Annotated in this window: 54 protein-coding genes, 1 tRNA gene and 1 riboswitch (2 of these 56 running past the window's edge); of the genes, 26 read left to right on the forward strand and 29 right to left on the reverse strand. The window is 70.6% G+C overall.

Annotated features, from left to right (window positions below; all coding sequences use genetic code 11):
- Both AB0M70_RS21100 and AB0M70_RS21105 read left to right on the forward strand, forming a co-directional pair.
- Positions 1-103 carry the 3' end of a polysaccharide deacetylase family protein gene (locus tag AB0M70_RS21100; RefSeq protein WP_365821488.1) on the forward strand. 656 nt of this gene lie to the left of the window's left edge, so the window shows 103 of its 759 coding nt (coding positions 657-759); its start codon lies off the left edge, out of view; the stop codon is at positions 101-103.
- Positions 104-392: 289 nt separating this feature from the next.
- Positions 393-1640: a hypothetical protein gene (locus AB0M70_RS21105; protein WP_365821489.1), complete on the forward strand. Its 1248-nt coding sequence runs from the start codon at positions 393-395 to the stop codon at positions 1638-1640.
- Here AB0M70_RS21105 and AB0M70_RS21110 read toward each other — a convergent pair.
- The gene (locus tag AB0M70_RS21110) at positions 1618-2694 is read right to left on the reverse strand and encodes a PP2C family protein-serine/threonine phosphatase (protein ID WP_365821490.1); all 1077 of its coding nucleotides are present in this window, start codon (positions 2692-2694) and stop codon (positions 1618-1620) included. The genes AB0M70_RS21105 and AB0M70_RS21110 overlap by 23 nt on opposite strands.
- A gap of 309 nt (positions 2695-3003) precedes the next feature.
- Between AB0M70_RS21110 and AB0M70_RS21115 the strand changes: the two genes are divergently transcribed.
- Positions 3004-5094: a hypothetical protein gene (locus AB0M70_RS21115; protein WP_365821491.1), complete on the forward strand. Its 2091-nt coding sequence runs from the start codon at positions 3004-3006 to the stop codon at positions 5092-5094.
- 51 nt (positions 5095-5145) lie between these two features.
- On the opposite strand, the gene groL is transcribed toward AB0M70_RS21115, so the two are convergent.
- From groL to thrC, 4 genes are all read right to left on the reverse strand, one after another.
- Positions 5146-6771: a chaperonin GroEL gene (groL, locus tag AB0M70_RS21120; protein WP_055551550.1), complete on the reverse strand. Its 1626-nt coding sequence runs from the start codon at positions 6769-6771 to the stop codon at positions 5146-5148.
- A 325-nt stretch (positions 6772-7096) separates the two neighbouring features.
- Positions 7097-7300 (reverse strand): cold-shock protein, encoded by a 204-nt coding sequence (locus AB0M70_RS21125; protein ID WP_005315736.1) that lies wholly within the window; start codon positions 7298-7300, stop codon positions 7097-7099.
- Between the two features lie 434 nt (positions 7301-7734).
- Positions 7735-8010, reverse strand: a complete 276-nt coding sequence (locus AB0M70_RS21130) for a MoaD/ThiS family protein (protein ID WP_365821492.1) — start codon at positions 8008-8010, stop codon at positions 7735-7737.
- Positions 8011-8112: 102 nt separating this feature from the next.
- The gene (gene thrC / locus AB0M70_RS21135) at positions 8113-9432 is read right to left on the reverse strand and encodes a threonine synthase (protein WP_365821493.1); all 1320 of its coding nucleotides are present in this window, start codon (positions 9430-9432) and stop codon (positions 8113-8115) included.
- Positions 9433-9449: 17 nt separating this feature from the next.
- Positions 9450-9584, reverse strand: a riboswitch (SAM riboswitch).
- Between the two features lie 169 nt (positions 9585-9753).
- On the opposite strand from thrC, the gene AB0M70_RS21140 reads away from it, so the two are divergent.
- The 3 genes from AB0M70_RS21140 (at position 9754) to AB0M70_RS21150 (ending at position 12519) form a co-directional block, all read left to right on the forward strand.
- Entirely contained in the window at positions 9754-10698 is a 945-nt protein-coding gene (locus AB0M70_RS21140; RefSeq protein ID WP_365821494.1) for a glucosyl-3-phosphoglycerate synthase, read from the forward strand.
- Between the two features lie 82 nt (positions 10699-10780).
- Positions 10781-11056: a hypothetical protein gene (locus AB0M70_RS21145; RefSeq protein WP_365821495.1), complete on the forward strand. Its 276-nt coding sequence runs from the start codon at positions 10781-10783 to the stop codon at positions 11054-11056.
- A gap of 59 nt (positions 11057-11115) precedes the next feature.
- On the forward strand, positions 11116-12519 hold the full coding sequence (locus AB0M70_RS21150; protein WP_365821496.1) for a trehalose-6-phosphate synthase: 1404 nt from the start codon (positions 11116-11118) through the stop codon (positions 12517-12519).
- Positions 12520-12736: 217 nt separating this feature from the next.
- Here the strand turns inward: AB0M70_RS21150 and otsB are convergent, their stop codons facing one another.
- The 3 genes from otsB to AB0M70_RS21165 are packed head-to-tail and all read right to left on the reverse strand — an operon-like array spanning position 12737 to position 15129.
- Positions 12737-13597, reverse strand: a complete 861-nt coding sequence (gene otsB, locus AB0M70_RS21155; RefSeq protein WP_365821497.1) for a trehalose-phosphatase — start codon at positions 13595-13597, stop codon at positions 12737-12739.
- Positions 13598-13613: 16 nt separating this feature from the next.
- The gene (locus AB0M70_RS21160; protein WP_365821498.1) at positions 13614-13901 is read right to left on the reverse strand and encodes a DUF3263 domain-containing protein; all 288 of its coding nucleotides are present in this window, start codon (positions 13899-13901) and stop codon (positions 13614-13616) included.
- A gap of 10 nt (positions 13902-13911) precedes the next feature.
- Positions 13912-15129 carry an extracellular solute-binding protein gene (locus AB0M70_RS21165; RefSeq protein ID WP_365821562.1) on the reverse strand — a complete coding sequence of 406 codons (1218 nt, stop codon included), beginning with the start codon at positions 15127-15129 and terminating at the stop codon, positions 13912-13914.
- 180 nt (positions 15130-15309) lie between these two features.
- Here AB0M70_RS21165 and AB0M70_RS21170 point away from each other — a divergent pair, with 180 nt between their 5' ends.
- The 5 genes from AB0M70_RS21170 to AB0M70_RS21190 all read left to right on the forward strand — a co-directional run bounded on the left by AB0M70_RS21170 (position 15310) and on the right by AB0M70_RS21190 (position 20501).
- Entirely contained in the window at positions 15310-16203 is an 894-nt protein-coding gene (locus tag AB0M70_RS21170) for a sugar isomerase (protein ID WP_365821499.1), read from the forward strand.
- Between the two features lie 175 nt (positions 16204-16378).
- Entirely contained in the window at positions 16379-17341 is a 963-nt protein-coding gene (locus tag AB0M70_RS21175; RefSeq protein ID WP_365821500.1) for an ROK family protein, read from the forward strand.
- Positions 17341-18483 carry an N-acetylglucosamine-6-phosphate deacetylase gene (nagA, locus tag AB0M70_RS21180; RefSeq protein ID WP_365821501.1) on the forward strand — a complete coding sequence of 381 codons (1143 nt, stop codon included), beginning with the start codon at positions 17341-17343 and terminating at the stop codon, positions 18481-18483. Before AB0M70_RS21175 ends, nagA begins: the two co-directional genes overlap by 1 nt.
- A gap of 157 nt (positions 18484-18640) precedes the next feature.
- Entirely contained in the window at positions 18641-19573 is a 933-nt protein-coding gene (locus AB0M70_RS21185; RefSeq protein ID WP_365821502.1) for a 1-phosphofructokinase family hexose kinase, read from the forward strand.
- 67 nt (positions 19574-19640) lie between these two features.
- Positions 19641-20501, forward strand: coding sequence for a class II fructose-bisphosphate aldolase (locus AB0M70_RS21190; RefSeq protein ID WP_365821503.1), 861 nt, complete (start codon positions 19641-19643; stop codon positions 20499-20501).
- Between the two features lie 22 nt (positions 20502-20523).
- On the opposite strand, the gene AB0M70_RS21195 is transcribed toward AB0M70_RS21190, so the two are convergent.
- A complete protein-coding gene (locus tag AB0M70_RS21195; RefSeq protein WP_365821504.1) occupies positions 20524-21510 on the reverse strand; it encodes a carbohydrate-binding protein in 987 nt (328 codons plus the stop codon).
- Positions 21511-21597: 87 nt separating this feature from the next.
- Positions 21598-23271, reverse strand: coding sequence for a diguanylate cyclase CdgB (gene cdgB, locus AB0M70_RS21200; protein WP_365821505.1), 1674 nt, complete (start codon positions 23269-23271; stop codon positions 21598-21600).
- Positions 23272-23678: 407 nt separating this feature from the next.
- Between cdgB and AB0M70_RS21205 the strand changes: the two genes are divergently transcribed.
- Positions 23679-24203 carry a flavin reductase family protein gene (locus tag AB0M70_RS21205; protein WP_365821506.1) on the forward strand — a complete coding sequence of 175 codons (525 nt, stop codon included), beginning with the start codon at positions 23679-23681 and terminating at the stop codon, positions 24201-24203.
- A gap of 138 nt (positions 24204-24341) precedes the next feature.
- Here AB0M70_RS21205 and arfB read toward each other — a convergent pair whose 3' ends face one another.
- Entirely contained in the window at positions 24342-24779 is a 438-nt protein-coding gene (gene arfB / locus AB0M70_RS21210; protein WP_365821563.1) for an alternative ribosome rescue aminoacyl-tRNA hydrolase ArfB, read from the reverse strand.
- Positions 24780-25001: 222 nt separating this feature from the next.
- Here arfB and AB0M70_RS21215 point away from each other — a divergent pair, with 222 nt between their 5' ends.
- From AB0M70_RS21215 to AB0M70_RS21225, 3 genes are all read left to right on the forward strand, one after another.
- Positions 25002-25577 carry a TerD family protein gene (locus tag AB0M70_RS21215; RefSeq protein WP_365821507.1) on the forward strand — a complete coding sequence of 192 codons (576 nt, stop codon included), beginning with the start codon at positions 25002-25004 and terminating at the stop codon, positions 25575-25577.
- Between the two features lie 131 nt (positions 25578-25708).
- Positions 25709-26224 carry a GNAT family N-acetyltransferase gene (locus AB0M70_RS21220; RefSeq protein WP_365821508.1) on the forward strand — a complete coding sequence of 172 codons (516 nt, stop codon included), beginning with the start codon at positions 25709-25711 and terminating at the stop codon, positions 26222-26224.
- A gap of 27 nt (positions 26225-26251) precedes the next feature.
- Positions 26252-26851: an NAD(P)H-dependent oxidoreductase gene (locus AB0M70_RS21225; protein ID WP_365821509.1), complete on the forward strand. Its 600-nt coding sequence runs from the start codon at positions 26252-26254 to the stop codon at positions 26849-26851.
- Between the two features lie 20 nt (positions 26852-26871).
- Here AB0M70_RS21225 and AB0M70_RS21230 read toward each other — a convergent pair whose 3' ends face one another.
- The 4 genes from AB0M70_RS21230 to AB0M70_RS21245 all read right to left on the reverse strand — a co-directional run bounded on the left by AB0M70_RS21230 (position 26872) and on the right by AB0M70_RS21245 (position 30702).
- Positions 26872-28299, reverse strand: coding sequence for a M1 family metallopeptidase (locus tag AB0M70_RS21230; RefSeq protein WP_365821510.1), 1428 nt, complete (start codon positions 28297-28299; stop codon positions 26872-26874).
- A gap of 62 nt (positions 28300-28361) precedes the next feature.
- Positions 28362-29480, reverse strand: a complete 1119-nt coding sequence (locus AB0M70_RS21235) for a YncE family protein (RefSeq protein WP_365821511.1) — start codon at positions 29478-29480, stop codon at positions 28362-28364.
- Entirely contained in the window at positions 29477-30082 is a 606-nt protein-coding gene (locus AB0M70_RS21240) for an ankyrin repeat domain-containing protein (protein ID WP_365821512.1), read from the reverse strand. Before AB0M70_RS21240 ends, AB0M70_RS21235 begins: the two co-directional genes overlap by 4 nt.
- 62 nt (positions 30083-30144) lie before the next feature.
- Positions 30145-30702: a heme-binding protein gene (locus AB0M70_RS21245; protein ID WP_365821513.1), complete on the reverse strand. Its 558-nt coding sequence runs from the start codon at positions 30700-30702 to the stop codon at positions 30145-30147.
- 334 nt (positions 30703-31036) lie between these two features.
- Here AB0M70_RS21245 and AB0M70_RS21250 point away from each other — a divergent pair, with 334 nt between their 5' ends.
- The 3 genes from AB0M70_RS21250 (at position 31037) to AB0M70_RS21260 (ending at position 33909) form a co-directional block, all read left to right on the forward strand.
- Positions 31037-32335, forward strand: coding sequence for a sensor histidine kinase (locus AB0M70_RS21250; RefSeq protein WP_365821514.1), 1299 nt, complete (start codon positions 31037-31039; stop codon positions 32333-32335).
- Complete coding sequence (locus AB0M70_RS21255; protein ID WP_365821515.1) at positions 32335-32970, forward strand: response regulator transcription factor; 636 nt, start codon at positions 32335-32337, stop codon at positions 32968-32970. The genes AB0M70_RS21250 and AB0M70_RS21255 overlap by 1 nt, the downstream gene beginning before the upstream one ends.
- A 441-nt stretch (positions 32971-33411) precedes the next feature.
- Positions 33412-33909: a hypothetical protein gene (locus tag AB0M70_RS21260; protein ID WP_365821516.1), complete on the forward strand. Its 498-nt coding sequence runs from the start codon at positions 33412-33414 to the stop codon at positions 33907-33909.
- A gap of 35 nt (positions 33910-33944) precedes the next feature.
- On the opposite strand, the gene AB0M70_RS21265 is transcribed toward AB0M70_RS21260, so the two are convergent.
- Entirely contained in the window at positions 33945-34628 is a 684-nt protein-coding gene (locus AB0M70_RS21265) for a pentapeptide repeat-containing protein (RefSeq protein WP_365821517.1), read from the reverse strand.
- Positions 34629-34742: 114 nt separating this feature from the next.
- Between AB0M70_RS21265 and AB0M70_RS21270 the strand changes: the two genes are divergently transcribed.
- Positions 34743-35924 (forward strand): FAD-dependent oxidoreductase, encoded by a 1182-nt coding sequence (locus AB0M70_RS21270; protein ID WP_365821518.1) that lies wholly within the window; start codon positions 34743-34745, stop codon positions 35922-35924.
- Positions 35925-35969: 45 nt separating this feature from the next.
- Here AB0M70_RS21270 and AB0M70_RS21275 read toward each other — a convergent pair whose 3' ends face one another.
- Positions 35970-36452: a GNAT family N-acetyltransferase gene (locus AB0M70_RS21275; RefSeq protein WP_365821519.1), complete on the reverse strand. Its 483-nt coding sequence runs from the start codon at positions 36450-36452 to the stop codon at positions 35970-35972.
- Between the two features lie 43 nt (positions 36453-36495).
- Entirely contained in the window at positions 36496-37419 is a 924-nt protein-coding gene (locus AB0M70_RS21280; RefSeq protein ID WP_365821520.1) for an aminoglycoside phosphotransferase family protein, read from the reverse strand.
- On the opposite strand from AB0M70_RS21280, the gene AB0M70_RS21285 reads away from it, so the two are divergent.
- Positions 37418-38077, forward strand: coding sequence for a rhomboid-like protein (locus AB0M70_RS21285; RefSeq protein WP_365821521.1), 660 nt, complete (start codon positions 37418-37420; stop codon positions 38075-38077). The genes AB0M70_RS21280 and AB0M70_RS21285 overlap by 2 nt on opposite strands.
- On the opposite strand, the gene AB0M70_RS21290 is transcribed toward AB0M70_RS21285, so the two are convergent.
- Positions 38055-38816, reverse strand: a complete 762-nt coding sequence (locus AB0M70_RS21290) for a thioredoxin domain-containing protein (protein WP_365821522.1) — start codon at positions 38814-38816, stop codon at positions 38055-38057. The genes AB0M70_RS21285 and AB0M70_RS21290 overlap by 23 nt on opposite strands.
- A gap of 200 nt (positions 38817-39016) precedes the next feature.
- Between AB0M70_RS21290 and AB0M70_RS21295 the strand changes: the two genes are divergently transcribed.
- Positions 39017-40414, forward strand: a complete 1398-nt coding sequence (locus AB0M70_RS21295; RefSeq protein WP_365821523.1) for an FAD-dependent oxidoreductase — start codon at positions 39017-39019, stop codon at positions 40412-40414.
- Between the two features lie 66 nt (positions 40415-40480).
- Here the strand turns inward: AB0M70_RS21295 and AB0M70_RS21300 are convergent, their stop codons facing one another.
- A complete protein-coding gene (locus AB0M70_RS21300) occupies positions 40481-42367 on the reverse strand; it encodes a restriction endonuclease (protein ID WP_365821524.1) in 1887 nt (628 codons plus the stop codon).
- Between the two features lie 136 nt (positions 42368-42503).
- Positions 42504-42576 (reverse strand) — tRNA-Thr (locus AB0M70_RS21305).
- A gap of 182 nt (positions 42577-42758) precedes the next feature.
- Here AB0M70_RS21305 and AB0M70_RS21310 point away from each other — a divergent pair.
- The 4 genes from AB0M70_RS21310 to AB0M70_RS21325 all read left to right on the forward strand — a co-directional run bounded on the left by AB0M70_RS21310 (position 42759) and on the right by AB0M70_RS21325 (position 47146).
- Positions 42759-44165, forward strand: a complete 1407-nt coding sequence (locus AB0M70_RS21310; protein ID WP_365821525.1) for an RNA-guided endonuclease TnpB family protein — start codon at positions 42759-42761, stop codon at positions 44163-44165.
- A 392-nt stretch (positions 44166-44557) separates the two neighbouring features.
- Entirely contained in the window at positions 44558-45694 is a 1137-nt protein-coding gene (gene ugpC, locus AB0M70_RS21315; RefSeq protein ID WP_365821526.1) for a sn-glycerol-3-phosphate ABC transporter ATP-binding protein UgpC, read from the forward strand.
- 232 nt (positions 45695-45926) lie between these two features.
- The gene (locus AB0M70_RS21320; protein ID WP_365821527.1) at positions 45927-46388 is read left to right on the forward strand and encodes a hypothetical protein; all 462 of its coding nucleotides are present in this window, start codon (positions 45927-45929) and stop codon (positions 46386-46388) included.
- A gap of 26 nt (positions 46389-46414) precedes the next feature.
- The gene (locus AB0M70_RS21325) at positions 46415-47146 is read left to right on the forward strand and encodes a nucleotidyltransferase family protein (RefSeq protein WP_363213109.1); all 732 of its coding nucleotides are present in this window, start codon (positions 46415-46417) and stop codon (positions 47144-47146) included.
- A 113-nt stretch (positions 47147-47259) separates the two neighbouring features.
- Here AB0M70_RS21325 and AB0M70_RS21330 read toward each other — a convergent pair whose 3' ends face one another.
- From AB0M70_RS21330 to AB0M70_RS21360, 7 genes are all read right to left on the reverse strand, one after another.
- Entirely contained in the window at positions 47260-48906 is a 1647-nt protein-coding gene (locus AB0M70_RS21330) for a DoxX family protein (protein ID WP_365821528.1), read from the reverse strand.
- A gap of 125 nt (positions 48907-49031) precedes the next feature.
- The gene (gene rlmB, locus AB0M70_RS21335; protein WP_365821529.1) at positions 49032-49988 is read right to left on the reverse strand and encodes a 23S rRNA (guanosine(2251)-2'-O)-methyltransferase RlmB; all 957 of its coding nucleotides are present in this window, start codon (positions 49986-49988) and stop codon (positions 49032-49034) included.
- Positions 49989-50116: 128 nt separating this feature from the next.
- Positions 50117-51517: a cysteine--tRNA ligase gene (cysS, locus tag AB0M70_RS21340; RefSeq protein ID WP_365821530.1), complete on the reverse strand. Its 1401-nt coding sequence runs from the start codon at positions 51515-51517 to the stop codon at positions 50117-50119.
- A 92-nt stretch (positions 51518-51609) separates the two neighbouring features.
- Positions 51610-52014 (reverse strand): PPOX class F420-dependent oxidoreductase, encoded by a 405-nt coding sequence (locus AB0M70_RS21345; RefSeq protein ID WP_365821531.1) that lies wholly within the window; start codon positions 52012-52014, stop codon positions 51610-51612.
- Between the two features lie 86 nt (positions 52015-52100).
- Positions 52101-52604, reverse strand: coding sequence for a 2-C-methyl-D-erythritol 2,4-cyclodiphosphate synthase (ispF, locus tag AB0M70_RS21350; protein WP_365821532.1), 504 nt, complete (start codon positions 52602-52604; stop codon positions 52101-52103).
- Positions 52594-53322, reverse strand: coding sequence for a 2-C-methyl-D-erythritol 4-phosphate cytidylyltransferase (gene ispD / locus AB0M70_RS21355; RefSeq protein WP_365821533.1), 729 nt, complete (start codon positions 53320-53322; stop codon positions 52594-52596). Before ispD ends, ispF begins: the two co-directional genes overlap by 11 nt.
- A gap of 319 nt (positions 53323-53641) precedes the next feature.
- Positions 53642-54124, reverse strand: a complete 483-nt coding sequence (locus tag AB0M70_RS21360) for a CarD family transcriptional regulator (RefSeq protein ID WP_003953493.1) — start codon at positions 54122-54124, stop codon at positions 53642-53644.
- Between the two features lie 659 nt (positions 54125-54783).
- Here AB0M70_RS21360 and AB0M70_RS21365 point away from each other — a divergent pair.
- Positions 54784-55512, forward strand: a complete 729-nt coding sequence (locus AB0M70_RS21365; protein WP_365821534.1) for a DUF461 domain-containing protein — start codon at positions 54784-54786, stop codon at positions 55510-55512.
- Between the two features lie 73 nt (positions 55513-55585).
- Here the strand turns inward: AB0M70_RS21365 and AB0M70_RS21370 are convergent, their stop codons facing one another.
- Positions 55586-55914, reverse strand: the 3' portion of a protein-coding gene (locus tag AB0M70_RS21370; RefSeq protein WP_018527980.1) for a response regulator transcription factor. Its footprint extends 352 nt past the window's final position; only the last 329 of its 681 coding nucleotides appear in the window; its start codon lies off the right edge, out of view — the gene reads right to left on this strand; it ends in the stop codon at positions 55586-55588.

The following is a 55914-nucleotide window of genomic DNA, read 5'->3' on the forward strand; positions in this document are numbered from 1 at the left end:
CCACGACGCCGGCGGCGACCGCACCCAGACCGTCGAAGCCCTGCGCACGCTCCTCCCCCGTCTCAAGCAGCAGGGCTACACCTTCGGTTTCCCGGTGCGCTGAGCCGGAGGAAACCGACGGTCACGAAGGTCCCGAAGGTGTGCTCATTCGGGACATACTTCCCGGGCGGCGGCACGCCCACCTTGACCGAGTACCGCGCCCGCGGCCGCCCTCCGCCCCGTCCCGACCTGCTCCGGCCCCCGTGCGGCACGGGCGAAAGCAGCCAACGCCCCGCTGTCCGAAAGGACTCGGCCCGCCCGGGGAATCCCGGTGGCCGTCTTCCGGTGCCTACGCCGCGTATCGAGGATGGCACCTGCCGTCATCGAGGCCGACGCACCGGAGGGGACCATCCATGACCGAGCCCAACGACACCGGCCAGCCCGACGAACAGCAGATCGCCGAAGCTCTCGGCTCCGCGGCCAACATCACGCTGGCCCCCGGCCCCCGGGAGGTCTCCGAGGCCGCTCCCGCCCCCGACCAGGAGTGGACGCTGCCGGGAGGCAGGGCCTGGGTGTATCTCGCCGACCCCGGGCAGGGGCTCACCAAGCCGGTGATCCTCGCCGACGGCTTCAACACCGGGCCGAGCGACCTCGACTTCCTCTGGGAGGGCCTGGAGCGGCGAACGTACCCGTTCATCAGTGAGCTGCGGACGCGCGGCCACGACGTCATCCTGCTCGGCTTCGACGAGCGCAGCGCCTCGATCCTGGACAACGCCAAGGCGGCCCGCTCGGCGATCCAGGAGGCCATCGCGCGGCGCACGGGCAACCGCCCGCTGGCCGTCGGCGGTTTCAGCATGGGCGGCCTGGTCACGCGGTACGCGCTCGCCAAGATGGAGCACGAGAGCGTCGACCACGAGACCGAGGTGTACTTCTCCTTCGACAGCCCGCACCGCGGTGCCTGGATCCCGATCGCGCTGCAGTCGTTCGCGCACTACATCCGGCGGCTCAACGCAGCCTTCTCGAACCAGATGAACAGCCCGGCCGCGCGGCAGCTCCTGTGGCAGCACATCGCGGAGTGGAACGACACCCCGGCGACCGACAAGGAGCGCGTCGAGTTCCTCGCCGAGCTGGCGCGGGTGGGCGGCTGGCCAAGGCGCCCGCGGAAGATCGGCGTCGCCAACGGCGTGCGCACCGGCGTGGCCAACGGGATCGGCCCCGGCGAACGGGCGTTCCACGGCAAGGGCCTGTCCATCACCGGCACCCACCTCTACACGCAGCCCGCGGGCGAGGAGAAGCTCGTCGCCCAGCTGCGGGTGGTGACCCTGCGCAAACCGCAGATCCACACCTCGGGCCTGCCCGAGATCGACGGTGCCCCCGGCGGCACCCTGGAGGGCTTCGGCATCCTGGCCGACGAGCTGAACAAGATCCCCGCGATCATCGGCCTCGGCTCCGAGGCCACGATCCGCGAGCACTGCTTCGTCCCCTCCGTCAGCGCGGTCGCCCTGCGGGACATCGACACCCAGGAGAAGCTGCACGACCCGTTCCCGGAGCAGTCCGAGGACAGCGAGCTCGACGAGTACCTCTGCGCCACCCACAACGAGGGCCACACCCTCGTCACCGACGAACTCTGCACCTGGATCATGGCCCGGCTTCCGGACTGATCCCCTCCCGGGGGCACGCGGCGAGCGGCGCCTCGGTGACACCGGCCGCCCGGCACAGGACGAGGACGACGTCGTCCGTGAGCGGGCGGCCGGTGTGCATGACGGCCATGGCGTACAGGGCGTCGAGCGCGTCGGCGTCCGACGGCTCGGCCAGCGCCTCGGCCGCGCGCGGGAGCAGCGGAAACTCTTCGCCTTCTGTGTCGCGGGCCTCGCTCAGGCCGTCGGTGTAGAAGAGGAGGCGCTCCCCCGGCTGGAGGTAGACGCGGTGCGGCACCGGAGCCGTCCGCAGACCCAACGGGAGTGCGGGCTGCGGGGGTTCGAGAAGCCTGACCTGCTTGCCCACCCGGATGGGCGGCGGGTGGCCGCAGTTGACCAGGCGGACCTCGCCCGGCGCGAACTCGGCGAGGACGGCGGTGACGAAGTCCTCGGGCTCCAGGCCGGGAGCGAGCCGGGTGTCCAGGGCCGTGGCCAGGTCGGCGAGGCAGGGGGTGACATAGGCCAGGTCGCGGAAGGCCTTCATCGTCGCCGCGGTGGTCCGCAGCGTCTCCAGGCCGTGGCCGCGTACGTCCCCGACGAAGAGCCGCGGGCCGTACGGCGTGTGGACGACGTCGTACAGATCCCCGCACACCGAGGCGCCCCGCACCGGACTGTGCTGCCGGGTGCACACCTCGACCCCGCCGAACTCGGCCGCCAGGGGCTGCAGCAGCGCGCCCTGTGACGCGCGCGCCACCTCGGTGACCCGGGCCAGCGTCGCCTTCCGTTCGGCGTGCCGGGCGGCGTTGCGGACGGCGAGGAGCCCGCCCGCCGTCAGCGCCGCGAACTCCAGGGCGAAGCCCGGGGTGCCCACCGAGCGCCGCATGACACCGGTCACCGCCGCGAGCAGCACCGTCCAGCCGGCCACCGCGGCGGTGCGTCGCGTGCTCGACCACACGCCGGCGAGGAGGGGGCCGATCAGCAGCACGGCGACCCCCGTCGGTCTGCCGACGGCCGCGAGGGCGGTGCTCACCGTCAGGGCGAGCGCCGGCACGAGGTCCCGGCCGCACCATCTCCCCATGTCTGCCTCCCGGCACCGCCCCGCCGACGGTCCTGGCCCTGCCCCACCCGATGTGCACGCTCCGTGATGGCTGCGGACACTATGGCTCACGCGCGGCCCGGCGCAGAGGTGGTTGATCGGTGTAGGCCACAGATGACCGGACCTGACGCCGAAATGCGGGCCGACGAGCGGGTCTTCCGCGGAAATGGGCATCTCGCGACATCACCGGGCCCCCGACCATGACAGAGAGCAGACTCACCTGGCGGCACGCAGCGGCTGCGGGGTCCATGGGGGCCGTCGTGGCCCGCGCGTCCTGGCGGGGAGGCCACCATGCGGGAATCCGGGCAAGGCCGACAGGGCGGCAACCTGCCGGACGAGACGACGAGCTTCGTCGGTCGCGGGGCCGAACTGCGGGCCGTGGCACAGGCCGTGACCGACACCCGCCTGGTGACGCTGACGGGCGTGGGCGGCGTGGGCAAGACCCGCCTGGCCCAGCGCGCCGGGGCCGGACTGCGGGGCGGCTTTCCCGACGGGGTGTGGCTGGTCGGTCTCGCGCAGCTGAGCGAACCGGCCCTGATGGGGCTCGCCGTGTACGAGGCCCTGCGGCTCGCCGACCAGAGCACCCGGCCCGCGTTCGAGGTGGTGGCCGACTGGCTGGCCGACAAGAAGCTGCTCCTGATCCTGGACTGCTGCGAGCATCTGGCCGCCGACTGCGCCGACTTCGTACGCACCCTGCTCGCCGCGGCCCCGGACGTCCACGTCCTGGCCACCAGCCGCCGCCCCCTGGCCCTCCGGGACGAACACGCGATCAGCGTGCCCCCGCTGCCCGTGCACACCCTGGGTGCCCAACCCTCCGACGCGGCGCGGCTGTTCATGGAGCGCGCGGGTGTCACGCAGGAGGACGGCACAGCGGTGGCGGACATCTGCGCGCATCTGGAGGGCATCCCCCTCGCCATCGAACTGGCCGCCGCCCGCCTGTCCGAGATGGATCTGGACACCCTGCGGCAGCGGCTGCACGCCCGCTTCGAGACGCTCGGCTCCCCCTCCCCCTCCCCCGGCCCTTGGCACGGCGAGAGCGAACCCCGGCACCAGACCCTGCGCACGGCCATCGGCTGGAGCCACGAACTGTGCACCCCACAGGAGCGGTTGGCGTGGGCCCGCCTCTGCGTCTTCGCCGGTGGCTTCGAGCAGGAGGCGGCCGAGCTGGTCTGCGCCGGCGGCCCGCTCGGCAGCGGGCAGATCGGCGGGCTGCTGTCGGCCCTCGTGGACAAGTCGCTCCTGCGGTCGGTGAAGACCAGGCGCGGCCCGCGGTACTCGATGCTGGACACCGTCCGCGAGTACGGCCAGGAGTGGCTGCGCCGGCTCGGCGAGGAACAGCGCCTCGCGGAGCGGCACCGGGACTACTACCGCTGGCTGGCCCGCACCGGCGGTCGCGAGTGGACGGGCCCCGACCAGGTGGCCTGGTACGAGCGCTGCACGGCGGAGCACGCCAACCTGCGCGCGGCGCTCGAAAGCTGCCTGGCGTCGCCGGACCCGCGCGACAGCCTGGAGATGGCCGGCGGCCTGTGGTTCTTCTGGCTCTGCTGCGGCTTCCAGCGCGAGGGCCGCCACTACCTGGACCGGGCCCTCGCCAAGGCTCCGGGTCCTGGCTGCGGCCCGGGGCGTTTCTGGGCCCTGTGGGCGTGTGGAGCGGTGGCCTTCATGCAGGGCGACCTGGAGGCCTCCGGGCGGCTGTCCGAGCAGTGCACGCCGTTGGCGGAGCAGATCGACGATCCGGCGGCGGTCGACGCCGCGCTCTACCTCCAAGCGGTCCAGCTGGTCCTGACCAGCCGCCCTGCGCGGACGATCGGCCTTCTCGCACCGACGGCCGGTTCGCCGGACTGCGGCGGCGGCTCCCCCGCCGTCAAGCTCTTCGTGCTCTCCGCGGTGGTGTACGCCCATCTCCAGCTGGGCGAGTTCGACCTGGCCACCACGAGCGCCGACACCCTGCGCCGGGAGTGCGAGCGGCACGGCGAACAGTGGATGCTCAGCTTCGCCTTCTACCTGCTGTCCAGGGCCGCGCTCGGCAACGGCGACCCGGCGTCGGCCGTCCGCCACGCCCGCGACGCCCTGCCGATCAAGTGGCGGCTGCACGACGTCTTCGGGGCCGCCATGAGCATCGACGCGCTGACCTCGGCCATGGCCGACCCCGAACAGGCCGCGCGGCTTCTGGGCATCTCCGATGTCCTGTGGCGCTCCAGCGGTGTCGCGCAGATGGGCAGCCCCCACCTGATGGCCGCCCGCCAGGCCTGCGAGCGCCGGGTCCGCGACGCCATCGGCGATTTGGCGTACGAGGCCGCCTTCCGCAAGGGCCTGGAGACCGACGTGGACGAGGGCATCGCCTACGCCCTGGCAACGCCCGAGGGCGGCACCCCTTCGTGAGAAGGAGTGCCGCCCTCGGTACGTACAGGACGCAGATCGACCAGAGGTCGATCAGAAGTCCATGTCACCGCCCGGCATGCCGCCGCCGGCCGGGGCAGCGCCCGCCTTCTCCGGCTTGTCGGCGATGACGGCCTCGGTGGTGAGGAACAGCGCGGCGATCGACGCGGCGTTCTGCAGGGCAGAGCGCGTGACCTTCGCCGGGTCGAGGATGCCCTCGGCGATCATGTCGACGTACTCACCGGTCGCGGCGTTCAGGCCGTGGCCGACGGTCAGGTTGCGCACCTTCTCGACGACGACACCGCCCTCGAGGCCGGCGTTGACCGCGATCTGCTTCAGCGGGGCCTCGAGGGCCAGCTTCACAGCGGCGGCACCGGTGGCCTCGTCGCCCTCGAGCTCAAGCTTCTCGAAGACAGCGGCGGCCTGGATGAGCGCCACGCCACCACCGGCGACGATGCCCTCTTCGACGGCGGCCTTCGCGTTGCGAACGGCGTCCTCGATGCGGTGCTTGCGCTCCTTGAGCTCCACCTCGGTCGCGGCACCGGCCTTGATGACCGCAACACCGCCGGCGAGCTTCGCCAGGCGTTCCTGCAGCTTCTCGCGGTCGTAGTCGCTGTCCGAGTTCTCGATCTCGGCGCGGATCTGGTTGACGCGACCCTGGACCTGGTCGCTCTCACCGGAGCCGTCGACGATCGTGGTCTCGTCCTTGGTGATGACGACCTTGCGGGCGCGGCCGAGCAGGTCGAGACCGGCGTTCTCCAGCTTGAGGCCGACCTCCTCGGAGATGACGGTGCCACCGGTGAGGATGGCGATGTCGCCGAGCATGGCCTTGCGGCGGTCACCGAAGCCCGGGGCCTTGACGGCGACGGACTTGAAGGTGCCACGGATCTTGTTGACGACCAGGGTCGACAGGGCCTCGCCCTCGACGTCCTCGGCGATGATCAGCAGCGGCTTGCCGGACTGCATGACCTTCTCGAGGAGCGGAAGGAGGTCCTTCACGTTCGAGATCTTCGAGTTCACGATCAGGATGTACGGGTCGTCGAGCGACGCCTCCATACGCTCCATGTCCGTGGCGAAGTACGCCGAGATGTAGCCCTTGTCGAAGCGCATGCCCTCGGTGAGCTCGAGCTCGAGCCCGAAGGTCTGCGACTCCTCGACGGTGATGACGCCTTCCTTGCCGACCTTGTCCATCGCCTCGGCGATGAGCTCGCCGATCTGGGTGTCGGCGGCGGAGATGGAGGCGGTCGAAGCGATCTGCTCCTTGGTCTCCACGTCCTTGGCCTGCTCGAGCAGGGCGCCCGAGACGGCCTCGACGGCCTTCTCGATGCCGCGCTTGAGGGCCATCGGGTTGGCACCGGCGGCCACGTTGCGAAGGCCCTCGCGGACCAGCGCCTGGGCCAGGACGGTCGCGGTCGTCGTGCCGTCACCGGCGACGTCGTCCGTCTTCTTCGCGACCTCCTTGACCAGCTCGGCGCCGATCTTCTCGTACGGGTCCTCGAGCTCGATCTCCTTGGCGATGGAAACACCATCGTTGGTGATCGTGGGGGCACCCCACTTCTTCTCGAGGACGACGTTGCGACCCTTGGGGCCCAGGGTCACCTTGACGGCGTCGGCGAGCTGGTTCATGCCGCGCTCGAGGCCGCGCCGTGCCTCCTCGTCGAACGCGATGATCTTGGCCATGTGAAGTGGTCCTCCCGGACAGGGGTGGCATGCTTCCGGATCGCGCCAGCGCCCGCGACGGACGGCCTGCAAGCCTTGTGGTTCCTTGCCCCACCCGGCCTGCGGGCCTCACCGACCCGATCCAAGTTCTGTCACTCTCACTCGGAGAGTGCTAAGCCCAATGATTAGCACTCGACCCCTACGAGTGCAAGCGCCTCTCGCGGATCCCGGACGCGGGAGGGCGCGCGCGGCCAGGAGTGCGCCGCGGACGCACGAGGGGCCCGCACCCCTGTCGGGATGCGGGCCCCTCGTCACTCGCTAAGTTCGCTGGCCGATCGCGCCGAGATCAGACGGCGAGCTTGACCATGTCCGCCTGCGGACCCTTCTGGCCCTGCGAGATCTCGAACTCCACTCGCTGACCTTCTTCAAGGGTGCGGTAGCCGTCCATCTGAATCGCGCTGTAGTGGACGAAAACATCCGCACCACCGTCGACCGCGATGAAGCCGTACCCCTTCTCCGCGTTGAACCACTTGACGGTGCCCTGAGCCATGCCTAACTCCCCTATTACTGGCCCTTGCACGGACCCGCACTTCGCGGACCCGGGTCAGACCTCACCCCCCCAATGGGTTGTGGAGGCGTGCGCCGGAACGCGTCGACCGCGGCTGAATGTATCTGTCCAACTGCCCTCTGCAACAGGTCAATCGGACGAGAATTCTGGGCACGCCTGATCGGTAATATGCGGAGAATTCGCCGGAGTTCAGGGCAAGTCGGGCCAGACAAATGCCACGAGAAGGGCAAATGGGCAGTGCACTTTGGCTACTTCTTGTCGCCCTCGGGGCGACTTCGTATATGCGCTCGGCACAAACGGGGAAGCTCGCTTCCCAACTGTACCGCGCTCAACCACATGGAATTGCCCCCTCCGTTTCTCTCGCGGAGGGGGCAATGACCATTACGCAGGGTATTTCCTTAAAGAATCAACCAGGATCAGCCACCCGCGACGGCGGGGATGATCGAGACGCCCGCGCCGTCCGGTGTCGCGGTCTCAAGACCCTGCTCGAAGCGGACGTCGTCGTCGTTCACGTAGACGTTCACGAAGCGCCGCAGCTTGCCCTGGTCGTCCAGGACACGGGCCGCGATACCGGCGTGCTTGGCCTCCAGGTCGGCGATGACCTCGGAGAGGTTCGCACCCTCGGCGGCGACCTCGGACTGACCGCCGGTGTAGGTGCGAAGAATGGTGGGGATACGGACGTTCACGCTCATGGGATTCACCTCGGGGTATGCGGGCCCCGTAAGGGGCGCGGGGAACTGCGCGACCAGCCACGACGGTCCGCAGAGGGAAGGAAGGCTCAGGCCCTACGGCGGCTAACCGGCAAGCCCCGCGGAGCGAAACGCCTCAAGGCTGGGCTTGATCGTCGCGGTCGCCTGAGACGTCTCGGCAACAGCGTCGAGGGTCTTGAGGCCGTCACCCGTGTTCAACACCACCGTGGTGAGCGCCGGGTCGATGAGCCCCGCCTCGAGCAGCTTCTTCGTGACGCCGACCGTCACACCGCCCGCGGTCTCCGCGAAGATCCCCTCGGTCCGCGCGAGCAGCTTGATCGCTTCGACGACCTGCTCGTCGTTCACGTCCTCCACCGCACCGCCCGTGCGACGCGCGATGTCCAGGACGTACGGCCCGTCGGCGGGGTTGCCGATGGCGAGCGACTTGGCGATCGTGTTCGGCTTCTGGGGGCGCACGACGTCGTGTCCGGCCTTGAAGGCGGTGGACACCGGCGAGCAGCCCTCGGCCTGGGCGCCGAAGATCTTGTAGGGCTTGTCCTCGACGAGGCCGAGCGCGATGAGCTCCTTCAGACCCTTGTCGATCTTCGTGAGCTGCGAGCCGGAGGCGATCGGGATGACCAGCTGGTCGGGGAGGACCCACCCCAGCTGCTCGCAGATCTCGTACGCGAGGGTCTTGGAACCCTCGCCGTAGTACGGCCGCAGGTTCACGTTCACGAAGCCCCAGCCCTCGCCCAGCGGGTCGCCGATGAGCTCGGAGCAGAAGCGGTTCACGTCGTCGTAGTTGCCCTCAATGCCGACGAGCTCGCCGCCGTAGACCGCGGCCATGACGACCTTGCCCTGCTCCAGGTCGTGCGGGATGAACACGCAGGAGCGGAAGCCGGCGCGGGCCGCTGCGGCGCCGACGGCGCCCGCGAGGTTGCCGGTGGAGGAGCAGGAGAGCGTGGTGAAGCCGAAGGCGCGCGCGGCCTCGATGGCCTGGGCGACGACGCGGTCCTTGAAGGAGTGCGTCGGGTTGCCGGAGTCGTCCTTGACGAACAGCTTGCCCTGCTCGACGCCGAGCTCACGGGCGAGGTTGTCGGCCTTGACGAGCTTGGTCCAGCCGGGGTTGATGTTCGGCTTCTCGGCGACGTCGGCCGGGACGGGCAGCAGCGGGGCGTAGCGCCAGATGTTGTCGGGGCCGGACTCGATCTGCTTCCGCAGGGCCTCGGGGTCACCGGTCGGCAGGTCGTACGCCACTTCGAGCGGGCCGAAACAGGCCTGACAGGCGAAGATCGGGCCGAGGGCGTAGAGCTCGCCGCACTCGCGGCACGAGAGGCCCGATGCGGGGCCGAGGTCCACGGAACCCGTGGACGTGGAGTCGATCGAGGGGGTGGTGTCGTTCGTTGCGACAGTCTGCGCAGCCATGGAGGCGAGGCCCTTTCTCCTCATCTTCCTCGCGACGCATCTCGCCGCGAGACGGAATTGGCACCTTCCCCACCGAGACCTCGCGTGCGCGGTCGGCGGGATGGTTGCCGGGGCTTCAACGGGCCGTATCCCTCTGCCCCTCTGGATGAGCGGTATGGCGCCGGGGGCTTCTGGGGCCCCAGGGCATTTGTGACGCGATGACCCCGGCATGCGATGGTCATCGGCGTTGTTCAAGACTGTAACCGACGGCCTGGACCCTTGAGATAGTCGTCCGAACCGCGAGATGGATCACATGTAGGCCACACACAGGAGGAGCCACCCGTGCTGGAAGAGGCCGAGCGCTGGCTGACCAGGCGTTCCTGGTCCGTTGCCGACCGTCCGCTCAGCGCACTCGTCGACGCCAAGCGGGCGTCGGGGGCCTCGGTGAGTGTCGTCCTGCCCGCGCTCGACGAGGAGGGGACGGTCGGCGAGATCGTCGCCGAGATCCGCCGTGAGCTGGTCGAGAAGGCCGCTCTCGTGGACGAGCTCGTGGTGATCGACTCCGGCTCGCGGGACCGTACGGCCGAGGTCGCGCGGAAGGCGGGCGCGCGGGTCGTGCACCGGGACGTGATCCTGCCGCGCATCCCGGCCGTGCCCGGCAAGGGCGAGGTCATGTGGCGCTCGCTCCTGGTGACCGGCGGTGACATCGTCGCGTTCGTCGACGCGGACCTGCGGGAGTTCTCGGCGGACTTCGTCACCGGCACAGTGGGCCCGCTCCTGACCGAGCCCGACGTGCAGTTCGTGAAGGCGATGTACGACCGCCCCCTGGGTGAGACCGCGGGCCAGGGCGGCCGGGTGACCGAGCTGATGGCGCGCCCGCTGCTCAACATGCACTGGCCCCAACTCGCGGGATTCGTCCAGCCGTTGGGCGGCGAGTACGCGGCGCGCCGGTCTCTCCTGGAGCGGCTGCCGTTCCCCGTCGGATACGGGGTGGAGCTCGGCCTCCTCGTGGACGCGCTGCACACCGTGGGTCTCGACGCGCTCGCGCAGGTCGACGTCGGGGTGCGCAAGCACCGGCACCAGGACGGGCAGGCGCTCGGCCGGATGGCGGCGGCGATCTACCGGACGGCGCAGTTGCGGCTCGCGCGCGGCCATCTCGTACGCCCCGAGCTCACCCAGTTCGAACGGGGCGCGCAGGGGTTCGAGCCGCGGACCCATTCGGTGGACACCGAGGAGCGCCCGCCGATGGGCGGCATCGCGGAGTACACGGCTCGCCGCGTGGCGTGACCGCCAAAGCCGGGCATTTTGTCTACATTCCCCACTTATGTGGGTCACGCAAGCATGGGGAAGCGCGCTACGGATCGGTGCCGTGGCCTTGGCGACGGCCACTCTCACGGCAGGAGCACTCGGCGCGTCCGCCGCGGCGGACGCCGGCACCGGTCCGAGGATCAGCCACACCGAGGACATCGCCCGGTGGACGCAGGCGCACCCCGCGCCACCGGAACAACAGGGCGCGCCCGTCCCCCGGGGGGAACTGGCCAAGTCGGGCAGCGACTCGGACACGATGCTGTACGCGGGTCTGGCGATCTCCCTGTGCGCACTGGGAGCGCTGGCGGTGGCGGCTGCGAGGAGCAGGCGCGACTAGCTTCGACTAGGGCCCTTCGGACGTGTTTGAGGCCCCGCCCCAGGGGCTAGGTTCGCCACATGGTCTCCGAGCACGCTTCCGCCCAGGTCCTCGTCGCGTCCAACCGCGGCCCCGTCACGTACGCCCTGGAGGAGAACGGGGAACTGACGGCCAAGCGGGGCGGCGGCGGCCTCGTCTCCGGGCTCAGCGCGATCGGCGGCTCCGACGGCGACGACGCGGCCCTGTGGGTCTGCGCGGCGCTGGGCGACGGCGACCGGGAGGCCGTGCGGCGCGGGGTGGGCGAGCCCGGGGTCCGGATGCTCGACATCGATGCCCAGGTGCACGCCGACGCGTACAACGGGATCGCCAACTCGGTGCTGTGGTTCGTCCACCACATGCTCTACCAGACGCCGCTGGAGCCGGCCTTCGGCCCGGAGTTCCGGGCACAGTGGGCGGCGTACGAGACCTACAACCGGGCCTTCGCCGAGGCGCTCGCGGAGAGCGCGGGAGCGGACGCGGCGGTCCTCGTCCAGGACTACCACCTGGCGCTGGTGCCGGGGATGCTGCGCGAGCTGCGCCCCGACCTGCGCATCGGCCACTTCTCGCACACACCGTGGGCGCCGGTGGACTACTTCCGGATGCTCCCGGACGACATCGCGGAGCAGCTCCTTCGCGGCATCCTGGGCGCCGACCGCGCGGCCTTCCTGACGGGCCGGTGGGCGGACGCGTTCACGGAGTGCTGCGTCGCCGTCCTCGGCGGTACGTCCGGCACGCGGATCGGGGTGCACGGGCTCGGGGCGGACGCGGACTTCCTGCGGGAGCGGTCGCGGCGGGCGGACGTGGAGGAGCGCCTTGTCGCGCTGCGGGAGCAGATCGGGGGCTCCGGCGACCGCAAGGTGATCGTCCGCGTGGACCGTACGGAGCTGTCGAAGAACATCGTGCGGGGACTGCTCGCCTACCGGGAGCTGCTCGAGTCCCGCCCGGAGTGGCGGGAGCGGGTGGTGCACGTCGCCTTCGCGTACCCCTCGCGGCAGGACCTCGCGGTGTACCGCGACTACACGGCGGAGGTCCAGCGGGTCGCCGACGAGATCAACTCCCGCTTCGGCGTGGAGGGCTGGACCCCGGTCGTCCTGCACGTGAAGGACGACTTCGCGCGCTCGCTCGCGGCGTACCGCCTGGCGGACGTGGCGCTGGTGAATCCCATCCGGGACGGGATGAACCTGGTCGCCAAGGAGGTGCCGGTCGTCTCCGACGACGGGTGCGTCCTCGTGCTGTCGCGGGAGGCGGGGGCGTACGAGGAGCTGGGCGAGGATGCGGTCGTCGTGAACCCGTACGACGTCACGGGGACTGCTGTCGCGTTGCACGCGGCGCTGACGATGCCGGAGGGTGAGCGAGCGGAGCGTACGAAGCGTCTCGCTTCAGCGGCTACGGCTCTCCCCCCGGCCCAGTGGTTCCTGGACCAGCTGCGGGCGCTGAGGGCCTGAGTTTTCCCCAACCCCGCCCCTTCCCGGCTGTGACATTTGCGGCTGCGCCGCGCAGGGGCTCCGCCCCAGACCCCGCTCCTCAATCGCCGGAGGGCTGAAAATTCAGCCCGTCCGGCGTTTGAGGACGAACTCGGCGGAGCCGGTGATTGACGGCAAGCAAGGCCCCCGCGCCAGAGCGGGTTTTCGGGAAGGGGCGGGGTTGGGGACTAAAAAGTCCCTACGCCAGCCTTGCGGCAACCGCTCCCAGCAGCTCCACCACACCCCCCGGCCCGTCCACCACCAAGTCCGCCCGCTCGGCCAGCTCCGCGACCTCCGCACTGCCACTGCACACAAGCAGCCCCCGCACCTGGTCGGAGCGGAGCTTCTCCACGGCCGCGAAAGCAGGCAGGTCGCCCAAGTCGTCGCCCGCGTAGAGCACCGTCTCCGCCCCTACCTCCCGCACGTAGTCCGCGAGCGCCACGCCCTTGTCCATGCCCGGCGGCCGCAACTCCAGGACCAGACGCCCCGGTTCGACGATGAGGCCGTGGCGGGACGCCAGCTCCGCCAGCGGGCCCCGCAGCGCCTCGAAGGCGGCCTGCGGATCGGCCGCACGGCGCGTGTGGACGGCGACCGCACGGCCCTTCTCCTCTATCCACGTACCGCGCCACGCGCCCATCGTGTCCAGGAATCCGGGCAGTTCGGCCCGCACGGCCGCCACCCCGGGATGCGGCTCCGCCGCGTGCACGGTGGACGAGACGGCGTCCCACCGCTCGGCGCCGTAGTGCCCGAGCACGACGAGGTGCTCGAGGCCCGGCACGCCCGCGAGCCCGCCGTACCGCACCGCCACACCCGCGGGACGCCCGGTGACGACCGCGACGGAACACACCTTCGGCGCGAGCGCGGCGAGGGCGGGGACGGCGTCGGGGTGGGCGCGGGCCTGCTCGGGGTCGGGCACGATCGGGGCGAGCGTGCCGTCGAAGTCGAGCGCGATCACGGCTTTTCCGGGGCGCGCGAGCAGCGCGGCGAGGCCCTCGCGCCCGGCGGGGGTCACGGGCTCGGGCAGCTCGGGAGAGGACGTCGAGTACACAGGGTCACCCATGGGCCCGACCCTACGCTCAACGCTCCCCGCGCCGGGACTCCCTGACCCGCCGAAGCCGGTTGACGGTGACCGGATCGTGCGCGAGGGCGCGGGGATCGTCGAGCAGGGCGTTCAGGAGCTGGTAATAGCGGACCGGCACCAGGCCGAGCTGCTCGCGCACGGCCCGCTCCTTGGCGCCGGGACCGGTCACCCAGTCACGGCGCTCCAGGGCGAGGATCGCGCGGTCACGCTCGGAGAGCCCGGTGTCGGGGAACGTGTCGTCCTGGGCTGCGTCCCGCGCGTCGTCGTCCTGGGCATCCGTCATGCCGGTCACGCTATTCCGAGTTCTCCTCGGTCGCCGCCTTGGACTGGATCTGGCTGAGGATCGACGCCGGATTGCCGTTCGTGTCGACGGCCTTGCCGATGTACTTCTTGACCTGGACGGACACCTGCGCCCAGGACGTCTTGCCCACGGGGTACAGCTGCGAGGTGGGCAGCTCGTCGAGGAACTCGGCGAGCGCCTTGTCGTTCTTGTTGCCCGTCATCGCCTCGGCGGCGGAGTTCGTGACCGGCAGCAGGTCGTACTCGCGCGAGAAGTCCAGGACGTTCTTCGTGCTGTAGGCGAAGTCGAGGAACTTGCCGATCTCCTCGCCGTTGCCGCGCTGCTTGAAGGCCATCATCCAGTCGGCGACGCCCATCGTGGCCTGCGCGTGGCCGTTCACCCCGGGCATCGGCACCATGCCGTACTTCACGCCCTTCTTCGCGGCCATCTGCATCAGCGTGGGGTGGCCGTTGAGCATGCCGACGTCGCCGCGCGTGAACGCGGCGAAGGCCTCGGCGCGGTCGAGCTTGGCGGGGGGCGTGGGGCCCGTCAGGCCCTTGCCGACGAGCTCGTCCTTCAGCCAGGTGAAGGTCTTCACGTTCTGCGCGGAGTCGATGTCGTACGTGCCGACGTTGTCGGTGTAGCCGCCGCCACCGCTGAGCAGCCACTGCATCGTCTCGGCCTGCGCCTCTTCCTTGCCGAGGGGCAGGGCGTAGGGGATCTTCACGCCGCGCGCCTTGAGCGTCTTGGCGGCGGCCGCGAGCTCGCCCCAGCTCTGCGGCGGGGTGAGGCCGGCGTCCTTGAAGATCTTCTCGTTGTAGAAGAGCAGGCGCGTGGAGGAGGCGAACGGCATGCCGTACTGGACGCGCTTGACCTCGCCCGCCTCGGAGAGCGGGGCCATGAAGTCGGCCTGGGTGGAGATGGAGACCAGGTCCTCGGTGCGGTACAGCTTGTCCGCCGCGGCGTAGTCGGCGTACGCGCCGATCTGGGCCATGTCGGGGGCGTCGCCGGCCTTGACCATGTCCTTGACCTTGCGGTCGACGTCGGTCCAGGAGTAGACGCTGACGTCGACCTTGATACCGGGGTTCTCGGCCTCGAACTTCTCGGCGATCTTGTCCCAGTACTTCTGGGAGCTGTTGGCCTTGGAGTCGCCGTAGTCGGCGGCCACCAGCTTGAGGGTGACGTCGCCGGAGTCGCCCGGACCGCCGCAGCCGGCGAGTACCGCCGCCATGCCCAGTACGGCTATCGCCGCGGTCAGTCCTGTCGCGCGCCGCTGCACAGCTGTTCCCACCCTCGATGATCTTCGTGAACTGCGATTTTCCCTCGCGTATGGACACGAGGTCTACACCACCTCAGTATCGCTTGTGCAACGGCGTACCACTGACAGCCCACCGGCAAGGAGTCCCGACGCATGTCGCGTACCGCAGCAGAGATAGCAACTCAGCCCGCCTGCTGGCAGCGGGCGGCCGAGGCCGCTCCCACCTTCGACGGCCTGCCGAAGCCGGGCGAGCGGGTCGCCGTCACCGGGTGCGGGACATCGTGGTTCATGGCCATCGCGTACGCGGCGCTGCGCGAGGCCGCCGGACAGGGCGAGACGGACGCGTTCGCGTCGTCGGAGTTCCCGGCCGGGCGGACGTACGACCGGGTGGTGGCCATCACCCGGTCCGGCACGACGACGGAGGTCCTCGAGCTCCTCGGGCAGCTGAAGGGCGTGGTCCCGACCACGGCCCTGACCGCCGACCCGAAGACGCCGGTCATGGACGCGGCCGACTCGGTGGCGGTCCTCGACTGGGCGGACGAGGAGTCGGTCGTCCAGACCCGCTTCGCCACGACCGCGCTCGCCTTCCTGCGGGCGGGGCTCGGTGACATCCCCGGCGTGAAGTCGGTCGCCGAGGCGGCGGTGGACGCGGAGCTCGCGGTGTCGGAGCCGTTGCCCGCCTCCGTGGTCGGCGCCGAGCAGTGGACGTTCCTCGGGCGTGGCTGGACGTACGGTCTGGCCCTCGAGGCCGCGCTGAAGATGCGGGAGGCCGCGGGCGCCTGGACGGAGTCGTACCCCGCGATGGAGTACCGCCACGGGCCGATCTCCATCACCGGGCCCGGCCGGGTGGCGTGGATGTTCGGGGTGCTTCCGGAGGGACTCGCGGGCGATGTCGACCGGGTCGGCGGTGAGCTGGTGGCCCGCGAGGAGCTGGACCCGCTGGCGGACCTGATCCGGGCCCAGCGGCTCGCGGTGGCACTGGCCGAGTCGCGGGGCTTCGATCCTGACCGGCCCAGGAACCTGACGCGGAGTGTCATCTTGGGCTGATCCTGACCCGCCGCTTCGCGGCGGACGCTCCCCTCCCACCCGATGCCCCGCGGGGTGACGGGTGGGAGACATCCGCCGCGAAGCGGCGGTTTAGGGGGCACCCGCCCACCGGGGTAAGCGGCGATTGGCCGAAGTGGACTAGACCTCTCGCGGCGGAGGCGCGACACTGTCCCCCGTGAGACACGTCATCGCCCTCGATGTGGGCGGCACCGGAATGAAGGCCGCCCTGGTCGGGGCGGACGGCGCGCTCCTCCACGAGGCGCGGCGGGCCACCGGCCGCGAACGCGGTCCCGACGCCGTGGTCGAGTCCATCCTCGACTTCGCCGCCGATCTGCGCGCCCACGGGATCGCGGAGTTCGGGGAGTCCGCCGCCGCGGCCGGCGTCGCGATCCCCGGCATCGTCGACACCGAGCGCGGCACGGCCGTCTATGCCGCGAACCTCGGCTGGCGCGACGTCCCGATGCGCGACCTCCTGAGCCGGCGGCTCGAAGGCATCCCGGTGGCGCTCGGCCACGACGTCCGTACCGGCGGCCTCGCCGAGGGGCGGATCGGCGCGGGCAAGGGCGCCGACCGGTTCCTCTTCGTACCGCTCGGCACGGGCATCGCCGGGGCCATCGGGATCGGCGGCGGCATCGAGCCCGGCGCCCACGGCTCGGCGGGCGAGATCGGGCACATCATCGTGCGCCCCGGCGGCCCGCCCTGCGGCTGCGGTCAGCGCGGCTGCCTGGAGCGGCTCGCCTCCGCGTCCGCGGTGAGCGAGGCGTGGGCGGCGGCCAGCGGCGACCCGGAGGCGGACGCCGCGGACTGCGCGAAGGCCGTGGAGTCCGGCGACCCGCGCGCCCGGGAGGTCTGGCAGAACGCGGTCGACGCGCTCGCCGACGGCCTCATCACGGCCCTCACCCTCCTGGACCCGCACACTCTGATCATCGGTGGCGGTCTGGCCGAGGCCGGGGAAACCTTGTTCACACCCCTGCGGGCGGCCATGACGGAACGCATCGTCACGTTCCAGACCCAGCCCCTCATCGTCCCCGCCGCCCTGGGGGACACCGCCGGGTGCCTGGGCGCGGGCCTGCTCGCCTGGGATCTGCTCGAAGGAACCGCCGCCGACCCCACCCACTCCACGGAGGTAACCGCCTGATGGCCGCTAGCAAAGTTCTCGCCGGTGCTCAGGTGGTCCTGCCCACCGGGACGCTCTCCGGCGGCCGGGTGATCGTCGACGGTGCGCGCATCGTGGGGAGCACTCCCGCGGACGCCGAGATCATCGACCTCCCGCCCGGCCACTGGGTGGTCCCCGGCTTCGTCGACCTGCACAACCACGGCGGTGGCGGAGCCTCCTTCACCTCCGGCACGGTCGACGACGTACTCAAGGGCGTCCACACACACCGCCTGCACGGCACGACCACGCTCGTCGCCTCCACCGTCACCGGCGAGATGGACTTCCTCGCCCAGCGGGCGGGCATGCTCAGCGAACTGGCCGAGCAGGGCGACATCGCGGGCATCCACTTCGAGGGGCCCTTCATCTCGCCGTGCCGCAAGGGCGCGCACAGCGAGGTGCTCCTGCGCGACCCGGACCCCGCCGAGGTCCGCAAGCTGATCGACGCGGCCCGCGGCCGGGCGAAGATGCTGACGCTGGCCACCGAGCTGCCGGGCGGCATCGACTCCGTACGCCTGCTTGCCGAGCACGGTGTGATCGCGGCCATCGGGCACACGGACGCCTCGTACGAGCAGACCGTCGAGGCCATCGACGCGGGCGCCACCGTCGCCACGCACCTCTACAACGCGATGCCGGGTCTCGGGCACCGCGAGCCGGGCCCGATCGCCGCGCTCCTGGAGGACGAGCGGATCACCGTCGAGTTGATCAACGACGGCACGCATCTGCACCCCGCCGCGTTCGAGCTGGCCTTCCACCACGCGGGCGCGGCCCGCACCGCGCTCATCACGGACGCGATGGACGCGGCGGGCTTCGGCGACGGCCGGTACATGCTCGGCCCGCTGGAGGTCGAGGTCCTGGACAGCGTCGCGCGCCTCGTCGAGGGCGGTTCGATCGCCGGTTCGACGCTGACCCTGGACCGCGCGTTCAAGCGCTCGGTGACCGTGGACGGACTGCCGGTCGAGGACGTCGTGCGGGCCATCTCCGCCAACCCGGCCAGGCTCCTCGGGATGTACGACGAGATCGGCTCGCTCGAACCCGGCAAGGACGCCGACCTGGTGGTTCTGGACGCGGAGTTCGACCTGAAGGGCGTCATGCGCAAGGGCGAGTGGGTGGTTGCGCCCCATTAGGCGCAACTGGGGTGATTTCACCACCCGTTGAAGAGACAACGAACAGAAGGCGGTTGGCCCGGACCCCTGGGCCAACCGCCTTGTCTTTGGCATGATCAGCCCCGGAAAGAGACGCGCGGCAAGCGCGTGGCGCAGCGGACTCGGGGGTGAGTGACACGTGATCCTCACGGTGACGCTGAACGCCGCCCTGGACATCACCTACCGCGTCCCCGCCCTCGTCCCGCACGCCTCGCACCGCGTCACCGAGGTCATCGAACGGCCCGGCGGCAAGGGCCTGAACGTCGCCCGGGTCCTTGCGGCCCTCGGCCACGACGTGACGGTGACCGGCTTCGCGGGCGGCGACACGGGCCGCGTCCTGCACGAGCGCCTGGCGCGCGAGCCCCGCGTCACGGACGCCCTCGTGCCCGTGGCCGGCGCCACCCGCCGCACGCTCGCCGTCGTCGACGCGGCGACCGGCGACACCACCCAGTTGAACGAACCGGGGCCGGCGATCTCGCCCGCCGAATGGACCGCGTTCCAGGCGTCGTACGAGGAGTTGCTGCGCCGGGGCGCCGCCGCGGTCGCGCTCTGCGGAAGCCTCCCGCCGGGGGTCCCGGTCGGCGCCTACGCGACGCTCGTACGGGCCGCGCGCGCCGCCAAGGTCCCCGTGCTCCTGGACACCAGCGGGGAGGCGCTGCGCCGCGGTGTCGCCGCCCGCCCCGACATCGTCAAGCCGAACGCCGACGAACTGGCCGAGCTGACCGGCTCCCACGAGCCCGCCCAGGCGACCCGTGACGCCCGCCGCAGGGGCGCGCACGCCGTGGTGGCGTCCCTGGGTGCCGAGGGCCTGCGCGCCGTCACCCCGGAGGGCACCTGGCAGGCGGCCCCGCCCACCCGCGTGCGCGGCAACCCTACGGGCGCCGGTGACTCCGCGGTGGCGGGCCTGCTCTCCGCCCTGGTGGAGGAACTCCCGTGGCCGCGGCGCCTGGCACGGGCCGTGGCCCTGTCCGCGGCGACCGTCGCGTCCCCCGTGGCGGGCGAGTTCGCTCCCTCGACGTACGAAGACCTGCTCACGCGGGTCGCGGTGACCGGGGAGGCCACCGCGGCGTGAGATCACGCGTCACCGCGTGGGCGACGCACAACGGGCCGTGCCGGCCCAGGAATTGGGGACATTCATCGTGCCACTCGTATCCACCGGCGACCTGGTTTCCGACGCGCGCGCCACGGGGCGCGGGGTCGCCGCGTTCAACGTGATCACGCTGGAGCACGCCGAGGCGATCGCCGCGGGCGCCGAGCAGGCGGGCGCCCCCGCGATCCTCCAGATCTCCGAGAACGCCGTGAAGTTCCACGGCGGCAGCCTGTCCGCGATCGCCGCGGCGGCGACGGCGGTGGCGAAGGCCTCATCGGCTCCGCTCTCCCTGCACCTGGACCACGTCATGGACCCGGAGCTCCTGCGGGCGGCGCACCCCGAGGGCTTCAGCTCTGTGATGTTCGACGCGTCGAAGATGACGTACGACGAGAACGTGAAGGCGACCGCGGACGCGGTGCGCTGGGGCCACGAGCGGGGCATCTGGATCGAGGCCGAGCTGGGCAAGGTGGGCGGCAAGGAGGGCGAGGCCCCGCTGGACGCGCACGCGCCGGGCGTCCGCACGGACCCCGCGGAAGCGGCGGCCTACGTGGCCGGCACGGGAGTCGACGCCCTCGCGGTGGCGGTGGGCTCATCCCACGCGATGACGTCCCGCACGGCAACGCTGGACCACGAGTTGATCGACTCCCTCGCGACAGCCGTACCCGTGCCTCTCGTGCTGCACGGCTCAAGTGGCGTACCGGACGCGGAGATCCGGCGGGCCGTCGCATCCGGCATGGTGAAGATCAACGTCGGCACGGCCCTCAACACGGCGTTCACGGGCGAGGTCCGCGCCTACCTCGCCACCCACGAGAGCGGCGTCGACCCCCGGAAATACCTCGCCCCGGCTCGCGAGGCGATGGCCGGGACGGTGGCGGGGTTCCTGGGGCTGCTGACGCGACCCCAGGAGTGACCCCGAAGGAGGAGCGGGCGCCTCAGCCGTTGCTGCCCTCCACGAGCCACATCTGGTCGATGTTCGCCCCGGAGGTGCCGCACAGGTCGCTCTGGGCGCAGGTGAGCGTGACCGAGTTGGTGCCCTTGGTGAGCTGGACCACCGCCCAGGTGTTGGTCCAGCCCTTCTCCCAGTCCCCTTCCTCCGCGTGGGCGAAGTTCTTCATGTTCAGGGGACGGGTCTGCTTCTTGCCGTTCACGAGGATCGTGGCGTTGGAGTCCTTGCCGGGGACGCCGTAGTTCACGTGCAGGCTGTACGAGCCGGCCTCGGGGATGCCGTTGACGGTCCACGTCACCTGGGCGCCGACCTTGTCGAACCCGGACACGTAGACGCCGCCCTCGGACTCCGCGCCCTCTATGTCCGAAGCCGTGGTCGTGCCGCCCTCCAGCTTCAGGGCCTTCGCGTCGGTCTTCGGGAGGTCCGCGGCCGGCTTCTCGGGCTTCTTCGTCGGCTTCTCGCTGGGCTTGACCGTCTCGCCCTGCGTCGAGCCGCCGCCCGCTTCCTTCTTGCCGCCCTCGTCGCCGCCGCCGAACACCATCGCGGCGCCGATCCCGATGGCGACGACCGCGACGACCGAGATCGCCGCGATCAGGAGGCCCTTCGTGTTGGGGCCGCTGCCGCGACCGCCGGAGCCTCTGGACGCCGGGGTGTACTGCGGGGTCGTCGGAGCCCCGCCGAGCTGCGTCTCCGGAGCGGCGTAGTGCGCGTTCGGCTGGCCGTACGCCTGCTGCTGCGGCGGCACCTGCTGGCCGTACGTGGGTGCGGCCTGCGTGCCGTAGGTGTTGGGCCGACGGTCACCGACCGCGCGCACGTGGTTGTACGAGGACCGCGGACCGGGGTACCCGTAGCCGCCCCCGCCGCTGGGCGGGGTGGCGCCGGCCGCCTGTCCGTCTTCGTACAGATAGCCGAACGGATCGTCGTCGCCCTCCGGCGGGTTCGGCGTCTGGTCGCCGTTATTGCCGGGCGTCATTCGCAGGTCACTCCCTCACATCGCTGACCGGGGGAGCCTACCCGCTCCGAGTGAGGTCACGGGGTGGCGTTGACCTCATCCGTACCGTCAGCCCGCCCGCCTGTGCTGCTTGGCACGGGAGCGTTTCTCCACGTACATCCGCTGGTCAGCGGAGTGCAACACCTCGTCGGCCGACATCCCGCAGTGGGCCCACCCGATGCCGAAACTGGCACCGACCCGGACCGCCCTGCCGTCCACCCGGATCGGCGGGATGATCGCGTTCCGCAGCCGCACGGCGAGGTCCTGGGCGTCGGCGCGGCCGAGCCCGTCGGCGAGGACGACGAATTCGTCACCCCCGAGCCGCGCGACCGTGTCCCCGTCACGGACGCCGCTGGTCAGCCGCCTCGCCACCTCGATGAGAACCGCGTCACCCGTGTGGTGCCCGAAGCGGTCGTTGATCGACTTGAAGCCGTCGAGGTCGCAGAAGAGCACGGCCAGGCCCTTGGTGCCGTCGTCCGTGTCCCCCTGGCCCTCGGGGGGCGCGACGGTGTGCACGTGGTGGTCGAAGCCTTCGCCGCCCTGCTGGAGGCTGTGCGCGTTCTGCGAGCCGTAGTCGAAGCTGTGCCGGCCCTCGGCGTCGTACACGCCGTCGTAGGCCGCGTCCAGCGAGTCCACCGCGCTCGGCTGGCCCGCGTGCGGCCTGCGACAGAGACGGGCGCTGAGGCGGGAGCGGAGCTCGGCGGAGTTGGGCAGGCCGGTGAGGGAGTCGTGCGAGGCGCGGTGCGCGAGCTGGAGCTCGCGGCGCTTGCGCTCCTCTATGTCCTCGACGTGGGTGAGCAGGAAGCGCGGCCCGTCGGCGGCGTCGGCGACCACGCTGTTGCGCAGGGAGACCCAGACGTACGTCCCGTCGCGGCGCGCCAGGCGCAGCTCGGCCCTGCCGCCCTCGGCGGAGGTCCGCAGGAGCGTGCCGATGTCCTCGGGGTGGACGAGGTCGGAGAAGGAGTAGCGGCGCATCGCGGACGCGGGGCGGCCGAGCAGGCGGCACAGCGCGTCGTTCGTGCGCAGGATGCGGCCGTGCTGGTCGCCGCCCATCTCGGCGATGGCCATGCCGGACGGCGCGTACTCGAAGGCCTGGCGGAAGGACTCCTCGCTGGCCCGCAGCGCCTGCTGCTCGCGCTCCAGGCGGACCAGGGCGCGCTGCATGTTGGCGCGAAGGCGGGCGTTGCTGATCGCGATGGCGGCCTGGAAGGCGTACATCTGCAGGGCCTCGCGGCCCCAGGCGCCGGGCCTGCGGCCGTTGCGGGGCCGGTCCACGGAGATCACGCCGAGCAGTTCGCCGCCGGCCGCGCCCGTCGCGTACATCGGGGCGAAGAGGCGGTCCGCGGGGTGCCACTCGTCCTCGAAGCGGGGCTCGGGGCCGTCGGTGTACCACTGCGGGACGTCGTCCTCGTCCAGGACCCAGCCCTCGGTGTACGAGATGAACCTCAGGGCGCCCCAGGCCTCGCCCATGGCGAGGCGCTTCTCCCATGCCTCGCGGGAGCCGACCCGGCCGGTGATGAGGGCCTCGGCGGCGGTGTTGCCCGCGAAGGCGGCGACCACGAGGTCGCCGTCAGGGCGCACGAGATTGACGCACGCCAGTTCATAGCCAAGGCCGTTGACCACGCCGTCGGCGACGGTCTGCAGCGTGTCCGCCAGGCTCCGGGCCGTATTGAGATCCGCCACCACCTGATGCAGCTGCCGCAGGGTCGCAAGACGGACGTACGGCTCCGACTCGGTCTCCATTGCTCGCTCTCCCCGAGACCTCGACAGCAACTCCAGGATTCGCAGCGCCCTTAGTGTTCTCGTCGTACCTGAGTTCTCTCAGTGTCTGATTGCCACCGTCACTGAATCACAGCGAGCAGCTCACTCGGTACACAGGGTCAACAAAATATGGGTCCTGTGACTCAAGTCACAGATGGGAAGCCTTCGTTGGTCCAGTCCACTTGCCCGATACACGGCTTCTCACGCGCCCTCGGCGCCTCGGTCGCCGGTCCTAGGCCCGGTATCGGACCACCGCCCGATGTGGCGGCGGGGGTGGCCGGGCTAGCGTCGGCCTTGTGGTTCCCGTACTGAAGACATCCCTGGCGAGCGCGTCCGCGACTCCCCCCGCCCCGCCCTCCCCCCGCGCCCCGTCTCTTGACGGGCATCCTGTGGGGGTGAGCAACGAAGAGTTCCGTGCCGCCATGTCCCGGCTGGCCGCGGGTGTGGTCCTGGTGACCGCCAGAGAGCCGTCACTGGACGCGGACGACCCGCAGGCGCCGGACGGCGAGGACGTCGGCATGACCGCGACGGCCTTCCTGTCCGTCTCCCTCGACCCGCCGCTCGTGCTGGTCAGCCTGCGTGAGGGCTCCCGGATGGACGACCTGCTGGCCGAGCAGCCGCTGTGGGGCGTCTCGGTGCTCTCCGAGAGCCAGCGCCACATCGCGGGCCGGTTCGCGATGAAGGGCAGGATCAGCGACCGGCTGCTCTTCGAGGACCTCCCCTACTCCCGGGGAGAGACGTCAGGGGCTCCGCTGATCGGCGGTGCGCTCTCGACGCTTGAATGCCGAACCGAACAGACGGTGACAGCGGGTGATCACACCCTCGTCATCGGGCGTGTACTTTCGGCTGCCCTGCCGAGCGCCGACGGGGGCCCGCTGATGTATTTCAAGGGCAAGTACCGACAGCTGGGCTGAATGGTTCCGGGCCGAACGGTTCCGGGCTCAATGGCTTTGCGCTCAATGGTTTTGGGTTGAACGGCCTTTGCTGCCGGGACCGTTTGCTGCGCTGGCCAGGGCCAGGACCGGGGCGAGGGCCGGGGCGAGGGCTGGCACTCAGCCCCAGCCCTCGCCCGAGCGGCCGCGCTTGGTCTGACTGCGCTGCTTCTTCTCGCGCAGCCGCCGTTCGTTGATCCCCCGGGGGATCTTCGTGGCGCGCCGGGGCCGTGGGGGCGGCGCGGTGGCCTCCGCGAGCAGCGAGGCGAGGCGGGTGGCCGCCATCTCGCGGTTGCGCCACTGGGAACGGTGCTCGGAGGCCCGCACGCTGACGACTCCGCCGACGAGCCTGCTCGCGAGCCGCTCCAGGGCGCGCTCCTTCCACACCGGGGGCAGCGCTTCCGTGTTGGCCAGGTCGAATCTCAGCTCCACCTGCGAATCGCTGGTGTTGACGTGCTGACCGCCCGGCCCGGACGACCTGGAGAAGCGCCACATGAGCTCGGCCTCGGGCAGGGAGACGGAGCCGCGGATGACATAGGGACCGGACATGGGTCCTATGGTCCCGCGTCTGTCCGGTCCACGTCACCCGCATTTACGGCGCGCCGGGCTTGCCACCCGGGGGTGCGCCCCGCTTGGGGCGGGTGTGGCGTCAGAGGTTGGTAAAGAAAGTAAAAGGACCTGGAACCTCTGGGACCCTGGTCGACGTTCATAGAGGTGACGGTAGCTTCGTCCCCAGTACGAAGCCCGTTCGTAACGCAACGAGGGAAGGGACTCCCAACAATGGCAGTAAGCCTGTCCAAGGGTGGCAACGTCTCGCTCACCAAGGAGGCTCCGGGCCTGACCGCCGTCACCGTGGGCCTCGGCTGGGACGTCCGTACCACCACTGGCACCGACTTCGACCTGGACGCCTCGGCCATCGCGGTGAACCCGCAGGGCAAGGTCTTCTCGGACCAGCACTTCGTCTTCTTCAACAACAAGGTGACGCCGGACCAGACCATCGAGCACACCGGTGACAACGTCACGGGTGAGGGCGAGGGCGACGACGAGCAGATCAAGGTCAACCTGGCGGGTCTCCCGGCCGACATCGACAAGATCGTCTTCCCGGTCTCGATCTACGACGCCGAGAACCGCTCGCAGAACTTCGGCCAGGTGCGGAACGCCTTCATCCGCATCATCAACCAGACCGGCGGCACCGAGATCGCCCGCTACGACCTGAGCGAGGACGCCGCCACCGAGACCGCCATGGTCTTCGGCGAGCTGTACCGCAGCGGCGCCGAGTGGAAGTTCCGCGCGGTCGGCCAGGGCTACGCGTCCGGCCTCGTCGGCATCGCGCAGGACTTCGGCGTCAACGTCTGAGGTTCCTAGGCGAGTTCACGAGGGCCCCCGGCGGAGACATCCGCCGGGGGCCCTCGCGGTTCGCCGCCGCCCGCCACGGGCCGGGGGCGGAAGAGGGGCGGCGGAAGAGGGGCGGGGCTAATCTGCGCCGCATGATCCTCGAACCGCTCACGCCCGCGGACGACGGCGCGCTCCCCGGCGAGCTGCTCACCGAGCTCACCGCCCTGTACGCGTCGAACCACGTCTTCCACGCCCTCTCCGGGGACTTCCCCGACCCCCACGACATCCGCCCCGAACAGGTCGCCGCCGCGCTCGCGGACGAGCTGGCCGTACCGGGCGCCGAGGTGCTCGTCGCCCGCTCCGAGGGGCGGGCCGTCGGGATCGGCATCACCTTGGACCGCCATCCCGACCCCGCCGACCCGGACCCGTGGATCGGACTCCTCATGGTGGACGCGGAGAGGCAACAGCAAGGATTCGGGCGAGAGTTGACGGGCCGGATCGAGGAACGCTTCCGGGCGGACGGACGCACCGGGGTGCGTCTCGCGGTGCTCGCGGGCAACGACGCCGGGCTCGCCTTCTGGAGGGCGCTCGGATACGAGATCATCGACCACCGGCACGACCTCGAAGCGGACCGCCCGTGCGCCGTACTGCGCAAACCGCTGCTGTAGGTCATTCAGGTCACCGAGGGGGGACCCATGTCCAAGTCCGTCGCCGTCTACCTCGCCCATCCGCGCCCCGGCAGCTTCAACCACGCCCTGGCCGAAGCCGTCGCCGATGAACTGGCGGGGCGGGGCTGCCGGGTCGTCGTGCACGATCTGTACGCCGAGGGGTTCGACCCGATGCTGCCCGCCGGCGCCACGGGCACGGTCGGCGCCGCCCCCGACGACGAGGACCCGCTCGTCACGCGCCACCGCGCCGAAGTCGTCACGCACGACGCCCTGGTCTTCGTCCACCCCAACTGGTGGGGCATGCCGCCCGCCGTCCTCACCGGCTGGATCCAGCGCGTCCTCGCGCCGGGCGTCGCCTACAAGCTGGGCACGGCGGACGGCGAGCCCGCCGGACTGCTCAAGGCCCGGCGCGCCCTCGTCCTCAACACCTCCGACACGCCCGCCGAACGCGAGGACGACGAGTTCGGCGACCCCCTCCAGCGCATCTGGGCGGCCTGCGTGCTGCCCTACGTCGGCGTCGACGACGTACGCCGTCACGTCCTGCGCACCGTCACCGACTCCGGCGACGGCGAACGGGCCGGCTGGCTGCGCCTGGCCAGGGAGCAGGCCGCCGCCCTGGTGGAGTGACAGTGGCGGCGGCCGACGGCTCACGGACGCTTCGGCTTGCCCTCCCCGTACAGCCACGGCCCCCAGATCGCCCGGACCTTCTCACGCGCCTTCTCACTGCCCGCGTGCCGCTCCACGTACCGCGTGAAGTCCTCGGTGTCCGCGTTGCCGTGGCGGTGGGTCTTCGTCCAGCCCTGCACGATGTCGTAGAAGGTGGCGTCGCCCACCGCCCGGCGGATCTTGTGGATGACCATGCCGCCCCGCTCGTAGACCGGGCTGTCCGAGATGGTCGCGGCGGACGGCGGCTTCGCGGGCGGGAAGGCCCAGATGGCGTCGTTGTCCTCCTGGGACTCGTAGTAGTCGCCCGCGTAGATCTGGTCGAAGATCTCCTGCGCGCTGTCGCCGTCGTTGTCCTCCTGCCAGAGCCACTCGGCGTACGTCGCGAAGCCTTCGTTGAGCCACATGTCCCGCCAGGACTTGGGCGTCACGGAGTTCCCGAACCACTGGTGGGCCAGCTCGTGGACGACGAGCTCGGTGTCGGGGGCGCCCGGGTAGGTGGGGCGGGTCTGGGTCTCCAGGGCGTAGCCCGCGTCGCCCTCACGGCCGACGATCGCGCCGGACGACGAGAAGGGGTAGGGGCCGAAGTTCAGCTCCTGCCACTCCAGGATCTCGGGGATCCGGGCGAGCGCCTTGGCACTGGCCTTGGCCTCGGAGGGTTCGACCGCCGTGAGCACCGGTATCCCGGACTTCGTCGTCGACTTCTTCACCTCGTACGGCCCGATCGCCACCGTCGCGAGATAGCTCGCCATCGGCTCGGCGCTGTGCCAGGCGAAGGTGGTGCGGCCGTTCTTGGTCGACTCGCGGGTCAACTCGCCGTTGGAGATGGCCTTCAGGTCCTTGGGGACGGTGACGCGTATGTCGTACGAGGCCTTGTCCGAGGGGTGGTTGTTGGACGGGAACCACGCCATGGAGCCGGTCGGCTCGCCCAGCGCGATGGCGCCTTCCTCCGTCCGCAGCCAGCCCTCTTCGGAGTCGTCCGGGTCGGTGATGGTCTGCGGGTCGCCCGAGTAGCGGACGACGGTGCGGAACGTCTCGCCCTCGTCGAGGTCGTCCGGGGGCCGGATCGTCAGCTCCTGCCCGTCACGGTGGAAGGAGGCGTCCTTCCCCTCGACGGTCACTCCCTTCACCTCGAGGCCCTTGAGGTCCAGGTTGAAGGCGCTGAGGTCCTGCGTCGCGCGCGCGGTGATCTCGGCGGTGCCGGTGAGGTGCCGCGCGTCGGGGTCGTAGCCGAGGGTCAGGTCGTAGTGCGCGACGTCGTAGCCGCCGTTGCCGAGCCTGGGGAAGTACGGGTCGCGCACGCCGTCGGCCCCGGGCGTGCCGTGCACTCCGGAGCCGCTGCACGCGGTGAGGACAAGGGCGGTGAGGGCAGCGGCCGAGGTGCCGCGCAGCGCCGTGGATCGTGGGTGCACGCCTGTGATCTTATGCGGCATATGTTCGGTGGTGCGTCGCGCCCAGCCGTAGCGGTGGCGCCCTACAGGACCGCGATGCCCAGCGGGCGTTCTCCTGCCGGGAGTCGGCGGGTGTCGCCGGTCTTCAGGTCGATGACGGTGATGCCGTTCCAGAAGCCGTCGCGGGTGAAGCCGCCGGTGACGTAGGCGGTGTCGCCGTCCTCGGAGACCGCGACGTCCTCGTGCGGGCCGTCCAGCGGGAAGATCCGCTCCTCGCCGTTCTTCGTGCGCATGGTCAGCGAGGGCCCCTCGTCCGACGAGGGGTCGATGGGTCCGGTGCCGACCGCGAAGAGCGTGCCGTCCGGTGTGATGTGCGCGCCGTGCTGATGCGTGTTGGCCGTCATCTTCTCGATGTCGGACTCGCCGGTGCGCGGGTCGAGCACGACGAGCTTCTCGCCCTCGAAGGGCAGCAGGAGCTTGCCGTCCGACGGGCGTACGGCGGTGTAGTGCGGCTTCAGCCAGGAGCCGAGGCCGCCTTCCGTGCCGTAGGGGGCGACTTCGATGCGGCGCGGTGCGAGGGAGTCCGCGCGGACGACCGTCACGTCGAAGGAGTCGTGGTTGGTCGCGTACACCTCCTTGCCGTCCTTGGACACGTCGACGTCGAAAGGCCTGCGGCCCACCGGAACGGTGTCCGTGACCTCGCGCTTGTCGGTGTCGATGACCTCCAGGGTGCCCTTGCCGTCCGGGACGTTGACGCCCACGTAGGCGTGCTCGCCGTCCGGGGAGAGGGCGATGCCCATGCCGCCGCCGCGGTACTCGCCGGTCGTCGTGGGCCCGCTGTCGGTCTCGTACGGGATGTGGTCGACGCGCTCGCGGTTGTGGGTGTCGATTACGGCCACGGCGTCGGCGGTGGCGACCCAGGCGCGGCCGTCCTCCCCCACGGCGATCCCGTAGGGCGCGGTGCCGACCTCCACGGACTCGACGGGCCCGCGCTCGGGGTCCACGAACGTGACGGTGTCCGAGCCGAAGTCGGCCACCAGAAGGGTGCCTTCGGGGGTGCGCTGCTCTGCGGGGATGGTAGCGGTGGCCTTCGCGCGGGTGGGCTCGGCGCCCGACTCCGCGGCGGCCCCTCCGCCGGTGCCGCAGCCCGCGAGGAGGGCGCCACCCAGGAGAGCGATGGCCACCGTTTGGGGAGCCTTCACGAGGCAGCCCCCCTCAACAGCGCGGCGATCTCGGCGAAACCACGGCGCTCCGCGTGCGCGAGAGGGGTGACCCCGTCCCGGTCGGCGAGGCCGGGCGTCGCGCCCGCGGCGAGCAGCAGCTCCACGATCTCCTGGTGCGCGCGGCCGCCCTCGCCGAGGATCACGGCCTCCAGCAGGGCGGTCCAGCCGAGGTCGTTGACGTGGTCGACGTCGATGTCGGTGACGCGCAAAACCTCCCGTACGTACGCGACGTGGCCGCGTTCCGCCGCCGGGATCACGGAGATCCCGCCGAACCGGTTACGGAGCTTCAGGTCGGGCCCCGCGGGAAGCAGGACGTGCAGCATGGCGACGCTGCCGGTCACGCCGGTGGCCAGCCAGGGGCTCTCGGCGCGGTGGTCCTGGGCGTCGACGTCGACGCCCGTGGCCACCAGGACCCGTGCGGCCTCGACGCGGTCGCCGATGACGGCGAGCAGCAGGGGGGTGCGCAGCTCGGCGTCACGGGCCTCGACGCGGGCTCCCGCGTCGAGGGCGGCTCTCACGTCGTCGGCGTTCCCGGCCCGTGCGGCAGCGAGCAGCCGCTCGTCCTGCGCGGTCCTCGTCATGTTCGTCCTCCTCGTCGTCGTACGGACCGGGAACAGCCTCGGTGTCATGAGATCCGGTGGCTTCAGCGGCCGAGCGCCGCGACGCCCGCCTTCGCGAACTTCTCGTCCAGGTCGCCGCTCGGGGCGCCCGCGACACCGATGCCCGCGATGGGCGCGTCCTTGGCGGTCACCGGGGCGCCGCCCGCGAGGAACAGCGTGCCGGGGATGTCCTTCAGGTTCGGGGCCTGCTCCAGGCGCTTGGTCAGCTCGGAGGTGGGCGCGTTCCAGGAGACGGCGGTGTACGCCTTCTTCACGGCGGACTCGGGGGACTGCGGTCCTGCGCCGTCGCCGCGCAGCTCGACGATGGTGTTGCCGTTGCGGTCGACGACGGCGACGGAGACGCGCTGGTTCTCCTTCTTCGCGGCGTCGAGGGTGGCCTGGGCGGCCTTGGTCGCGGCGGCGACGTTCAAGTGCGTCGACTGCGTGAGGTTCTTGTTGGCCGCGTCGGCGGCGACGGCGGCCTTGGGGGCGGCGGCCGGGGACTCGGCGCTGGCGGAGACGGCCCCGAAGGTGCCGGCGCCGAGGACGGCGGCGGTGGCGGCGATGGTCAGGACGCGGGTGCGGCGGGTGAGCTTCTGCATGGGGTGCTCCTCGGGTGCATCTGAAGGTGAAGGCGGGGGGCGGGGTCGGGATCGGGGGAGGTTGTTCCCTCTGCGATCAATCCTCCGGCCGCATCCGGGGCCCACTCCTCGACGTACCGGCTGCTACCTGCCTGCGGCTCGGCCGACACGAGGGTCAGCCGATCGGTTGACCCCCTGGTGATCCCGACGGGCCACAATGAGGTTGTTTGCGCAGTTCAGCAGCGAATCGCGCATCGTGAGCCGCGAGTCGTGAGCCGCGAGTCGTGAGATCTGAGTCGCAAGCCGCGAGCCACGAGATGTGAGCCGCGAGGGGCCAGGCGGAAGGAGCGAAGCCGTGGAGCAGGCCGAAGGTGCCCCTGAACAGCCCGCCGCGTCGCGGCGGAACTCCTCCGCCCGCCCACCTGTCGCCCCGCGGCCGTTCGCCCCCGCGGGCAGGGGTCCCGCGGGCAGGGGTTCCGCGGACCCCGACGCACGCTGGCTCGCAGCCGTCATGCACACGGCGTTCTTCCTGCTCCTCGGCTCGTCCCTGACCCGCTACCTGATGCGGCACCCCGGAGAACCCCGTGCGCCGTGGATCATCGCGCTCTCCGTCTCCCTCGCGCTGCTCTACGTACTGGGCCCCGCCATCGGCGCCCGCCCCACCGCGCCGCGCCGCCTCACCTGGCTGATCCTCGTCGTGAGCGTCTGGGTCGTCATCGTCGTCCTCGCGCCGAGCTTCGCCTGGTGCGCGGTGCCGCTCTTCTACACGGGGCTGCGGACGCTGCCGCCGCGCGCCGCGCTGTTCCTGGTGGCCGTCCTGACCGCCTTCGTGGTCGTCGCGCAGTTGCAGCTCGCGGGCCGCTTCGACCCGAACCTGCTGCTCGCCCCGCCCGCCTGGGCGGCGGTCGCCACCGCCGTGTTCCTCTACATGCAGCGCCAGGCGGCCCGCCAGCGCACCCTCATCGACGACCTGATCCGCACCCGCCGCGAGCTGGCCGCCATCGAGCGCCGCGAAGGCACCCTCGCCGAGCGCCAGCGGATCTCCATGGAGATCCACGACACCCTCGCCCAGGGCCTGTCCAGCCAGCAGATGCTGCTCCAGGCCGCCGACCGCGTCTGGGACACCGACCCGGCCAAGGCCCGCGCCCATGTCCGTACCGCCGAGTCGATCACCGAGCTGGGCCTCACCGAGGCGCGCCGCTTCGTGCACGACCTGGCGCCCGCGGACCTCGCCGACGGCGGCGGCCTCGAAGCGGCGCTGCGGACGCTGGCCGAGCGCACCGCGCAGGACGCGGGCCTCACGGTCCGCTTCCACGCCGAGGGGACTCCTGCCCCGCTCCCCGACCGCACCCAGTCGGCGCTCCTGCGCATCGCGCAGGGCGCGCTCGCCAACGTGACCGAGCACGCCGAGGCGTCCACCGCGGCGCTGACGCTCACGCACCTGGACGACCAGGTGGTGCTCGACATCGCGGACGACGGGCGTGGCTTCACACCCACCGAGCAGCCGCCCGCCTCCGACCGGCGGGGGCACGGGCTGCCCGCGATCCGCGCCCGCGCGCAGCAGCTCGGCGGCACACTGACGGTCGAGTCCGCGCCGGGTGAGGGCACGGTCCTCTCGGTCGCGATCCCCCTCTCCCCTCAAAGGACCGCCTGATGTCACAGCCTTCGGTACGCCTCCTGGTCTGCGACGACCACCTCGTCGTACGGGCCGGACTGCTGGCCCTGCTGGGCAGCGCGCCGGACATCGAGGTGGTCGGCGAGGCGGGCACCGGCGAGGAGGCCATCGCGCTCGCCGCGAAGCTGACGCCGGACGTGGTCCTGATGGACCTGCAGCTCGGCGAGGGAATGGACGGCGTGGAGGCCACACGCCGCATCACGGCGTCCGCGGGCCCCGCGCCCCACGTCCTGGTCCTGACGACGTACGACACGGACGCCGACATCACCCGTGCCATCGAGGCGGGGGCGACGGGCTACCTCCTGAAGGCCGAACGCCCCGAGGAGCTCTTCGCCGCGATCCACGCCGCCGCGCAGGGCCGCACGACACTCTCCCCGCCGGTCGCGTCCCGCGTGATGGCCCGCATGCGCAAGCCGCAGCCCACCCTCACCGACCGCGAACTCGACATCCTCGCCCAACTCTCCCAGGGCCTCGGCAACCGGGACATCGCCCGCGCACTGTTCATCAGCGAGGCCACGGTCAAGACACACCTGGGCCGCATCTACGACAAACTGGGCGTGGACACGAGAGCGGGAGCGGTGGCAGTGGCAAAGGAACAGCGCCTGCTGCCGTGAGAAACGGGCGACTCCACGGCTTACGGCTGAGGAATGGGCGCCGCGGCTCCCGGCCGCCGGGGGACGGCCGTGCGCGACTCCGGCTGAGGAGCGGGGGCCGCGGCTCGCGACTGCGGGGGGCAGCCATCCACGGCTCCAGCTGACGAGCGGGGGCCCGCGACTCGCAGCCGGGGAGTGGCCGTCCATGGCCTCCGACTGAGGGGCCGGGCGCCCACGGCTCGCGGCCGGGAACGGCCATGCAGAGCTCACGGCCGGGGAGCAGCTAGGCATGGCTCCGGCCGAGGAGCGGACGCCGACGGCTCGCGGCCTCGGGGACAGCCGGCCGCGGCACCGGCCGGGGCCAAGGCGCCCACGGCGCGCGGCCAAGGAGCAACCATCCAAGGCCCCCGGCCACGGAGCAGCGGCAGCGCAAGGCCTCCGGCCCGTGACACCATCGACCACGTGCTCGACATCGGCTACGCCCTCTCCCACCGCTTTCCCGACCCCCCGCAGTTCGACTACCGCCGTGCGGACGTCCACGCGCTGCGGCACGACCTGTTCTGCGGGGACGTGTATCTCGCGGACACGAAGGCGGACCGGGAGCTGTCCACAGCCTGGGGATGGGTTCCGGTGCTCGACTTCGCGTGGGCGCTGTGCGACATCGTCGAGCTCCTGGACCAGGACCCCATGGGGAGCCGTGCGTCGCGCCCCCAGTACGCCGAGCTCGACTTCACGGAGTCCACGGACCGCATGCTGTTCACCCGCCGCTTCGGCTGGGTGGACATCGAGGCGGACTGGATGCAGGCGGAGGAACCCCCTCTCACGTTCTCCCACTCCGAGCTGCGCCGCGAGGCCCGGGACTTCCTCCAGGACCTCCTGGCAGACCTGACGGACCTCCACGAGTCGCTGTCGGAGAACCCGGCGATCTGGACGCTCCAGTCCCGTTTCCCCCGGGCGTAGACGCGCCCCCCCGGGCGCCGCGCGGGCACGCCCGGCTAGTCCACCCGTACGCCCACCTGCGCGGCGAACGCCGGTGCCAAGTCCATCAGTTGGGCCGCACTGATCACCGAACCCGCCAAGCAGTCGATCCCCCGCAGGATGTCCACCTCGGCCGCCTCCCGCAGGTCGACGTCCTTCATGCGCACGCCGCTGAAATCCGCCCCCTTCAGCACGCAGCCCACGAACTCCACCCGTTCCAGCGCCGCCTGCCCGAAGTCCGGCTCCACCAGCACGCAGCCCTCGAAGACGACGTCCTTCAACCGGGCCTTGCGCAGGTTCAGATAGTCGATCTTCCCGCCCCGCACGACCACCCGCTCCAGCACACTCCCGTGCAGCTGAACACCCCCCAGCCGCGCGTCCACCACCTCCACGTCCCGCAACGAGGCCTCCGCCAGCTCCGTGCCGACCCCGCGCAACTCCGTCAGCACCGAGTCCACGAACCGCGCCCGGCTGAGCCGTGTCTCCGTCACCCCGCAGCCCGTCACCGCACAGTCCAGGAACAGCGCTCCCCCGCCGTCCTGCCCCGAGAGATCCAGATCCCGGAACTCGACCCCGTCGTAATCCCCGTCGGGCTCGAGCTCGCCCCCGCCGAGCCCCGACTCCGCGAACCCCCGCAGCGCCGGCAACCGCACCTCCGGCCGCCGGGCCTTCTTCACTGCCGCCGCATCCCTCTGTCCCATGCGCCCATCGTGCACCCACCCACTGACAACGCCGCCGCGCCCCCATGTCACATCCCGGGCACCCCCGTCCGTCGTACCGAGTGAACGCACCGACCACGGCAGGAGCCCAGCCACATGCCCACTCAGCGCACCACCCTCACCATCATCGGCGGCGGCTTCGCCGGCCTCACCGCGGCCATCACCGCCGCGGAATCCGGCGCCCGAGTGACCATCCACGAGTCCCACCACACCCTCGGCGGCCGCGCCCGCACCGCCGAAGGCCCGTACCGCACGAACGAAGGCCCGCACGCCCTCTACAACGGCGGCCCCCACTGGACCTGGCTCAAGCAGCGCGACCTCATCGGCCCCCTCGCCGCCATCCCGCCCCTCGAGGGCACCCGGCTCCGCCTCCACCACCAGGGCAGGCTCCGCCGCACCCCACCCCTCGCCATGCTCAAGCTCCTGCGCCGCAAGCCCGAACAGGCGCCCGTGGACCAGGACTTCATGACGTGGGCCACCGGCGAGGTGGGCGAGGAAGGCGCACGCGCCGCCGCCCACTACATCGCCGTGGCGACGTTCCACCACGACCCCGGCTCCCTCTCCGCCAGGTTCGTGCAGGAGCGCCTGCGCCGCGCCATGAAGCTGCCCCCGGAGGCGCACTACCCGAGCGGCGGCTGGGGCTCGGTCATCGACCGCATGGCGACACTCGCCTGGAACCTGGGCGTACGGGTGGAGACGCTGTCCCGCGTCGACTCCCTCGCCCCGCTCTGCGCCAAGGGACCGGTCGTCGTCGCCACCTCACTGCCCGCGGCACGCCAGCTCCTCCAGGACGACGGCCTGCGCTGGGACAGCGCCCGCACGACCCTCGTCGACGTGGCCCTCACCTCCCGCAAGGGCGACCCATTCGCGATCTCCGACCTGGACGGGACCGGCTGGATCGAACGGTTCACCACCCAGGACCGCGGCCTCGCCCCCGCGGGACAGGAGCTCATCCAGGGCCAGCTCCCGCTCTCCCCCGAGGAGACCAAGGCGGACGGCGTGGCCCGCGCCGACCACCTGCTCGACCTCGGCTTCCCCGGCTGGCGCGAGCGCCTGGTCTGGCGCCGCGACGCCGTCTCCAACGGCCGCACCGGCGCGGTCGACCTGCCCGGCACCACCTGGCGGGACCGCCCGGCGATCGACCGCGGCGACGGCGTCTACCTGGCCGGGGACCAGGTCGCGGCGCCCGGCCTGCTCTCCGAGGTCTCCTTCAACAGCGCGCTGGAGGCGGTGACGCTAGCGCTCACCTCCACAAGGCTCGACCTCAAATCCGCCTGAGGAAGACGGAGGCCGCCCCCGGGGGCCAGTCCGCGGCGGACCTCGTCACTCCACGACCGACCCCAGCCCCGCCAACGCCCCATCAGTCAGCCGGTACACGGTCCACTCGTCCTGCGGCAGCGCGCCCAGCGACCGGTAGAAGTTGATGGACGGCTCGTTCCAGTCGAGCACGGACCATTCGAGCCGCTCATAACCCCGCTCCACACAGATCCGCGCGAGCTCGGTCAGCAACGCCTTGCCGTGCCCGCCGCCGCGCGCCTCAGGCCGTACGTACAGGTCCTCCAGGTAGATCCCGTGCACCCCACGCCACGTGGAGAAGTTCAGGAACCACAGCGAGAACCCGACGGCCTCCCCCGTGGCATCGTCCTCGGCGATGTGCGCGAACGCGGCGGGCCGCTCACCGAAGAGCGCCTCGCGCAACTGCTCCTCGGTGGCCCTGACCTCGTCGAGGGCCTTCTCGTACGCGGCGAGGTCGCGGACCATGGCGTGGATGACGGGTACGTCGGCAGGCGTGGCGGTACGAATCATGACCGCACACTAACCAGCCCACCCACAACCCCCGCCCCGCCCCTCACACCCCAAGCAGCCGCCGCGCCACCTCAAGGTCCTCCTCGTCCACCCGCCGCCCGTCCTCGATCTCCCACAAGGCGTTCTGCAGCACCCTCCCCAGCGTCCACGCCCGCGCCCGCTCACGGTCGAGACCCAGCACCTCGCTCAGCGCGTCGAAACGCCACAGCACGTCGTCCGGCTCGAAGCGGTTGTTGAGCGCGGGCCACAGGTCGAAGCCCGGGTCCCCGGCCAGCGGCTTCGGGTCGATGGCGAGCCATGGCTCGCGCTCGGCCGCCAGGACGTTCTCGAAGTGCAGGTCCCAGTGCAGCAGCTGCTCCCCCGGCTCCCCCACGACCTCGCGCACCGCGCCCCCGCACCGCTCCACGAGCGCCCGCTCGGCCGGGTCGGGGATCGCCCTCAGCGCATCCGGCAGATCATCGAGCATCTCCGCCGCGATGTCCGCGAGCCGCCGCATGCCCGCCGGCGCGGGCACGGACGTCAGCCGTGCGAGCAGCTCGGCGATGACGAGGACCGCCTTGTGCGTGTCCTCCATCGTCGACAACATCCGCCCGGAGTCCAGGCGTTCGAGCAGCATCGTGCCGGTGCCCTCGTCATGGTCGAGCAACCGCACCGCCCCGTCGCCGTCCCACACCCGGAGCCCCACCGGCTCCCCCTCGGTCTCCTCGTCCAGGAGCTGGAACTTCACCGCGGCAGGAGTGCCGTCGCCCCGCACCACGGGCAGCACGAGCGCCGCCATGCCGTGCATCGCGGGCCCGTCGACCCGCAGGTCCCACCGCTCGACGAACTCCGCCACGCGCGCGGGCAGCCCCGCGATGAAAGCGCGGCCCGGCTCCCCCGCGTACAGGTGCTGCGACTCGATCAGCCCGTCCGGAATGCGAATGTCGATCACGTCGCCGACGCTACCGGCGTGCGTGAATCGCCGCATGGGGATTAAACGGGCCGCACCAACGCGGGCGCGGGCCTACGTCCGCACCGCCCCCGGCACCTACATCTGGCTCGCGGCCCTCTTCGTCACGACGGTCGCGATGCACCACATGTCACCGGAGTTCGAGAAGGACTTCCTGCTCCAGCGCTCCACGAACATCCACGAACTGTCGCAGAACCCCGTCCGCGTCCTGGTCGCCAGCGCGTTCTGGATCGACGGCGGCACCTGGCTGTCGTACGCCCTGCTCTACACCCTCTTCCACGCCACCGCCGAGCACTGGCTCGGCACCGCCCGCTGGCTCGCGGTGGCCGCGGGCGCGCACGTCGGGGCCACCCTCATCAGCGAGGGCGTGCTCGCCCTCGCGATCCGCCACGGCGCGGCCCCGACATCCGCCGTCAACACCCTGGACGTAGGCGTGAGTTACGCCCTCGCGGGAGTGGTGGCGGTCCTCACCTACTGGGTGCCGAGCCCCTGGAGATACGCGTACCTCCTGATCGTCCTCACCGTGTACGGCACTCCGCTGATCACCGGCAGGACCTTCACCGACCTGGGCCACTTCACGGCGGTCCTGATCGGCCTCGCCTGCCACCCGCTGACCCGGAGCGCCGTACGCCCGGCACCGAAGAGAAGGCCGCTCAAGAAATCCCGGAAGCCCTGAGCTCCTTGGCGAACGCACCCTGATCGAACAGAGAACCACTCTCCGCCTTCTTGCCGTCGATGACGACAGTCGGCGTGCCCTGCATACCGTCATCGGTGAACGCCTGCATGGCCTCACCCACCCAGCCCTTGTACGAGCCCTTCTTCACCGCCTTGTCGAACGCGGCACCCCGCAGCCCGTCCACGTTGTCGGCGATCTTCAACAGGAAGGCGGGCGTGAAGGCGTCATCGGTCTCCCGCTCGGGCTGGTTGGCGAAGACCGCCGCGTGGAACTGCGGGAACTTGCCCGCGTCCACCGAGGCCCGCAGCGCGTTCGCCGCGTTCACCGAACCACTGCCGCCGAGGTTCTTGTCGAGGAACGAGGCGAGCGTGTACTCGACCTTCACCTTGCCCTCGGCCACCGGCTTCACCAGAGCCTGCGCGCCCGTCTCCTCGAACTTCTTGCAGATCGGGCAGCGCGCGTCCTCGTACAGCTTGACCGTGTGCCCGGCCTTCGGATCGCCGACCGTGATCACGCCGCCCTTCACCGAGGCGGGCACCTTGGCGAGCGCGTCCGTACCGGCCGGCGGCTGCTTCGCCGCAGGGCCGCCCGTGGACGCGGACTCCGAAGCCGAAGCCCCCTTGTCGTCGCTCCCGCCCCCGCCCGTGAGGTCCTCGGGCCCGCAGGCGGCAGCGCCCCCGGCGACGAGTGCGGTGGCGGCCACCGCGGCGACGATGCGCCCGGCCTTGCGTACGGCCATCTGAACAGTCCTCCTGGATCTCGGCACGTGCCACTTCAACGGCGCGCTTCGACATCGCGCCTCAACATCGCCACGTGCCGGACCAACGTATCGGAACGCCCTCCCCGATCCCCCTCCCCGAGCCCCCTCCCGACACCCACCCCAACCCCCACCCCAACACCCCTCCCCAAAGCCCCCACCAGCGCAGTAACGTCCCGCACATGAGCAGCAGCACGATCAACGGCGGCATCTCGTACTGGTATGCGGACCACGGCACCCCGGCCCCCCGCGAACCCCTCCCGGGCGACGAGAGTGCCGACGTCTGCATAGTCGGCGGCGGCTACACCGGCCTGTGGACCGCGTACTACCTGAAGAAGGCCGCCCCCTTCCTCCGCATCACCGTCCTGGAACAGAAGTTCTGCGGCTACGGAGCCTCCGGCCGCAACGGCGGCTGGCTCTACAACGGCATCGCGGGCCGCGACCGCTACGCACGCCTGCACGGCAGGGAGGCCGCGGTCCGCCTCCAGGAGGCAATGAACCAGACGGTCACCGAGGTGATCGAAACGGCGAAGGCCGAAGGCATCGACGCGGACATCCACCACGGCGGCGTACTCGAAATCGCCTACACCCCCGCCCAGTTGGCACGCCTGAAAGAATTCCACGCCACCGAACTCGCGTACGGCGAAAAAGAACGCACCCTGCACGGCGCCCGCGAGACCGCCGACCGCATCCGCGTCGCAGGCGCAGTCGGCTCCACCTGGACCCCGCACGGCGCACGCCTGCACCCGGTGAAACTGATCAAGGGCCTCGCATCGGCGGTCGAGGCCCTGGGCGTCACCATCCACGAATCGACACCCGTCACGGAGATCAAACCCAAGCACGCGATCACCCCGTACGGCACGGTCCGCGCCCCGTACATCCTGCGCTGCACGGAGGGCTTCACGGCGTCCCTGAAAGGCCAACGCCGCACATGGCTCCCCATGAACTCCTCACTGATCGCAACACAGCCCCTTACTCCCGCCCAATGGGACTCGATCGGCTGGGAGGGCCGCGAAACACTGGGCGACATGGCACACGCGTACATGTACGCGCAACGCACAGCGGACGGCCGCATCGCACTGGGCGGCCGAGGCGTCCCGTACCGCTACGCCTCCAAAACGGACAACGACGGCCGCACCCAACCGGCCACGATCGAGGCCCTGCGCGACATCCTGACCCGCCTCTTCCCCCAACTCGCCGGAGCCGAGATCGCCCACGCCTGGTCCGGCGTCCTCGGCGTCCCCCGCGACTGGTGCGCCACGGTCACCCTGGACCGCGCCACGGGCCTCGGCTGGGCAGGCGGCTACGTCGGCTCAGGCGTCGCCACCGCCAACCTCGCGGCCCGCACCCTGCGCGACCTGGTCCAACAAGACTCAGGCCAAGCAGGCCCCACGGACCTCACCACCCTCCCCTGGGTCAACCACAAGGTCCGCAAATGGGAACCAGAACCCCTGCGCTGGCTAGCAGTCCAAGGCATGTACGCGACCTACCGCAAGGCAGACCACAACGAACTGACGACCCCCACCACAGAGTCATCCCGCCTGGCCCGCCTCGCAGACCGCCTGTCGGGCCGCCACTGAGTCCCGCGGAGCACTACCACGGGGTCCCGGGCCATCGCGCATTCATCACTCGGGGCCCCGGCCCCGCTAGTCCACGTCCACCCCGAACTCCCGGATGAGCGACTCCAGCCCACCCGCGTAGCCCTTCCCTCCCACCACGAACCGCCAGTCACCGCTCGACCGCCGCCGGAACGTCCCCAGGACCAGCGCGGTCTCCCCAGGCCTGCCGTCCGACACCGGGACCTGTTCCAACTCCGCACCCTCCGCATCCCGCAGCCGAATGCCGGCGCGCGTGAAGCCGTCGAGGTCGGCCCCCGGATCGGCCTCGGGGTCCACCGCGGCCACCAGCACCAAACGGTCGGCCTCCTGCGGCAACTCGTCGAACGCCACCCGAATCGCGGCCCGGTCCCCGGCGAATTCACCCAGCATCCGCACCGATCCGTCAGGCGTCTGCGCATTGTTGAAAAAGACGAAATGACGGTCGCTGAGCACACGGCTCCCCGTGCACACCAGCGCGCACACGTCCAATGGCACGCTCCCCGCCCACGACATGCCCAGGACGTTGTACTCCCCGCGCTCAGCTTCAGGATCTTCGGTGACCCCCGACCGCGCATCCGGCGCCCCGGCCTCCCGACCCAGACGACCGCGCAATCCACACCGATGCAGCAAATCGACCAACTCCGGCCCGCCCACCAACGTCAGCGGTTTCCCACTGGCGAATGCATACGACCCAGGGCCAAATCCCGAGGTCGTCACCAACACCCCTTTATTGGCACCCACCGCCTGAACGGTCCCGTACAGATCCCGCACCGCACTCGGCGGAACGGTATTGCGGTATCGCTTCACCTGGACCACGATTTTCCCGCCGCTGATCGGATCCGGATCCAGCGCGTTGACGTCCACTCCCCCGTCATGCGAGCGCTGCGTCGTGACCGCCTGCATGCCACGCACCCGGAACAGATCGGCGACCAGCCCCTCGAACTCCACCGGATCCATCACCAGCAGATCCGGCTCACCCTCACCCCCACGCGCCACCACACCTGAGCCCACCTGACCGGGAAGTCTCTCGGGGCGCACCGCCGCCCGCTGATCCGGCCGCACGGCCAGCTGCCCGTGCAACCCGTCCACGAGACAGTCCACCGGACCCACCGTCTCCAGCCGTAACCGCGCGAACACCTCGGCCTCGACCATCACCGTGGCCAGGAATACGTCCGTACGCAGCCCAGTGGCCGGATCGAAATCGTCCACGAAACCGTTCAGCGCGACCGAGGAAAGGATCCCGAACTCATCGGCGGCGAAGAGATCACGCACGGCGAGCAACACACACTGCGCCAACACTTCCCTGTATAACGACCTACGCCGGCCCAGCGGCCTCGGGATCTCCCGCAGTTGATCCGACCCGACAAAGTACCGGATCAGTCGAGCCTCCGGCACCACGTCATACCCCGGCAACTGCCAGTTCAGGACCAGTTGCCGCATCAGCGGATCAAAGGCAGCCACCACTTGACGCGGAAATCCGTCGGGCCAGACATTCGACGCGTACAAAGCCGCCGAAAAGTACTCGACGACCGTCGCCGGATCCCGCTCCCGTAATGCGGCGGTCATCCCGGCCACCCGCTCGTTGTGCGCACGCACCTCCGCAGCCCGCGCGGCGTCCGCGGCCGGCTCCGCACGCTTCAACGAAGCAGCACAGAACGCCGGGGCCCGACACCCGGCCACCAGAAACCCCGAGAGAACCTCCACCCGGGAATCCAGCTCGTCCGAAAGCCGCAGAGCCTCCGCCTCACGCCGTCTGCGGTACTCGGCCTGGCGCCCACGCTGCATCCGCGCCATGTCCCGCTCACGCGCACGCTGCTCCCGCGCCGCATCCCGCTCCCGCTCCCACTCCAACCGAAGCCGCGCCTCCCGCTGACGCTGCTGCCGGCGCTGCGCCTCGGCCCACTCCCCGATCAGCTCACCCGAACGACCATCCATATCGCTCGCCCCCTTGCAAACCGCCCCAGAAGACAAGTGTGCCGGAGGGGGGAGGCGGGGACTACCGGTCGGGCGGGACCACTTCGGACACGAAGAAGCCCAGGTCAAGATCGTCCTGACCTGGGCTTCTTCGTCGAGCCGCCTGTCGGAATCGAACCGACGACCTACGACTTACAAGATCGTTGCTCTACCAATTGAGCTAAGGCGGCACCGCGCACCACAACGCCGTACGCGAAGGCTGCTCCACCTTACACAGAGCCTGTTCGCCCCAGCCACGGAGTTGCCCAGCCACCCACTATCCAGATCCACTCGTAACCACCCGGGCACCCGTTCGTTGAACGGACTGAAGTGCTGTTCCGACTATCGGACTGTGGGACCCGGGGAGGGGTGCATGGAGGACACGACGGAAACGGAGAAGCCCACCAGGGTGACCGGCTCGGAGGCCAAGCGCGTCAAGCGCGAGGCGCTGGGCATCGCCGACCGCCGCAAGCACCACACTCGCCCTGCGTCTCCCATGAAGAGCCGCGCCAAGGAGCCCGGAACCCAGCAGCGCGTCTACCGGTTCCGCTGCTATCCGACGGAGGCTCAAGCCGCACAGTTGGAGAAGACGTTCGGCGCCTGTCGTTGGGTCTACAACGAGGGTCTCGCTCTGCGTTCCGGGGCGTGGGAGCGGCACCGGGTGAATGTCGGCTTCGCCGAGACGTGCCGGGCTCTGACGGGTTGGCGGCACTCGGAAGAGACGTCGTGGCTGCAGGAGGTGTCGTCGACAGTGCTGCAGCAGTCGTTGCGGCATCTGGATCAGGCGTTCACGCGGTTCTTCAAGGGTGGGGTGAAGTATCCGAGGCCGAAGAGGAAGCACCGGGCGCAGGATTCGGCGACGTACGTTCGGACGGGGTTTCGCTGGGTGGAGGATGTCGAGCGACCCGGTACTGGCGCGGTCACGCTGGCCAAGCAGACGACTCCGCTGGATGTGCGGTGGTCGCGTGCGCTGCCTGCGCAGACGCTTCCGGTGCGGTTGTCGGTGACGCGGGACCGGGCGGGGCGGTATTTCCTTTCCTTGCTTGTGGAAGAGGTGATCGCGCTTCTTCCCTCGGCGTTTCTTCCCGGCTCGCGGGAGCCGAAGGGCGTGGGTCTGGATCTGGGGCTTGCGTCGCTCGTCACGCTCGACGACGGGACGAAGCTGGAGCATCCGCGGCTTTTGCGGCGTTATGCGGAGCGGTTGGCGAAGGCGCAGCGTGAGTTGCACCGGAAGGTGAGGGGTTCGAAGAACCGGGAGAAGGCCAGGCGGCAGATCGCTCGCCTGTACGCGCTCATCGGCGACGTTCGCAGGGACATGTTGGATCAGTTCACCACCCGCCTCGTGCGCGAGAACCAAGTGCTCGTGGTGGAGGATCTGTCCATCGTGACCCTGTTGCGTCCGGCGCGTGGCAAGGGCAGGCGGCGCAAGGCGAAGCTGAATCAGTCGATCATCGATGCCGGGTGGGGCGAGCTGTTGCGGCAGCTGCGTTACAAGTGCGAGTGGTACGGCCGGACGTTGGTGGTCGTGGACCGTTTCTTTCCTTCTACGCGCCGCTGTTCGGCGTGTCATGTGAAGGGGCCGAAGCTTGATCTTTCGGTCCGGGAGTGGACGTGCGGCGAGTGCGGTGCGGTTCATGACCGGGACGTGAATGCGGCGGTCAATCTCCGGGACGAGGGGATGCGGTTGTACTGGCTGGTGGCGGCCGCGCTGCCGCCGGGCCGGCAGGTGCCGACGGTGATCAAGGCGTCGGAGCTGGAGGAGTGTCGGCTGGTCGCGTAGGTGTGGCTGGTGCGGTACGGACCGACGGGCCGTCGGCCGGAATGCCTGTGGAGTTCGTGTAAGACCGTGCGCGATGGCGGGGTAGCCCGCTGTCCGTCGGCGGTGGGCCGTGAAGCAGGAAGCCTAGAGGAGAGGTCGAAAGTCACACGCTCTGCCCTCGCTCGAAGCAGGGTCAAAAGTGGGTTGCTCTTCCCTTCCGCTCCAGGCAAGGGCCAAAAGGCAACCGCTCTGCCAAGCTCGAAAGTTTCCGCGAAACCCGCAGCTTCCGGACTACTGACAGACCCGCACCCCCCGGGGTACGGTCACGAGCAGTTCACTCAGGTGGACTACACCACTCCTCTCTTTACAACGGATCGTCCGGCACGTTCCTGCCGGTGAAGGGGGCCCTCACCATGGCCACTGTTTCGTTCGACAAGGCGACCCGCATTTACCCGGGTGGCGACAAGCCCGCCGTCGACCAGCTTCAGCTCGACGTCGCGGACGGCGAGTTCCTCGTTCTCGTCGGTCCCTCCGGCTGCGGAAAGTCCACCTCCCTGCGCATGCTCGCGGGCCTGGAGGACGTGAACGCCGGAGCCATCCGCATCGGTGACCGTGACGTCACGCACCTGCCGCCCAAGGACCGGGACATCGCCATGGTGTTCCAGAACTACGCGCTCTACCCGCACATGACGGTCGCCGACAACATGGGCTTCGCCCTGAAGATCGCCGGTGTGAACAAGGCGGAGATCCGGCAGAAGGTCGAGGACGCGGCCAAGATCCTCGACCTCACCGAGTACCTCGGGCGCAAGCCGAAGGCGCTCTCCGGTGGTCAGCGTCAGCGTGTCGCCATGGGTCGTGCCATCGTGCGTGAGCCGCAGGTCTTCCTCATGGACGAGCCGCTGTCGAACCTCGACGCCAAGCTGCGTGTCTCCACCCGTACGCAGATCGCGTCCCTCCAGCGGCGCCTCGGCATCACCACCGTGTACGTCACCCACGACCAGGTCGAGGCCATGACCATGGGTGACCGCGTGGCCGTGCTCAAGGACGGGCTCCTCCAGCAGGTGGACAGCCCCCGCAACATGTACGACCGCCCGGCCAACCTCTTCGTCGCCGGCTTCATCGGCTCCCCGGCGATGAACCTCGTCGAGGTCCCGATCACCGACGGCGGCGTGAAGTTCGGCAACTCCGTCGTGCCGGTCAACCGCGAGGCGCTGTCCGCCGCGGCCGACAAGGGCGACCGCACCGTCACGGTCGGCGTCCGCCCGGAGCACTTCGACATCGTCGAGCAGGACGGCACCACGGCGAAGTCCCTCTCGAAGGAGACCGAGGACGCCCCGGCGGGCCTGGCCGTCTCGGTGAACGTCGTCGAGGAGCTCGGCGCCGACGGTTACGTCTACGGCTCCGCGGAGGTCGGTGGCGAGCACAAGGACCTCGTGGTCCGTGTGAACGGCCGCCGGGTCCCGGAGAAGGGCACGCAGCTGCACGTCGTGCCGCGTCCGGGTGAGATCCACGTGTTCTCGACGTCGACGGGCGAGCGTCTCAGCGACTGACCCAGCGACCCAGCGACTGACCTGCGGACACGGTCGACGGATATCTACGACGAAGGGCCCCGTACCTCGGTGCGGGGTCCTTCCCGTGCGCCCGCGTTGTCGACAAATACCCCGGCAGACCGGTCATTTCGCCTCGCCCTCGTCAACACCGCTCCAAAAAAACCTCATTCTCCGTCGCTCGACCGAGTGACGTAATGTCGCCAAATCATCACCGAGCGCTACGCTCACTCGCGTGACGCACTCCGCCAACTACACCCAGAAGCCGCGCCGAGCCCACCGAGGCCCCGCCCGACGCATCGGCCGCACGCTCGCTCTCGTCCTGCCCGTGATGCTGGTGCTCTCCGGGACCCTCGCGGTCACCAGCGTCAACTGGTCCGGGAACTCCTCGGATTCGATGCTCACCGCATCCGCCGACAATCTCTCCAAGCCGGCCAAGTCCCGCGCCCCGCAGGACGTCCTGCGCGACAAGCTTCTTCTGGAGCTCCAGGAGAAGAACCCGGGCGTCGCGCTCACCCACCTCCAGCAGGAGGTGAACCGCCACCCGTCGCTCGCCAGGCACTGCGTGTCCATCGCCCGTGCCCTCGGCCGCGCGGCCGTCCGGGCGTACGGTCCGACACGCGCTCAGTCGTATGCCCGCCCGGTCTGCGACACGTCCTTCGCGACGGGCGTCGCCGCAGCCCATCAGAACGGCTGATCGGGCCGGCACGTAGGGTTTCCGGCATGACCGGCGACCCTCACGCTCACAGACCCACGCAGGCCGTCGTCCTGGCCGGAGGCCAGGGCTCGCGCCTCCGTCCGTACACCGATGACCGGCCCAAGCCGATGGTCGAGATCCCTGGCACAGGGACCCCGATCATCGGCCATCAGCTTTCCTGGCTGGCGGCCGAGGGCGTGACGGACGCGGTGGTCTCCTGCGGCCATCTCGCCGAGGTGCTCCAGGAGTGGCTGGAGTCGGCGGACCTCCCCCTGAACGTCACCACGGTGGTCGAGAACGAACCGCTGGGCCGCGGCGGCGGCCTGAAGTACGCCGCCCGCCACCTCCCGCACGCGGACCGCCCCTGGTACGCGACGAACGGCGACATCTGGACGCGCTTCTCGCTGCGCGACATGGCGGCCTTCCACGCCGAGCGTGACGCCACCGCGACTCTCGCCCTGGCCCGTCCCCGCATCCCGTGGGGCGCCGTCGAGACGGACGCGTTCGGGCACATCACGGACTTCATCGAGTCCCCGCCGTCCCCGTATCTGATCAACGCGGGCGTGTACGTCTTCTCCGCCTCGTTCACCGCGCTTCTGCCGGACCGCGGCGACCACGAGCGCACCACGTTCCCGCGGCTGGCCCGCGAGAAGAGCCTGGCGGGCTTCCCGCTGCCGCAGGGCGCGTACTGGCGGGCGATCGACACGGCGAAGGACCTCACCGAGGCGGCCAAGGAGCTGGCGGCTCAGAGCGGTTGAGAGCCGCTCGACGACAGGTGAGAGCCGCTCGTCGATATTCGGGACCCGTACGTGAACCGGGGCCCCGCACAGTGTCTGTGCGGGGCCCCGGTCGGCGTGTACGGAAGGAAGGGTCAGCCGCCGAGCAGGCCGCCCACGAGACGGTCGTTGCCGCCGCCGCCCGTGCTGCCGCCGCTCGTGCCGCTCTCGGGCGCTCCGCCGCCGCTGCCGCCGCTGGACGTGGGTCCGGCGGTCGCAGACGACGGAGGCTGCTGCGGCGAGGACTGCTGGGGCGGTGCCTGACCGGTGGTGCCCTGCGTCTGGCTTGGCTGCCCCTGGCCGGCGGCGGCGCCCGCGGTCTCGCGTGCCGCACCGGGCGGGGTGGCCGTGGCGCCCTGCGTGGGGCTCGCGGAACTTCCCTGCGTCGGCGCACCGGAGCCGGTGGCCGTGGGGCTCTGTGACTGCCCCTGGCGCTGGCGCTGCTTTCCGGGCTCCTCCGGGAGCGGTGAGCCCGGCAGTTCGTTGCGCGGGGCCTCGCCGGGTCCCGGTACGGTCACGCGGTCGGCGTCGCGCACCGCGCCGCCGAGCATCGAGCCGATCAGCAGGGTGAGGCCGACGACGAGCGCGCCGACGAGTGCGCCGCGCCGCAGGACCCGGCGCCGCAGGTCCCAGATGTGTACGCGCGGTCCGAGCGTCCGCCATGCCTCGCCGGCCAGGCGTCCGTCGACGGAGTAGACGGGGGCGCCCGCGATGATCAGCGGGGACCAGGCGGCCAGGTAGATGATGTCCGGCGCGTCGTAGGCGGGGACGGTCTTCCAGCTGACGGTGACGATGAGCGCGGCGGACAGGAGTACGCCGACGCCGGCGGCGACCCGCTGCCAGAGTCCGAGCACCGTGAGCACGCCGACGATGATCTGCAGGAAGGCGATGCAGAGGCCCGCGCCCACGGGGTGTGAGAGGGCGAAGTCACGCAGTGGCTCGGCGAGCGCCCAGGGGTGCAGCGAGTTGAGCCACTTGACCATGGAGCCGCGGTCGCCGCCGTCGAAGTACACGGGGTCGCAGAGCTTGCCCATGCCGGCGTAGATGGAGATGAATCCGAGGAAGACGCGCAGCGGGAGCAGCACGACGCCGAGGTTCATGCGGCGGCCGGGGTAGTAGGCGTGCCGGACGGGGTCGGCGCCGTGGCGTCGGGCGGCTTGTCGCCCGTCTTCGTCCTCGTCGTCGTAGCGGTCGTCGAACTCGTCGTCCTGGTAGGGGAGTTGTTCGTCGAGGTCGCTCTCCGGCATGGGCATGCGCGGGATGAGCCGGGTCCCGGGGTCGGGGTGACGGGGGCCGATGACGGCAGGCGTGGCCTGCGTGGTCTCGAGGTCGTCTTCGACGTCGACGCGGGGGATGACCTGCGTGGCGCCTCCGTCGTCGTAGGAGGAGCCGCCTGCTTCGGCCGAATGGCGCAGGCCGGTGCCGCGCACCGCCTGCAGCAGTCCGGTGGCTCCGGGGTCGCCCGGCTCGGACTTCCCGCTCCAGACAACGGGCGAGCGGCGCCGTGCGGCGGAGCCGGCCGCGGGGATTCGCAGGGTGTCGTCGGCATTGCTCAAGTGCCGTGCGATACGCGGGGATTGGGTCCGCTGCGCGGTGGGGAGCTGCACGCGGAAGCTCGCGTGGTTCACGATGACCTGGGCCGGGTCGCTCGGCACCTTCACCATGCTCAGCGCGGGAGCTTCGTCGAACCCTGACGAGCTTCCCCCCGTGGGATTGCGGGGCGTTCTGGTGTCCACACTCATCTAACCGAGTGATGTGTGTTTAGGACACTGCCTTGACCGTGCGGAAATGTCCGGACCGCGTCAAGATCTACACCGGACGCCGGCCGGCCCGCTGAATCCGGGCCGGCCGACGTCCTGGGTGAGGTCTAGGCGCGGCGCCGGGACGCCTCGTAGAGCACGACGCCGGCGGCGACGCCGGCGTTCAGGGACTCCGTGCCGCCCGGCATCGGGATCCGTACGCGGTAGTCGCAGGTCTCGCCGACGAGGCGGGAGAGGCCCTTGCCCTCGCTGCCGATGACGATGACGACGGGACCCGAGAGTGCCTCCAGGTCGCCGACCTCGTGTTCGCCGTCGGCCGCGAGACCGACGATCGCGAGTCCGGCCTTCTTGTAGGACTCCAGGACGCGGGTCAGGTTCGTGGCGCGCGCCACGGGCGTGCGCGCCGCGGCGCCGGCGGCCGTCTTCCAGGCGCCGGCGGTCATCCCGGCGGCACGCCGCTCGGGGACGACGACGCCGTGCCCGCCGAAGGCGGAGGCGGAGCGCACCACGGCGCCGAGGTTCCGCGGGTCGGTCACGCCGTCGAGCGCGACGATCAGCGGGTCCTCGCCCTGGTCGTACGCGGCGGCGGCGAGCTCCTCGGGGTGCGCGTACTCGTAGGGCGGCACCTGGAGCACGAGGCCCTGGTGGTTGAGCCCGTTGGTCATGCGGTCCAGCTCGGGGCGGGGGGCTTCCATGAGGTGGATGCCGCCGCGCTCACCGGCGATCTGCAGCGCCTCGCGGACGCGCTCGTCGTTGTCGATGAACTGCTGGACGTAGAGCATCGAGGCGGGCACGCCCTCGCGCAGCGCCTCGACGACGGAGTTGCGGCCGACGACCATCTCGGAGGTGCCCTTGCCGCGGCCCTTGACGGGTGCGGGACGGCGACCGCCGGGGCCGCCGGAGGCCTTCTTGGCCGCGGCGTTGGCGATGCGGTTCTTCTTGTGTCCCTTGCGCGCCTCGGCGGGCGGCGTCGGGCCCTTGCCCTCAAGGCCGCGGCGCCGGTTCCCGCCGCTGCCGACCTGCGCGCCCTTCTTGCCGGACATGCGGCGGTTGTTAGCGGCCATGACCTACCTGTCTCTGTGTTGCGTGCGGCTGCCTGCCTGCGTGCTGCATGACGGCCCACTGCGTGACTGCGTACGTATATGAAGTGTGCCGCCCGGGTCGCCGGGCGGCACATCGCGAGGTCAGACGCTCAGCGCGGGCCGAGAGTCCACCGCGGTCCGGCCGGGCTGTCCTCGATGACGAGGCCGGACTGGTTGAGCTGGTCGCGGATGGCGTCGGCGGTGGCCCAGTCCTTGCGGCCGCGCGCCGCCTCCCGCTGCTGGAGCACGAGACGGACGAGGGTGTCGACGGCGCCGTGGAGGTCGTCGCCGCGGTCGCCGTCGCCGGCCCACTGCGGGTGGAGCGGGTCGAGGCCGAGCACGCCCAGCATGGCGCGCACCTCGGCGAGGCGTTCCACCGCGGCTTCCTTGTCGTCGGCGGCCAGGGCGGAGTTGCCCTGGCGGACCGTGGTGTGCACGATCGCGAGGGCCTGCGGGACGCCGAGGTCGTCGTCCATCGCGTCGGCGAAGGCGGGCGGCACGTCGGTGGCGGGTTCCACGACGCCGCCTGCCTTCTCCACCACGCGCTGCACGAAGCCCTCGATCCGCGCGAACGCGGACTCGGCCTCGCGCAGGGCCTCCTCGCTGTACTCGATCATGGAGCGGTAGTGCGGGGTGCCCAGGTAGTAGCGCAGGACGATCGGGCGCCACTTCTTGACCATCTCGGACACGAGGACGGAGTTGCCGAGCGACTTGGACATCTTCTCGCCGCTCATGGTGACCCAGCCGTTGTGCACCCAGTACCGCGCGAACGCGTCGCCGAAGGCCTTGGCCTGCGCGATCTCGTTCTCGTGGTGCGGGAAGATCAGGTCGATGCCGCCGCCGTGGATGTCGAACTCACGGCCGAGGTATTTGTGGGCCATCGCCGAGCACTCCAGGTGCCAGCCGGGACGGCCGCGGCCCCAGGGGGTCTCCCAGCTGGGCTCCCCTTCCTTGGCGCGCTTCCACATGGCGAAGTCGCGGGGGTCGCGCTTGCCGGTCTCGCCCTCGCTCTCGGGCTGCAGGAGGTTGTCGAGCTCCTGGTTGGAGAGCTCCAGGTAGCCCGGGTAGGACTTCACGTCGAAGTAGACGTTGCCGTCCGACTCGTAGGCGTGGCCGCGCTCGATGAGGCCGCGCATCATCTCGACCATCTCGGTGATGTGTCCGGTGGCGCGCGGCTCGTAGGTGGGCGGGAGGCAGCCGAGGACGTCGTAGCCGTTGTTGAAGGCGCGCTCGTTCTCGTACCCGATCGACCACCACGGGCGGCCCTGCTCGGCCGACTTCCGGATGATCTTGTCGTCGATGTCCGTGACGTTCCGGATGAAGGTGACGTCGTACCCGCGGTGGGCGAACCAGCGGCGCATGATGTCGAAGTTGAGCCCCGACCGGATGTGGCCGATGTGCGGGGCCGCCTGCACCGTCGCGCCGCACAGGTAGATCGAGACACAACCGTCGTTGAGCGGGCTGAAGTCTCGGATCTGCCGGGCGCTGGTGTCGTACAGGCGAATCGTCACCACTCCAGGGTAGTGGTCCAAGGACAGTGCCCTGCGACCTCCCGGGTCAACAGGGCACGGAACTGTGACATGCGCGGGTGCGCGAGGGGGCGTCAGATCCTGCCGACGACCTTGCGCGGGGTGACGCGGACCACGACGCGGGTGTCGTCCTTCACCGATGACGGATTGAACTCGGCGTACTTCAGGCCGGTGTACTTCAGCGCAAGCTCGTCGATGAGCTCCTGCCCGCCCTCGGTGGTCATCGTCGCCTCGCCGCGGATCTCGGCGTACGTGTACGGGGCGTCGAAGGGCTGGAGGAGGACCGTCACGCGTGGGTCGCGGCGCAGGTTCTTCTCCTTGCGGCGGTTGACCGTGGTGGAGAAGAGCAGGTCGTCGCCGTCGCGCTTCACCCAGACCGGTGAGACCTGGGGGCTGCCGTCGGGCTGGATGGTGGCGACGGAGACGAAGACGGGGGTGTCGAGCAGGGCCTTGAGCTTGTCGGACAGTTCGGCGGACATGGGGATGCCTCTCTCGTACGTCGGTGACTGTCGCTGGTGCTGTCGGGGTGTGCCGTTCCGATACTCCCCTGTCGCCCGTGCGCCGGTCAGGCGGTCCGCACGACCAGTGCCGTCGCGATGGCGGCGAGGCCCTCGGCGCGGCCGGTGAGGCCGAGCCCGTCGGTGGTCGTGCCGGACACGGCGACGGGGGCGCCGACGGCGGCGGCCAGCGTCTTCTGTGCCTCGTCACGCCGCTTGCCGACCTTGGGGCGTACGCCGATGACCTGGACGGCGACGTTGCCGATCTCGAAGCCTTCGGCGCGCACGATCCTGGCCGCCTCGGCGAGCAGGGTCACTCCGGAGGCGCCGGACCATTCGGGCCTGCCGGTGCCGAAGTGCGCGCCGAGGTCGCCGATGCCGGCGGCGGAGAACAGGGCGTCGCAGGCGGCGTGCGCGGCGACGTCCCCGTCCGAGTGCCCGGCGAGGCCCGCACTCTCGTCCTCCCAGAGGAGTCCGGCGCACCACAGCTCGCGGCCTTCCTCGAAGGCGTGCACGTCGGTGCCGATGCCCACTTGCGGGAGCGTCGGGCGCGGCTGCTGCTCAGAAGCCATCGTTGGCCCTCCTGCGGGCGAGTACGGCCTCGGCGAGGACGAGGTCCAGGGGCCGTGTGACCTTGAAGGCCTCTTCGTGGCCGGGCACGACGACGACCTGGAGGCCGAGCTGCTCGACCATGCTGGCGTCGTCGGTGACGTTCTCTGTGATCGTCTCGTGGGCGCGGACGAGGGTGTCGCGGTCGAAGCCCTGCGGGGTCTGCACGGCGCGCAGGCGGGCCCGCTCGGGCGTGGCCACGACGGGTTCCGGCGCTCCGGGCTCGCCCGGCTCGACCTGCTTGACGGTGTCGGTCAGGGGCAGCGCGGGGACGACGGCGGGGGCGCCCTCGCGGACGGCCTCGATGACGCCGTCGACGGTGTCGACGGGCACCAGGGGGCGGGCCGCGTCATGCACGAGGACGACGCCGATGCCGTCCGGCAGGGCGTCGAGGCCGAGTTTCACGGACTCCTGGCGGGTTTCGCCGCCGGGGACCACGACGAAGTCGGTGCGCTCGGGAAGCGCGTGGTCGGCCAGGAGGGTCTTGACCTCGGCGGCGCCTTCCGGCGGGGCCACGACGACGACGAGGGAGACGGCGCGGGAGGCGGCCATGGCCCGTACGGCGTGGATGAGCATGGGCGTGCCGTTCAGCGCGCGGAGCGCCTTGGGGGCGCCCGGGCCGAGCCGTACGCCGCGTCCGGCGGCGGGGATCACGACCGCGGTGCGGGATTCCTCAGACATCGCTTCCGTTCAGGTTTGTGTGCTCGGCGGGGCTGGGTATGGCCTTGGCAGAGTGCCGGGCGCGAGCCTTGACCGGACCCTTCCGTGACATCTGGTCGAGCCGGCTGCCCGGCATGCACACCACCGGCACCAAGCAGCACCGAGTACGACGCGGGCAGGGAACGTCAGGATTTCAAGGATTACGCCTGAGCAGGCTGGGCAGGTCCAAGCAGGGCAGGTCTGGGTACGAACATGCCGCAGCGCCCGGCGACACCATTGAGGGTCAGCGGGCACCGCGGCATTTCATGGCGCCAAGACGTATGCCTATGTCAGGACGCGATCAGGACGCGAGGACCTCGTCAAGCAGGGCCTCGGCCTTGTCCTCGTTCGTGTTCTCCGCGAGGGCGAGCTCGCTCACCAGGATCTGGCGAGCCTTGGCGAGCATGCGCTTCTCACCCGCGGACAGTCCGCGCTCACGCTCACGACGCCACAGGTCACGCACGACTTCCGCGACCTTGATGACATCGCCCGATGCGAGCTTCTCGAGATTTGCCTTGTAGCGACGGGACCAGTTCGTGGGCTCTTCGGCGTACGGCGCGCGCAGTACTTCGAAGACCCGGTCGAGCCCGTCCTGACCGACCACATCACGCACGCCGACGAACTCCGCATTGTCCGCAGGCACACGTACCGTCAGATCGCCCTGAGCGACCTTCAGCACCAAGTAGGTCTTGTCCACGCCTTTGATCTGGCGAGTCTCAATGGCCTCGATCAGCGCGGCCCCGTGATGGGGATAGACCACGGTGTCGCCAACCTTGAACGTCATGTGACAGGTACCCCTTCCGTGGCTATCCATCCTAACACGAGAATCGCCTCTTCTGAATGGCGTTTTCGCAGGTCAGGGCATATCTCGGGGCTTGACAACAGCAACAGGAACGTGCTGCGAAGGGCTTGTGGAGCGAGGTATTCGCAGGTGGGAGCGGCTCTCCGGGGAAGCGGAAACGCGCCCGTCACACGCCCTCCGAGAGCGCTCCACGAGGCTGAACGTCCCGTTTTGCCGGGTTCCGAACGGTGAACTTCCGCTACTCCGTTCGGCGACCGGAGAGAGGTGCGAGCCGGTGTTCGACGTAAATCCGGAATTGATCAAGCGCGCCCGGTGATCAATTCCCGGCACTTCCCCGGACTTCCTGGGACTTCCCCGGGGCCGCCATGCATTCCTTACCGGATATCCGCAGGACCAGCCGCGATGTCTCTTGACGGCGCTTAAGTGAATGGTGAACGAGATGCCAATGGCGCGGACGTGACGGCAGGGGCGTGTGCGTCGCCGCACGAGCTGTGGGAGAGCGGCTCACCACTCGTAGGGGCGGGTCGGGTGCGGTGCCACGGGAACGGCTCGGTAACCTAAGCCCGCTGACACACACTTAGGGCGGCCCCAGAACCGCCCGCCCCTCCCGTACCGCTCTCGTTCAAGGAGTTGCCGCCGCCGTGAGCCGCAGCCTTCGACGTGGCGCCATTGCCGCCACTGCCATCGCGTTCTCGCTCGCGTCGCTCGCCGCGTGCGGCGCCGGTAACAACGCCCAGACGCACGAGATCAAGCCGGACAACGCCGCGACCGCTGTCGGCGACATCAAGATCCAGAACGCCATGGTGATCACCCAGCCCGACCTGAAGTCCACGGGTCCCGCGGTGATCGCCGCCACGATCTTCAACAACGGCAGCACCGACCAGGAGCTGACCGAGATCGCGGTCGACGGCACCGGCAAGAAGGCCAAGATCACGCCGGCCAAGGACGACAAGACCTCCAAGCGCGGCGGTCCGCTGACCATCCCCGCGGGCGGCTCGGTCATCATCGGCGGCAAGGACAACGCCACCGCGGTCCTGCCCAGCAGCCGCGAGGCCGTCAAGGACGGCGACGCCCAGCCGGTCACCTTCGCCTTCAGCAAGACCGGCGACGTGAAGATGAAGACCTTCGTGGTGCCGGCCGAGAGCTACTTCAAGAAGTGGGGCCCGACCGAGGTTCCCGAGGCCCCGGGCTCGAAGCCGTCCGGGAAGCCGTCCGGAGTGGCGAGCGGTGAGCCCACCGACGGCGCCTCCGACCCGGCGAACGAGGGCGGCACCGCCAACCCCTCGAACAAGCCGTCGGGCAGCGCTTCCGGTGCGGCCACGGACCCGTCCGGTGCCGCGTCGCACGAGGCGGGCACTGAGCAGCACTGACGCCCTGAGCACAGGGAAGGGCGGGAACCCGGTACCGGGTTCCCGCCCTTACTGCTGTCTGCTGCCGGGCTGTTTACGGCTCGAACTTGTAGCCGAGGCCGCGGACCGTCACCAGGTAGCGCGGGGCTCCCGGGTCCGGTTCGATCTTGGCGCGGAGGCGCTTGACGTGGACGTCGAGGGTCTTGGTGTCCCCCACGTAGTCCGCGCCCCAGACGCGGTCGATGAGCTGCATGCGGGTCAGGACGCGGCCCGCGTTGCGCAGGAGCATCTCCAGGAGGTCGAACTCCTTGAGGGGCAGGTCGACCTTGGAGCCGGAGACCGTGACGACGTGACGGTCCACGTCCATCCGGACCGGGCCCGCCTCCAGGGCCTGCGGGGCGACCTCCTCGGGCTCGCCGCGCC

The organism is Streptomyces sp. NPDC051214, from assembly GCF_040682375.1.
GTDB lineage: Bacteria > Actinomycetota > Actinomycetes > Streptomycetales > Streptomycetaceae > Streptomyces.

Excerpts from the sequence above, each read along its gene's own strand:
- AB0M70_RS21290 (WP_365821522.1), bottom strand. The coding sequence starts at position 38,816 with ATGGCCGTACGCAAGGCCGGGCGCATCGTCGCCGCGGTGGCCGCCACC.
- otsB (WP_365821497.1), bottom strand. The coding sequence starts at position 13,597 with ATGGGTGACCCTGTGTACTCGACGTCCTCTCCCGAGCTGCCCGAGCCC.
- AB0M70_RS21360 (WP_003953493.1), bottom strand. The coding sequence starts at position 54,124 with ATGACGTTCAAGGTTGGCGACACCGTGGTCTATCCCCATCACGGGGCC.
- AB0M70_RS21125 (WP_005315736.1), bottom strand. The coding sequence starts at position 7,300 with ATGGCTCAGGGCACCGTCAAGTGGTTCAACGCGGAGAAGGGGTACGGC.
- AB0M70_RS21105 (WP_365821489.1), top strand. The coding sequence starts at position 393 with ATGACCGAGCCCAACGACACCGGCCAGCCCGACGAACAGCAGATCGCC.
- AB0M70_RS21215 (WP_365821507.1), top strand. The coding sequence starts at position 25,002 with ATGGCAGTAAGCCTGTCCAAGGGTGGCAACGTCTCGCTCACCAAGGAG.
- ispD (WP_365821533.1), bottom strand. The coding sequence starts at position 53,322 with ATGTCTGAGGAATCCCGCACCGCGGTCGTGATCCCCGCCGCCGGACGC.
- AB0M70_RS21195 (WP_365821504.1), bottom strand. The coding sequence starts at position 21,510 with ATGACGCCCGGCAATAACGGCGACCAGACGCCGAACCCGCCGGAGGGC.
- ispF (WP_365821532.1), bottom strand. The coding sequence starts at position 52,604 with ATGGCTTCTGAGCAGCAGCCGCGCCCGACGCTCCCGCAAGTGGGCATC.
- AB0M70_RS21265 (WP_365821517.1), bottom strand. The coding sequence starts at position 34,628 with ATGGGACAGAGGGATGCGGCGGCAGTGAAGAAGGCCCGGCGGCCGGAG.
- AB0M70_RS21245 (WP_365821513.1), bottom strand. The coding sequence starts at position 30,702 with ATGCAGAAGCTCACCCGCCGCACCCGCGTCCTGACCATCGCCGCCACC.
- AB0M70_RS21270 (WP_365821518.1), top strand. The coding sequence starts at position 34,743 with ATGCCCACTCAGCGCACCACCCTCACCATCATCGGCGGCGGCTTCGCC.
- rlmB (WP_365821529.1), bottom strand. The coding sequence starts at position 49,988 with ATGGCCGCTAACAACCGCCGCATGTCCGGCAAGAAGGGCGCGCAGGTC.
- AB0M70_RS21150 (WP_365821496.1), top strand. The coding sequence starts at position 11,116 with ATGGTCTCCGAGCACGCTTCCGCCCAGGTCCTCGTCGCGTCCAACCGC.
- AB0M70_RS21280 (WP_365821520.1), bottom strand. The coding sequence starts at position 37,419 with ATGCGGCGATTCACGCACGCCGGTAGCGTCGGCGACGTGATCGACATT.
- AB0M70_RS21160 (WP_365821498.1), bottom strand. The coding sequence starts at position 13,901 with ATGACGGATGCCCAGGACGACGACGCGCGGGACGCAGCCCAGGACGAC.
- cdgB (WP_365821505.1), bottom strand. The coding sequence starts at position 23,271 with ATGGAGACCGAGTCGGAGCCGTACGTCCGTCTTGCGACCCTGCGGCAG.
- AB0M70_RS21295 (WP_365821523.1), top strand. The coding sequence starts at position 39,017 with ATGAGCAGCAGCACGATCAACGGCGGCATCTCGTACTGGTATGCGGAC.
- AB0M70_RS21285 (WP_365821521.1), top strand. The coding sequence starts at position 37,418 with ATGGGGATTAAACGGGCCGCACCAACGCGGGCGCGGGCCTACGTCCGC.
- groL (WP_055551550.1), bottom strand. The coding sequence starts at position 6,771 with ATGGCCAAGATCATCGCGTTCGACGAGGAGGCACGGCGCGGCCTCGAG.
- ugpC (WP_365821526.1), top strand. The coding sequence starts at position 44,558 with ATGGCCACTGTTTCGTTCGACAAGGCGACCCGCATTTACCCGGGTGGC.
- AB0M70_RS21170 (WP_365821499.1), top strand. The coding sequence starts at position 15,310 with ATGTCGCGTACCGCAGCAGAGATAGCAACTCAGCCCGCCTGCTGGCAG.
- AB0M70_RS21330 (WP_365821528.1), bottom strand. The coding sequence starts at position 48,906 with ATGAGTGTGGACACCAGAACGCCCCGCAATCCCACGGGGGGAAGCTCG.
- AB0M70_RS21110 (WP_365821490.1), bottom strand. The coding sequence starts at position 2,694 with ATGGGGAGATGGTGCGGCCGGGACCTCGTGCCGGCGCTCGCCCTGACG.
- AB0M70_RS21115 (WP_365821491.1), top strand. The coding sequence starts at position 3,004 with ATGCGGGAATCCGGGCAAGGCCGACAGGGCGGCAACCTGCCGGACGAG.
- AB0M70_RS21225 (WP_365821509.1), top strand. The coding sequence starts at position 26,252 with ATGTCCAAGTCCGTCGCCGTCTACCTCGCCCATCCGCGCCCCGGCAGC.
- AB0M70_RS21240 (WP_365821512.1), bottom strand. The coding sequence starts at position 30,082 with ATGACGAGGACCGCGCAGGACGAGCGGCTGCTCGCTGCCGCACGGGCC.
- AB0M70_RS21310 (WP_365821525.1), top strand. The coding sequence starts at position 42,759 with ATGGAGGACACGACGGAAACGGAGAAGCCCACCAGGGTGACCGGCTCG.
- AB0M70_RS21130 (WP_365821492.1), bottom strand. The coding sequence starts at position 8,010 with ATGAGCGTGAACGTCCGTATCCCCACCATTCTTCGCACCTACACCGGC.
- AB0M70_RS21255 (WP_365821515.1), top strand. The coding sequence starts at position 32,335 with ATGTCACAGCCTTCGGTACGCCTCCTGGTCTGCGACGACCACCTCGTC.
- thrC (WP_365821493.1), bottom strand. The coding sequence starts at position 9,432 with ATGGCTGCGCAGACTGTCGCAACGAACGACACCACCCCCTCGATCGAC.
- AB0M70_RS21300 (WP_365821524.1), bottom strand. The coding sequence starts at position 42,367 with ATGGATGGTCGTTCGGGTGAGCTGATCGGGGAGTGGGCCGAGGCGCAG.
- AB0M70_RS21345 (WP_365821531.1), bottom strand. The coding sequence starts at position 52,014 with ATGTCCGCCGAACTGTCCGACAAGCTCAAGGCCCTGCTCGACACCCCC.
- AB0M70_RS21325 (WP_363213109.1), top strand. The coding sequence starts at position 46,415 with ATGACCGGCGACCCTCACGCTCACAGACCCACGCAGGCCGTCGTCCTG.
- AB0M70_RS21165 (WP_365821562.1), bottom strand. The coding sequence starts at position 15,129 with ATGGCGGCGGTACTCGCCGGCTGCGGCGGTCCGGGCGACTCCGGCGAC.
- AB0M70_RS21220 (WP_365821508.1), top strand. The coding sequence starts at position 25,709 with ATGATCCTCGAACCGCTCACGCCCGCGGACGACGGCGCGCTCCCCGGC.
- AB0M70_RS21275 (WP_365821519.1), bottom strand. The coding sequence starts at position 36,452 with ATGATTCGTACCGCCACGCCTGCCGACGTACCCGTCATCCACGCCATG.
- nagA (WP_365821501.1), top strand. The coding sequence starts at position 17,341 with ATGGCCGCTAGCAAAGTTCTCGCCGGTGCTCAGGTGGTCCTGCCCACC.